We start from the raw sequence: 56,929 nt of genomic DNA on the forward strand, positions 1-56,929 counted from the left end.
GCCGCATGGTCGAGGTGCTCATAGCCGAGCTGCCCTACGTGACGCTGCTGCTGCGCGTGCGGGGCAACACGGAGACCGAGCGCTGGGCGCTGGAGCGGCGGCGCGACTTCGACCACCGGGTCGCCGAGCTGCTGAAGGCGGCGGCGGCCGACGGGGACGTACGCGGCGACGTGGAGGTCCGCCTGGCCACCCGGCTGGTCTTCGGCATGATCAACTCGATCGTGGAGTGGTACCGGCCGGACGCGCGGGGCGCGAGCGACCGGGAGGTGGCCGACGCCGTCGTCCGGCTGGTCTTCGCGGGGCTGCGCGAGGACTGACCTCAGCCGTCCGGCTCCAGGTCCTCCTCCTCGAACACCAGCAGCGTGCGGGTGCTGAGCACCTCGGGGATCGCCTGGAGCCGTGTGAGCACCAGCTCGCGCAGCGCCCTGTTGTCGGGCGTGTGCACCAGCAGCAGTACATCGAAGTCGCCGCCGACCAGGGCGATGTGGGAGGCGCCGGGCAGCTGCCTGAGCTGCTCGCGGACCGTGCGCCAGGTGTTCTGGACGATCTTCAGCGTGATGTAGGCCGACGTGCTGTGGCCCGCCCGCTCGTGGTCCACGCGCGCGCTGAAGCCACGGATCACCCCGTCCTCGACGAGCCGGTTGATGCGCGCGTAGGCGTTGGCCCGCGAGACGTGGACGCGTTCGGCGACGGACCGTATCGAGGCGCGTCCGTCGGCCTGGAGGATTTTGAGGATGTCCTGATCGACCGCGTCCAGCGGGCGCGGCGGCAGTGCGGCGCGTTCCTGTGATCCGTCGGCCATTTGTTCAGGTGCCATGTCCCCCCGCTTCATCGCCGTGGACGTCCTGCGTTCATTGCAGGCTGTGGAGAACCGTTTGTCCACAGCCTGAAGGGGCCTGTAGCCAAAATGTGCCGACGACCGAACAATCGGTAGGTGAGGCGGGTCACAGCCGACACGCCTCCCGTAGCCGCTCCCACGAGGAGGTGCCGTCATGACGGTTCTGGAGCAGCGGGGCGCGTACCGGCCATCGCCGCCGCCCGCCTGGCAGCCCAGGATGGACCCCGCGCCGCTGCTGCCCGACGCCGAGCCGTACCGCGTTCTGGGCACCGAGGCGGCCGGCAAGGCCGACCCGGAGCTGCTGCGCCGGCTCTATGCCCAGCTGGTGCGCGGGCGCCGCTACAACGCGCAGGCCACCGCGCTCACCAAGCAGGGCCGGCTCGCCGTCTACCCGTCCAGCACCGGCCAGGAGGCCTGCGAGGTCGCCGCCGCCCTGGCGCTGGAGGAGCGCGACTGGCTCTTCCCCAGCTACCGCGACACGCTCGCCGTCGTCGCCCGGGGCGTGGACCCCGCCGAGGCGCTGACCCTGCTGCGCGGTGACTGGCACAGCGGCTACGACCCCTACGCCCACCGTGTGGCCCCCCTCAGCACCCCGCTGGCCACCCAGCTGCCGCACGCCGTGGGCCTCGCGCACGCGGCCCGCCTCAAGGGCGACGACGTGGTGGCGCTCGCCATGGTCGGCGACGGCGGCACCAGCGAGGGCGACTTCCACGAGGCGCTGAACTTCGCCGCCGTCTGGCAGGCACCGGTCGTCTTCCTGGTGCAGAACAACGGCTTCGCCATCTCCGTCCCGCTCGCCAAGCAGACCGCCGCGCCCTCCCTGGCCCACAAGGCCGTCGGGTACGGCATGCCGGGCCGGCTGGTCGACGGCAACGACGCGGCGGCCGTGCACGAGGTCCTCGGCGACGCCGTACGGCACGCCCGCGCGGGCGGCGGCCCGACCCTGATCGAGGCGGTGACGTACCGCATCGACGCCCACACCAACGCCGACGACGCCACCCGCTACCGCGGCGACGCCGAGGTCGAGGCGTGGCGCGCCCACGACCCGATCACGCTGCTGGAACGCGAACTCACCACACGCGGACTGCTCGACGAGGCCGGCATCGAAGCCGCCCGGCAGGACGCCGAGACGATGGCCGCCTCCCTGCGGGAACGCATGAACCGGGACCCCGAACTCGACCCCATGGACCTCTTCGACCACGTCTACGCCGAGACCACCGCGCAACTGCGCGAACAGCGCGCCCTGTTGCGGGCCGAGCTGGAGGCCGAGCAGGAGCAGCAGCACGGCGAGCGCGGCGCGCAGGAAGGCGGCGCCCGATGACCACCGTCGCCGTCAAGCCCGCCACCATGGCGCAGGCCCTCACCCGGGCGATGCGGGACGCGATGGCCGCCGACCCGACCGTGCACGTCATGGGCGAGGACGTCGGCACCCTCGGCGGTGTCTTCCGCGTCACCGACGGGCTCGCCAAGGAGTTCGGCGAGGACCGCTGCACCGACACCCCGCTCGCCGAGGCCGGCATCCTCGGCGCCGCCGTCGGCATGGCCATGTACGGTCTGCGGCCGGTCGTGGAGATGCAGTTCGACGCCTTCGCCTATCCGGCGTTCGAGCAGCTGATCAGTCACGTCTCCCGGATGCGCAACCGCACCCGCGGCCGGATGCCCCTGCCGATCACCGTCCGCGTCCCCTACGGCGGCGGCATCGGCGGCGTCGAGCACCACAGCGACTCCTCCGAGGCGTACTACATGGCGACCCCGGGTCTCCACGTCGTCACCCCGGCCACCGTCGCCGACGCCTACGGGCTGCTGCGCCGGTCCATCGCCTCCGACGACCCGGTCGTCTTCCTGGAGCCCAAGCGGCTGTACTGGTCGAAGGACACCTGGAACCCCGAGCAGCCGACGGATGTCGAGCCCATCGGCCGGGCCGTGGTCCGGCGGCCCGGCAGCAGTGCCACGCTCATCACCTACGGCCCCTCGCTGCCGGTCTGCCTGGAGGCGGCCGAGGCCGCCCGGGCCGAGGGCTGGGACCTGGAGGTCGTCGACCTGCGCTCCCTGGTGCCGTTCGACGACGAGACGGTCTGCGCGGCCGTCCGCCGCACCGGCCGCGCGGTCGTCGTCCACGAGTCCACCGGCTTCGGCGGCCCGGGCGGCGAGATCGCCGCCCGCATCACCGAACGCTGCTTCCACCACCTGGAGGCCCCGGTGCTGCGCGTGGCCGGCTTCGACATCCCGTACCCGCCGCCCATGCTGGAGCGGCACCACCTGCCCGGCGTCGACCGCATCCTGGACGCCGTGGCCCGGCTGCAGTGGGAGGCCGAGGGCTGATGGCTCAGGTGCTGGAGTTCAAGCTGCCCGACCTCGGCGAAGGGCTCACCGAGGCGGAGATCGTCCGCTGGCTGGTCCAGGTCGGTGACGTGGTCACCGTCGACCAGCCGGTGGTCGAGGTCGAGACGGCCAAGGCGATGGTCGAGGTGCCCTGCCCCTACGGCGGTGTGGTCACCGCCCGCTTCGGCGACGAGGGCACCGAGCTGCCCGTCGGAGCCCCGCTGCTGACGGTCGCCGTGGGCGAACAGTCCGCGGAGCCGGAGGGCTCCGGCAACGTCCTGGTGGGCTACGGCACCCAGGCCCCGGCGGCCCGGCGACGCCGGGTCCGCTCGGCACCGGCGGGCACGGCGGCCGGCAACGGCAGGGCCGACCGGAGCACGGCCTCCCACAACGGGCAGGCCGTACGGCCCGGGGCGGCCCCGACGGCCTCCCACGCGCGCGTGACGGCACCGGCGCAGGCCCCCGCACGGCCGCAGACGCCCGCGCAGGCGCCCGCCGAGGGCCCGGTTCCCGTGATCTCCCCCCTGGTGCGCAAGCTCGCCCGCGACAACGGTGTGGACCTGCGGCGACTGACAGGTTCAGGACCGGCCGGGCTCATCCTGCGCGCGGACGTCGAGGGCGTGCTGCGGGCCGGGGCCGCGCCGGCCCGCACGGTCGAGGAGCCGGCCGTACGGACCCCGGCGGCGGCCGTCGCCGGGGGCGGGACCCGCATCCCGCTCAAGGGGGTGCGCGGTGCCGTCGCCGACAAGCTCTCCCGCAGCCGCCGGGAGATCCCGGACGCGACCTGCTGGGTCGATGCCGACGCGACCGAACTCATGCGCGCACGGACCGCGATGAACGCGGCCGCAGGCCCGAAGATCTCCCTCCTCGCGCTGCTCGCCCGCATCTGCACGGCCGCCCTCGCCCGGTTCCCCGAGCTGAACTCCTACGTCGACACCGACGCCCGCGAGGTCGTCCGGCTCGACCACGTCCACCTCGGGTTCGCCGCCCAGACAGAGCGCGGTCTGGTCGTGCCGGTCGTACGGGACGCCCACGCCCGCGACGCCGAATCGCTGACCGCCGAGTTCGCCCGGCTCACCGAGTCGGCGCGCGCAGGGACGCTGACGCCCGGCGAACTCACGGGCGGGACCTTCACGCTGAACAACTACGGAGTCTTCGGCGTCGACGGGTCCACCCCGATCATCAACCACCCCGAGGCGGCCATGCTCGGCGTCGGCCGCATCGTTCCCAGGCCCTGGGTGCACGAGGGCGAGCTGGCCGTGCGCCAGGTCGTGCAGCTCTCGCTCACCTTCGACCACCGGGTGTGCGACGGCGGCACGGCGGGCGGGTTCCTGCGGTACGTGGCGGACTGCGTGGAACAGCCGGCGGTGCTGCTGCGCACGATGTGACAGAGGAGCGTGCGCACTCCGTGAGGTACGCCGCGTCCGCAAGGCGGGGCCGACGGGACATACTCGGGGGGTGACCGACACCGCCCCCACCGCACCCCGGGCGCCCGCGCCGTACGACGCCGTCGTGCTGGCCGGCGGTGCCGCGCGGCGGCTCGGCGGCGCCGACAAGCCCGGCGTCCGGATCGGGGGCCGCGCGCTGCTCGACCGGGTGCTGGCTGCCTGCGCCGGCGCCCGGACGACGGTCGTCGTGGCCGCACCCCGGCCCACCGCCCGGCCGGTGCGCTGGGCGCGCGAGGAGCCGCCCGGCGGCGGCCCGGTCGCCGCGCTGGACGCCGGCCTGCGGCTCGCCACCGCCGGGCACACCGTGGTCCTCTCCGCCGACCTGCCCTTCCTCGGACCGGTCACGCTCCAGCGGCTGCTGACCGCCCTTCAGGACCCGGACTGCGACGGTGCGCTGCTCACCGACGGCGACGGCCGCGACCAGCCGCTCGTCGCCGCTTACCGCACCGCCTCGCTGCGCCGCGAGCTGACCGCCCTCGCCGCCGCGCACGACGGCCTCACCGGGCTGCCCCTGCGCCGGCTCACCGGTGCCCTCCGCCTCACCCGTGTCCCGGATCCGCTCGCGTCCTTCGACTGCGACACCTGGGACGACATCGCCGACGCCAGGGCACGCATCAGGGAGCATGGGCACGTGTTGGATGAATGGATCTCCGCAGTCAAGGACGAGCTGGGCATCGACCTGGACGTCGACACCGGCGCCCTGCTCGACCTGGCCCGGGACGCCGCACACGGCGTGGCCCGGCCCGCAGCCCCGCTGACCACCTTCCTGGTCGGTTACGCCGCGGCCCAGGGCAAGGGCGGCCCCGAGGCCGTCGCCGAGGCCACTCGCAGAGCCACCGCGCTGGCCCTGCGGTGGGAAGAGGAGAGCAACGGGGGCAAGGACGACAGCAGCGGGGGCCCGAGCGCCCCGGACGCCGGATGACCGCCCCCGGCGCCCGGGCCCGGGTACCCGCCGAGGACACCGACGACCTCGATGTCGAGGAGGCCCTGGCACTGGTGAGGGACGCGCACAGGGAAACCCGGGACGACGGAGCGGACGACGGCACGGGCCAGGTGCCCGGCCCCGCCGCGCAGGCACCCGGTGAGCGGTCCGCCGAGCGGCACAAGGCCACCCCATGGCCCCAGGCCCGCGAGACCGCCGCCCGCGCCGCGCGCTCCCGTGCCCGCCGCGCCCCCGTCTCGATGCCGCTCGGCGAGGCCCTCGGGCTGGTCCTGGCCACCCCCCTGCACGCGCTCACCGACCTGCCCTCCTTCGACACCTCCGCGATGGACGGCTGGGCCGTCGCCGGTCCCGGCCCCTGGCAGGTCCGGGAGGAGGGGGTGCTCGCCGGGCACGCCCAGCCCGAACCGCTCACCGACGGCGAGGCGGTCCGTATCGCCACCGGCGCCCGCATCCCCGCCGACACCACCGCCGTCCTGCGCACCGAGCATGGCCGTACCGACTCCCAGGGCCGGCTCCACGCCACCCGCGACATGCTCCACGGCCAGGACATCCGCCCCCGCGGCCAGGAGTGCCGCATGGGCGACCAGTTGCTGCCCGTCGGCACCCTGGTCACCCCCGCGGTCCTGGGCCTCGCCGCCGCGGCCGGCTACGACACCGTCACCGCCGTGCCCCGCCCCCGCGTCGAAGTCCTCGTCCTCGGCGACGAATTGCTGACCGAGGGCCTGCCCCACGACGGGCTGATCCGGGACGCGCTGGGCCCCATGCTGCCGCCCTGGCTGCGCGCCCTGGGCGCCGACGTCGTCGCCGTACGCCGGATCGGTGACGATGCCCGGGCGCTCCACAAGGCGGTCACCGGCTCTTCCGCCGACCTGATCGTCACCACGGGCGGCACCGCGGCCGGACCCGTCGACCACGTCCACCCGACCCTGGCACGCATCGGCGCCGAACTCCTCGTCGACGGCGTCAAGGTACGCCCCGGCCATCCCATGCTGCTGGCCCGCACCAAGGACGACCAGCACCTCGTCGGGCTGCCCGGCAACCCCCTCGCCGCCGTCTCCGGCCTGCTCACCCTCGCCGAGCCGCTGCTGCGGACCCTCGCAGCCCACCCCGCCCCCGAGCCGTACACCCTGCCGCTGCAGGACGCGGTGCAGGGGCATCCGTACGACACCCGGCTCATCCCGGTGGTGCTGCGCGGCGACCGTGCCGTACCGCTGCACTACAACGGCCCGGCCATGCTGCGCGGCATCGCCGCCGCCGACGCGCTGGCCGTCGTACCGCCAGGCGGGGCCCGGCAGGGCGAGGAGACGGAACTGCTGGACCTGCCTTGGGCGACCGCCGGAATCGGGGTGTGTTTCACGTGAAACTTCCGGGCCATGACGCCATCGCCCGCCGGGCGGGCGAGCATCTGGTGACCCATCAGGTGAAGCTCCCGAGGAAAGTGGTGGAGCGCCCGGTCCGCCAGGTCGTCAAACGGCTGGTCATGGCCCTGGTGGTGCTGGTCGCCACCGCACTGGTCGTCTACGCCGACCGCGACGGCTACCACGACAACGCCCCCGACGGCTCCGTCGACCTGCTGGACGCGTTCTACTACGCGACCGTCACCCTCTCCACCACCGGATACGGCGACATCACCCCGGTCAGCGCCGCCGCCCGGCTCACCAACATCTTCGTGATCACACCCCTGCGCGTGCTGTTCCTGATCATCCTGGTCGGTACCACGCTGGAGATCCTCACCGAACGCACCCGTGAGGAATGGCGCCTGAACCGCTGGAGGTCCACGTTGCGCGACCACACCGTCGTCATCGGCTTCGGCACGAAGGGGCGGTCGGCCATCCAGACCGTCTGCGTGACCGGGCTGAAGAAGGAGCAGGTGGTCGTGGTCGACCCCAGCTCGAAGGTGATCGACGCGGCGAACGCCGAGGGCTACGCCGGGGTCATAGGCGACGCCACCCGCAGCGACGTGCTCAAACGGGCCGAGGTGCACAAGGCCCGGCAGATCATCGTCGCCCCCCAGCGCGACGACACCGCCGTCCTGGTCACGCTGACCGCCCGCCAGCTCAACCGCAGCGCCAAGATCGTGGCGGCGGTGCGCGAGGAGGAGAACGCCCCGCTGCTCAAGCAGTCCGGCGCCGACGCGGTGATCACCAGTTCCGCCGCGGCCGGCCGGCTGCTCGGGCTCTCCGTGCTCAGCCCCGCCGCCGGCATGGTCATGGAGGACCTGATCCAGCAGGGCAGCGGGCTGGACCTCGTCGAGCGGCCGGTGGTGCGCGCCGAGGTGGGCAAGAAGCCGCGCGAGACGGACGACCTGGTGGTGAGCGTCGTCCGCGGGCACCGGGTGCTCGGATACGACGATCCGTCCGTCGGCACCCTCCAGCTGACGGACCGGCTCATCACCATCGTCCGCGCCACCCCTGGTGCCCAGGTCACCCCGGACATCCGCCCCATGTCGCGCGAGTGACCGGCCGCCCGGGGAGTAGCGTCACCGGCATGCATGCGATCACGATTCCCGAACCTGGTGGTCCCGAGGCGCTGGTGTGGGACGAGGTCCCCGATCCGGTGCCCGGCGAGGGCGAAGTGCTGGTCGAAGTGGTGGCCAGCGCCGTCAACCGTGCCGACGTCCTGCAGCGGCAGGGCTTCTACAACCCGCCGCCCGGTGCCTCCCCGTATCCCGGCCTGGAATGCTCCGGCAGGATCGTCGCGCTCGGCTCCGGGGTGTCCGGCTGGGCCGTCGGCGACGAGGTGTGCGCGCTGCTCGCGGGCGGCGGCTATGCCGAGAAGGTCGCCGTACCGGCCGGACAGCTGCTGCCCGTGCCCGAGGGCGTCGGTCTGGAGCAGGCGGCGGCACTGCCCGAGGTGGTCTGCACGGTCTGGTCCAACGTGTTCATGGTTGCCCATCTGCGCCCCGGCGAGACCCTGCTGGTGCACGGCGGCTCCAGCGGCATCGGCACCATGGCGATCCAGCTCGCCAAGGCCGTCGGCGTCAAGGTGGCGGTGACCGCCGGCACGAAGGAGAAGCTGGAGCGCTGCGCCGAACTCGGCGCGGACGTGCTCATCAACTACCGCGAGCAGGACTTCGTCGCCGAGATCAAGCAGGCCACCGACGGAGCGGGGGCCGACGTCATCCTCGACAACATGGGCGCCAAGTACCTGGACCGCAACGTGCAGGCCCTGGCCGTCAACGGGCGTCTCGCGATCATCGGTATGCAAGGTGGCGTCAAGGGCGAGCTGAACATCGGAATGCTGCTGAGCAAGCGGGCCGCCATCAGCGCGACCTCGCTGCGTGCCCGCCCCCTGGAGGAGAAGGCGGCCATCGTCGCCGCCGTACGCGAGCACGTGTGGCCGCTGTTCGCCGGGGGCCATGTCCGCCCGGTGGTGGACCGCGCTCTGCCGATGCCGCAGGCGGCCGAGGGGCACCGCCTGGTGGAGGAGAGCGGCCACATCGGCAAGGTGCTGCTGGTGGCGCCGTAGCGCGGGGCGCGCCGGACCCTGAGGGGAGAGGCTCGCCGCACCGGTGCGCATGGCCGGCCTCGGCTTGAGCCGGTCGGTTCTGCTGTCGTTTCGCGGTCGTTTCCGCGGTCATTTCTGCGGTCGTTTCCGCGGTCAGGTCTTGCGGAGTCTCAGACCGAGGAGGGCCAGGCCGAGGCCCAAACCTATGAGGACCAGGCCGCTGCCCAGCGGGAGGATGCGCAGGACGGGTTCCGTGGCGGTCTCGTTCTGCTGGGCCGCCTGCCGGCCCGCGGGTTGTGCCGGGGGCTTCGCGGGGTCGAGGCCGGCCTCCTCGGGTGGCTGGGAAGCCGCCGGCGTCTCCGCGGTCTCCGGCTCCTCCGGCTGTACGGCGGCGGTGGCGGGAACGGGGTCGTCGTCGCCCTCGACCTCGGCTGCGGGCCCGTCCGGCCGTCCCGGCCGCATCCGTCCCTCACCGGCCCTGCTGCCCGCCCGGGAGGGCTCGGCGGCGGCGACGGAGGCGTAGGGGCGGACCGACGCCGAGGCGGAGTCGGACGGCATGGGAACCGCGGCGGGCGAGTCCTGCTGCGCGCGGTCGGCGAAGGCCGAGGGCCCCTGGCCCGGGCGGCCGCGGCCGGGGTGTCCCTGTTCCGGCTGTCCGCGCTGCGGGGCGGCGTCGTCCCGCGCGGTGGGTCCCTGCTGGTCCCGGTGCCCCGTGGCGGACTCCCGGACGGGGTCCGCCTCGGTGGCGTGCGCGGGTGTGGTGCCGTACGCGACGGTGGTGCCGTACGCGGGCGGGGCTGCCGCCGCGAGGACGAGCAGCAGTCCGATGCAGCGCGGTGTGAGTCGTAGGCATGGAGCCACGTCGGCGACCTCCCGGAGCCAGGTGCCATGACGGATGGAAAACCGACGGAAATAAGCCTCACATTCGTCAATCAATCAGGCATTCCGGATTGGGCCGTCGGGTCTAAACGGTGGATCAGCCCCACGAGGGGGCACCACGGTGATGAGGTGGTGGCGTGCGAGAGAATGGCGGCATGGAGATGCCGAGGAACGAACGGTCGCCGGAGAATCCCCAGATCCTCGTCGTGGGTCAGGACGGGATGGCGCTCGGCGGCGGCGGGGACGAGGACTCCCGCGAGACCCCGGTGACGGAGCAGGTGGAGCAGCCGGCCAAGGTCATGCGCATCGGCAGCATGATCAAACAGCTTCTGGAGGAGGTGCGCGCAGCTCCCCTGGACGAGGCCAGCCGGGTGCGGTTGAAGGAGATCCACGCCAGCTCGGTGAAGGAGCTGGAGGACGGGCTCGCCCCGGAGCTGGTCGAGGAACTGGAACGGCTCTCCCTGCCCTTCACCGATGACGTGACCCCGAGCGACGCGGAACTGCGGATCGCCCAGGCACAGTTGGTGGGCTGGCTGGAAGGCCTCTTCCACGGGATCCAGACGACGCTGTTCGCCCAGCAGATGGCCGCGCGCGCCCAGCTGGAGCAGATGCGCCGCGCGCTCCCGCCGGGCGTCTCCGGTCTGGAGGGCGCGGACGATCACCACGCGGGCGGTCGCTCGGGCGGCCCGTACCTCTAAGCCGCCTCCCCGACCCGTCGGAAGGCGACGAGGTCAGAAGCCAACAGGCCATGACAAACGAAGGGCCCGGCGGTCACCCGCCGGGCCCTCACTGCGTCTGCCGCCGCTTCACCGGGTCGGCCACCGCATCACTGCGTCTGCCGCCGCTTCACCGGATCGGCCACCGCATCACTGGTCGGCCACCCCATCACTGCGTCTGCCGCCGCATCACGGCGTCCGCCACCGCATCACTGCGGCGGATTGCCCGTCGACACGCTCAGCTCGATGCTGCCCACGTCATCCGGGTCGACATCGGTGCCCGGCTGGGGGAACTGCTTCAGCACGGCCCCGTCGGGCCACGTGTTGTCGTCCTCGTCGTCGATGTTCCACTTCCAGCCCGCCGCCTGCATGCACTCCTTCACCGAAGTGATGTCCTTGTACCGGAAGTCGGGCATCTCGACCTTGTCCGGGTCGGTGTACGACTCCCGCGGCTCGCTGCACTCGTCCTTGTCGATCTTCCGGCTGTGGTCCGGCTCGCGGTAGCCCGCCCGGTGGGACGAGGACGCCGAGGCGCTCGAGCCACCGCTGCCCTTGGTGTCCTCCCCGGCGTTCTTCAGCGTCAGCGCGACGATCACGCCGACGATGACGACGGCCGCCACCGCGACCGAACCGACGACCACCGGCCTGCTCTTCGAGCCCCCGCCGGCGGGCCGGCCGGGCTGCTGCGGCGAGATGGTGTACGGCGGTGGGGTCGGGGCGGTGCCCTGCGGGCCGTAGCCCACCGGAGGCGGCGTCTGGTAGCCACCCTGCTGCGGGTAGCCGTAGGCCGGGGCGGGCGTGTGGGGCACGGGCGTCTGATGCTGGGGCGTCTGGTGCCCGTACGGGTTGGGGGCCGGAGCCGGCTGGTACGGCGTCTGCACCGGTCCGGGCGGCGCCGGGGTCGTCCGGTCGACCGGCGGGAACACCGCGGAGCCGACGCCCGAGCCGCTCTGCACCGGCCCGGCGCCCGGCACGATGCTCGGCGGGGCCGCCTGGACGGAGGCCGCGACGCGCAGGCACTCGTCGCGCATGGCCTCGGCGGTCGGGAAACGCTCGTTCGGGTTCTTCTTCAGCGCGCGGGCGACCAGCGCGTCCACCGCGGGCGGCAGCGAGCGGTTGACCGAGGAGGGCGCCACCGGCTCCTCCTGCACATGCGCGTACGCGATCGCGAGCGGCGAGTCCGCGTCGAACGGCAGCCTTCCGGTGACCAGCTGGAACAGCATGATGCCGACCGAGTACAGATCGGAGCGCGCGTCCACGCCCCGGCCCAGGGCCTGCTCGGGCGAGAGGTACTGCGGGGTGCCGACGACCATGCCGGTCTGGGTCATCGAGGTGACGCCGGACTGCATGGCGCGGGCGATGCCGAAGTCCATGACCTTGACCACGCCCCGCTTGGTCACCATCACGTTGCCCGGCTTGATGTCCCGGTGGACCAGCCCCATCTCGTGGCTGATCTCCAGGGCCGCGAGCACATCGGCGGTGACCTTCAGCGCCTTGTCGGCGGGCATCGCGCCGTACTGGCGGATGTCCTCCTCCAGAACCGAGCCCAGCGGCCGGCCCTCGACGAACTCCATGACGATGTACGGCGTCGCCAGGCCGCCCAGATCGTCCTCGCCCGTGTCGAAGACGGAGACGATGTTGGTGTGCGTGAGCTTGGCCACGGCCTGTGCCTCGCGGCGGAAGCGCTCGCGGAAGGCCTGTTCCCGGCCGAGTTCGGTGTGCAGGGTCTTGATCGCGACCTGGCGGTCCAGCACCGCGTCGTACGCCAGGTGCACCGAGGCCATGCCGCCCTCGCCCAGCAAGTCGCGCAGCTGGTAGCGTCCACCGGCCAGCGCCTGCCCCGCGTACCGGCCGTGTGCGCCGTCCTGGCTCATCTCTCCGCGTCCCCCACTGGCCGTACGGCGCCGTCAGCCGGCGGACAGGCCTTGATCGCATTGTGTGATTCCCGGCCAAGTCTGCCCCAGGGCACCGACACGTCAAGCTCGGTGCCCGTTCCGTGACCGTACGCGAAAGAAGCGTCGCGCAAGCGTTACAGGGGCCGTACGACCGGCACACAGAATTTGCACGACAGCGCGTGCTAGGGGTTTCATGACCGGTCCGTCTCGGGTCGGTCCCGGATCCGGTTCCGGACCGGTGGCGCCCGCGGAGGCTGTAGCGTGGCCGACGGAGACCGTGACAACACCGCGCGCACCGCGGGCAGAAACGACGGCGAGGACTGATGGCACAGCAGCAGCGCTCTCAGGGCCCGTCCGACCCCGAGGCGACTGGCGGCGGAATGTCGGATGTGCCGGAGATGTGGGGCAACGGCGGGCTCGTCGGTGACGGCCGGTACCGGCTCACCCACCGGCTCGGCCGGGGCGGCATGGCCGAGGTGTTCGCGGCGGAGGACGTCCGCCTGGGCCGCACGGTCGCGGTCAAGCTGCTCCGCGCGGACCTGGCCGAGGACCCCGTCTCCAAGGCCCGTTTCACGCGTGAGGCACAGTCGGTCGCCGGTCTCAACCACCATGCGATCGTCGCCGTGTACGACTCCGGCGAGGATGTGGTGGGCGGCCAGTCCGTGCCGTACATCGTGATGGAGCTGGTCGAGGGCCGTACCATCCGCGACCTGCTGATGAACGCCGAGGCGCCGGGCCCCGAGCAGGCCCTGATCATCGTCTCCGGCGTCCTGGAGGCGCTCGCCTACTCGCACCAGCACGGCATCGTGCACCGTGACATCAAGCCGGCCAACGTCATCATCACCCACGGCGGTGCCGTCAAGGTGATGGACTTCGGCATCGCCCGCGCCCTGCACGGCGCGTCCACGACGATGACGCAGACCGGCATGGTCATGGGAACCCCGCAGTACCTCTCCCCGGAGCAGGCGCTCGGCAAGGCCGTCGACCACCGTTCCGACCTGTACGCGACCGGCTGCCTGCTGTACGAACTTCTCGCCCTGCGGCCGCCGTTCACCGGTGAGACCCCGCTGTCGGTGGTCTACCAGCACGTCCAGGACATCCCGACCCCGCCCTCCGGGCACTCCGACGGCTGCCCGCCGGAGCTGGACGGCCTGGTCATGCGCTCGCTCGCCAAGGAACCCGACGACCGGTTCCAGACGGCCGAGGAGATGCGCGGCATGGTCCAGTACGGCCTGCAGATGCTGTACGACCAGGGCGGTCACACCGGCACCTGGAACACCGGCCCGGTGGAGGCGCACGACGGCCGGCACACCCCGGCGGGCGGCTTCGCCGGCACGACCGTCATGCCGCACCCCACGGACGCCTCGGGCACCACGCAGATCCCGCAGCCGATCCTGCCGACGGGCTACGGCAACGGTGACGACGGCGGCTTCGAGGGCCACGGCAACAAGGGCAGCGGGCGCGGCAAGCTGTGGATCCTCGCCGTTCTCGCGGTCATCGCGATCACGGCGGGCGTGGCGCTGGCGCTCAAGAACGCGGGCGGCAACGGCGGCAACGGCACCGACACCAAGCCGACGACCACGCACTCCAAGAACACCAAGGAGAAGTCGCCCTCCGCGAGCAAGCCGTCCGACAAGGACACCGGCGCGCCCTCGGACCCCGCCCCGGGCACCGGCGGCTCGGACACGGGTACCGGATCCAACTGGCCCCCGGCGACCACCCCGTCGTACAGCCAGTCGCAGTCGGCCCCCTCGACCCCGAGCGGCGATGCCTCGCCCCCCGAGACCTCGCCGTCGCCGCCCACGGACCCGACGGACGGCGGCACCGACGCCGGCACCGACGACGGTGGCACGGACGCGGGTACCGCCGACGGTGGCACGGACGCGGGTACCGGCGACGCCGGCACCACCGAGGGGACCACGATCGAGGGCGCCACGGGCGACACCGCCGGTTGAAGGACACCTACGGTGACCGGACCGGCGTCACCCTGAAGTGACGCCGGCCGCTCACTGCACGAACGCGTCGCACACCGCGTCGTACTCGCGGCTCCACCAGACCGCGAGCGCCGACGCGGCCGGGAACTGGCAGTCCGCGCGCGTGTCACCGCGCTCGTAGTGCCAGCGCAGCATCCAGAAGTCGTTCAGCCGTTCCCACCACACCCGGTGCACGGCCGCCGCCAGCTCCGAGGGCGTGGCGCCGGCCGCGCGCCGGTACGCGCGGGCGTAGGCGCGCACTTTCGGCAGGTCCAGGGTCCCGCCGGGCTGTACGAAGAAGATCACGGCGGCGCGTACGGCCTCCTCCGCGCGCGGCTGCACGCCGAGCCGGTCCCAGTCCACGATCGCGGCCGGGGCATCGTCCTTGTAGAGCAGGTTGAACGGGTGGAAGTCGCCGTGCACCCAGCCCACCGAGCCGCCGCGCGGCGGGCGCCGGCCGGCGTGCTGCTCCAGCAGCGCGCGGCGCTCCAGCAGCCGGTGCCGGGCCAGCTCGTCGAAGGCATCGGCCGGGCGGTGCCGGCGCACATGGCCGAGCAGGTCCTCGATGAGGGCGAAGGTGTCGGCCGGGTCGGCGCTCTCCACGGGATGCGGGCCGGCCGCCGGGCGGGTGCGCCCCTTGGGTGGCATCACGCGCTCCAGGCAGGCGTGTACGGCCCCCAGAAGCGCCCCGAGGCGTGCGCTCTCACCGCGGGTGAGCTGGCCGCCGTGACGGTGTCTGCCGTCGATCCAGGGGTGCAGCGCGTACGCGTGGCCGCCGACGACGGCGACCGTACGGCCCTCGCGGTGCGCGAGCGGCGGGGCGACCGGGACGCCGAGGTCGGCGAGACGCTGGGTGGCCCGGTGCCGGCGTTCGATGGCGGCCGGGTCGGCGGTGTCCGGGTCGAAGTGGTGCTTGAGGAAATAACGGCCACGCGTGGTGGACACCCGGTAGCCGCGGTTGAGCAGCCCCTGGTCGACCGGCTCACAGGTGAGGGCGGTACCCGCGGCGTACAGGGGCAGCAGGGTGCCCAGAGGGGGCGCGTGGGGTACGAGGGGTGGTACACAAGAGCGCGGCACGCCGCAGATGCTAGGGCACGCGCAGCCCCTGTGAGCTGGGCGTTGTCACACGCAGTCGCCGATGGTCGCTTTCGGTCACACAGTGGGCTTTTCCGCCTGCATGCGGGTGACAAAGGCCCCGCACGGGAAGCCGTGCGTGCCGGATTTCGTAGGCCGGCCGGAGGGGTAATTCTTGATCGTCTTTCCGGTGGGATGCAGCTGTTCGCCGATCTGCCGATTGATCAGTCCTTCGCCGATCAGTTCGAGAATTGTGCGTTCCCGGCCGGTGGGCCGGGCCTTTCCGCCGTCGGTGTGCGGCCGCCGCCGTACCGGCCTCGACGACCACCTCGATGACCGGCTCGGCGGAGAGCGTCACGTGGACGCCACGCCGGACGACTTCGTGGTCATCGAGCAGAAATAGCCTGATTTTTGCCCCTACGTATACGAGGTACGTCTCACATGCAACTCTTCCCGTGACCTGGGTGGGCGGGATAACGTGCGTTTGCTCCGGGCGGCCGCAAGGCTGTGACCAGCGCGCTTCCCCGTCCACCGCATTTACTTGGAAATCCAAGCAAAATCGCAGGTCAAACGGGGTTTCACAGAAATGTGGAGCACTGGGTAACGTAATGGTTGCAGGGCGCTCGCCGGGGCACCTGTCACGCCTGTTCCCGGCCGAGTGGCACCCACCCCGTGCCCGGTGGTCGAAACAGGTGAGCCGCACTGGCCTACCGGCAACCCCGGGGGCCGGAACGACGGAGGAGCACACGTGACCGTGGAGAGCAGTGCCGCGCGCAAGCCGCGACGCACCGCCGCAGGCAAGGCCGGCACCACCGGTGAGACGACCGGAGCCACCGGCACCAAGCGCACCACCCGCAGCACCGCCAGGAAGAGCACCGAGCCCGAACTCGTGCAGCTCCTCACGCCGGAGGGCAAGCGGGTCAAGAACGCCGAGTACGACGCCTACGTTGCCGGCATCACCCCCGATGAGCTCCGCGGCCTCTACCGCGACATGGTGCTCACCCGGCGCTTCGACGCCGAGGCCACCGCCCTGCAGCGCCAGGGCGAGCTGGGCCTGTGGGCCTCCCTGCTGGGCCAGGAAGCCGCCCAGATCGGCTCGGGCCGGGCCCTGCGCCACGACGACTACGTCTTCCCGACCTACCGCGAGCACGGCGTCGCCTGGTGCCGCGACGTCGACCCGACCAACCTGCTCGGCATGTTCCGCGGCGTGAACAACGGCGGCTGGGACCCGAACAGCAACAACTTCCACCTGTACACGATCGTCATCGGCTCGCAGGCCCTGCACGCCACCGGCTACGCGATGGGCGTGGCCAAGGACGGCGCGGACTCGGCGGTCATCGCCTACTTCGGCGACGGCGCCTCGAGCCAGGGCGACGTCGCCGAATCGTTCACCTTCTCCGCGGTCTACAACGCCCCGGTGGTGTTCTTCTGCCAGAACAACCAGTGGGCGATCTCCGAGCCCACCGAGAAGCAGACCCGGGTGCCGCTGTACCAGCGCGCCCAGGGCTACGGCTTCCCCGGCGTCCGCGTCGACGGCAACGACGTGCTGGCCTGCCTCGCGGTCACCAAGTGGGCCCTGGAGCGCGCCCGCAGCGGCGAGGGCCCCACCCTCGTGGAGGCGTTCACGTACCGCATGGGCGCCCACACCACCTCCGACGACCCCACCCGCTACCGGGGCGACGAGGAGCGGCTGGCCTGGGAGGCGAAGGACCCGATCCTGCGCCTGCGCCGGTACCTGGAGGCGTCGAACCACGCGGACGAGGGGTTCTTCGCGGAACTCGAGACCGAGTCCGAGACGTTGGGCAGGCGAGTGCGCGAAGCGGTCCGCGCCATGCCCGACCCGGACCACTTCGCCATCTTCGAGAACGTGTACGCGGACGGGCACGCGCTCGTCGACGAGGAGCGAGCCCAGTTCGCCGCCTACCAGGCGTCGTTCGCGGACGCAGAAGGGGGTCACTGAGATGGCCGAGAAGATGGCGATGGCCAAGGCCATCAACGAGTCGCTGCGCCGCGCCCTGGACACCGACCCCAAGGTCCTGGTCATGGGCGAGGACGTCGGCAAGCTCGGCGGCGTCTTCCGCGTCACGGACGGCCTGCAGAAGGACTTCGGCGAGAGCCGGGTCATCGACACCCCGCTCGCCGAGTCCGGCATCGTCGGCACCGCGATCGGCCTGGCCCTGCGCGGCTACCGCCCGGTGGTGGAGATCCAGTTCGACGGCTTCGTCTTCCCGGCCTACGACCAGATCGTCACCCAGCTCGCCAAGATGCACGCCCGCTCGCTGGGCAAGGTCAAGCTGCCGGTCGTCATCCGCATCCCCTACGGCGGCGGCATCGGCGCGGTCGAGCACCACTCCGAGTCCCCCGAGGCGCTGTTCGCGCACGTGGCCGGCCTGAAGATCGTCAGCCCGTCCGACGCCTCCGACGCGTACTGGATGATGCAGCAGGCCATCCAGAGCGACGACCCGGTGATCTACTTCGAGCCCAAGCGGCGCTACTGGGACAAGGCCGAGGTCGACCCCGAGGCGATCCCCGCCCCGCTGCACAAGGCGCGCGTGGTCCGCGAGGGCACCGACCTCACCCTGGCGGCCTACGGCCCGATGGTGAAGCTGTGCCAGGAGGTCGCGGCAGCGGCGGCCGAGGAGGGCAAGTCCCTGGAGGTCCTGGACCTGCGCTCGGTCAGCCCCCTCGACTTCGACGCCGTCCAGGCCTCGGTGGAGAAGACCCGCCGCCTGGTCGTGGTCCACGAGGCACCGGTGTTCTTCGGCTCCGGCGCGGAGATCGCCGCGAGGATCACCGAGCGCTGCTTCTACCACCTGGAGGCACCGGTCCTGCGGGTCGGCGGCTACCACGCCCCGTACCCGCCGGCCCGCCTGGAGGAGGAGTACCTGCCGGACCTGGACCGCGTGCTCGACGCCGTCGACCGCTCGCTGGCGTACTGAGGAGAGGGTCGTGACGACGATGACGGAAGCGTCCGTACGCGAGTTCAAGATGCCCGACGTGGGCGAGGGACTCACCGAGGCCGAGATCCTCAAGTGGTACGTCCAGCCGGGTGACACGGTCACCGACGGCCAGGTGGTCTGCGAGGTGGAGACCGCCAAGGCGGCGGTGGAACTCCCCATCCCCTACGACGGCGTGGTCCGTGCGCTGCACTTCCCCGAGGGCACCACGGTGGACGTGGGCACGGCCATCATCGCCGTGGCCGTGGCCGGCGGTGCCGCGCCGGAGGCTCCCGCGGAGCAGCCGAAGCCGGTGGCCGAGGAGCCCGAGGCCAAGCCGGAGGGCCGCCAGCCGGTCCTGGTGGGCTACGGCGTGGCGACCTCGTCCACCAAGCGCCGCCCGCGCAAGGGCCCCGAGGTGTCCGTCCCGGTGCCCGCCCAGGCGATCCAGACCGAGCTGAACGGCCACGGCGGCCCGGTCGCCGGGAAGGCGCGCCCGCTGGCCAAGCCGCCGGTGCGCAAGCTGGCCAAGGATCTCGGCGTCGACCTGACCGCGATCACGCCGTCCGGCCCGGACGGCGTCATCACGCGCGACGACGTCCACGCGGCGGCCCGCCCCACGGCGGCCGAGCCGGCGGCCCCGGCCGCGGCGGCCCCCGTGGCCGTGGCACCGGTGGCGTCGTACGACACCGAGCGCGAGACCCGCATCCCGGTCAAGGGCGTCCGCAAGGCGACCGCGCAGGCGATGGTCGGGTCGGCGTTCACGGCGCCGCACGTCACCGAGTTCGTGACGGTGGACGTGACCCGCACGATGAAGCTGGTCGAGGAACTCAAGCAGGACAAGGAGTTCCAGGGGCTGCGGGTCAACCCGCTGCTGCTGATCTCCAAGGCCCTGCTGGTCGCCATCAAGCGCAACCCGGACGTCAACGCGTCCTGGGACGAGGCCAGCCAGGAGATCGTCCTCAAGCGCTACGTCAACCTGGGCATCGCGGCGGCCACCCCCCGTGGGCTGATCGTCCCGAACATCAAGGACGCGCACGCCAAGACGCTTCCGCAGCTCGCCGAGTCGCTGGGCGAACTGGTGACGACGGCCCGGGATGGCAAGACCTCCCCGGCGGCGATGCAGGGCGGCACGGTGACCATCACCAACGTCGGCGTCTTCGGCGTCGACACCGGCACACCGATCCTCAACCCCGGCGAGTCCGCGATCCTCGCGGTCGGCGCGATCAAGCTCCAGCCGTGGGTCCACAAGGGCAAGGTGAAGCCGCGTCAGGTGATGACGCTCGCCCTCTCCTTCGACCACCGCCTGGTGGACGGGGAGCTGGGCTCCAAGGTGCTGGCCGACGTGGCGGCGGTCCTGGAGCAGCCGAAGCGGCTGATCACCTGGGCGTGAGGGCACTCGCCGGGTAGTCTCGGTGCAGGAGGGGACGGCCGCAATTTTGGCTTGCGACCGCCCCCTCCCTCTCTTTCACCCCTGACTGAGCACGTACACCGGCGCCCCGTCCTCCGTACCGCCCCGCGAGCGGATGCAGGCGTGCTTGCGCAGCAGGCGGAGGCATTCGTTGACGCGGTGCACCGAGAGTCCCGTGCGGGCCGCAACGGCCTCCAGCGGTTCGCGCAACTCGCCCTTGTCGACGAGGATCGGGACGATCACCACGGCCACCGTCCACACGTCCTGCGTCACGGACAGTCGCTGCCGCCAGTCGGCCAGAACGGACTCCGTGGTGGTCGACGGCATGAGAGGGACGCTGGGCGCCCGGCGTTCCAGGACGAGGGCATCGAGCCGGTCCGCGATGTGTTCCAGGGCCCGGACCATGGCCTGATGCACGGCGAGCGTGGCCTTCTGCGTCGCCAGGGTTTCCCGCTGCACGGCCAGCGTCTCCCGCTGGACGGCCAGCATGTCCTGCTGCAGTCCGATGGATTCGCGCTGCCCGTTCGCCAGTTCCTCGTCCAGTTGGAGGTTGTGCGCCTCGAGCCGGACGATGGCCTCGGCGACCTGCTCCGGCATGGCGTATGCGATCGGCGCGCCCGGTTCGGTCGGCTGCACCTCAGCCTCTTCGAGAGTGTAAGAACCCTCCCGCTGGACGGTTTCGATGACTTCGGCGGCCCATTGTCTGAAGGGGGCGCAGGAGGCTTTGGTGCAGGCTTGGACGAGGAGGATGAGACCCTGCAGAGAGATGACATTCAGGTCTCGGCGCCACTCCCTACCTGCGGGAATGCTGAGACCGTAACCTCCAGTTAGGGTCTCGAGAGACTCTCGATGGTCTGTCGGCACATGGTCGGAGAGTGCCTTCTGCGGGTTGGTGTGCCCGAGTTCCTTGCAGACATCCACAGCCGGAAACCAATGGCTCCCGTCCGGCATCGTCAGCCGACGGACACGCGCTCCGGTCGCCGCATACACGAAATCGCTGACGTCGATCGCGTTGTGCCGGCCGACGGCATCGGGCTGCTTCTTGGGTTCGTTCATGTGAACCACCTCCGCAGCGGAACGTAGAGCGGAGGAAATCGAATATGCCAACTGCAAGGGGGATATTCACGATTGCGGGGGAACCTCGCCAATTCCCCTGCCGATGAGGCCGGGTGTGTGGATAGGGCGCGCGACCGTCGCCGCAGCTGTCGGCAGGCACCAGCTCCCTTGACGCGGGCGCGGTCCCCGGGCCGGGCAAGGCGAAGGGCCCGTCGCCGGGTGCGACAGGCCCTTTCGGCCCGGGAGAGCGTGGCGTCAGCCGAGCTTGGTGAAGCCGTAGCCGAGGAGCTTCTTCGCGTCCGCCTCGCGCTGGGCGATGGAGCTGGAGGCGAGGACGGTGCCGATGACCGTCTTGCCGTTCCGGGTCGCGGCGAAGACCAGGCAGTACTTGGCCTCCGGGCCGGAGCCGGTCTTCACGCCGATGGTGCCGCTGTAGCTGCTGAGAAGACCGTTGGTGTTCTTCCACGCGGCCATGGTGCGGGTGCCGCCCGACTTGGTCTCCGTCTTCGCGGTGTACGACTTCGTCTTGACGATCGTGCGGAACGTGGAGCTCTTCATCGCGCTGCTGGCGATCTTCGTGAGGTCGCGCGGCGTCGAGTAGTTGGAGCCGTTGCCGATGCCGTCGAAGGAGTCGAAGTGGGTGTTCTTCAGGTTCAGGCTCTTGGCGGCGCTGTTCATCTTGCCGATGAAGGACTTCACGCGTGCGTCGACGGTGGAGCCGGAGCCGAACTTGTCGGCGAGCGCGTAGGCGGCGTCACAGCCGGACGGCAGCATCAGACCGTACAGGAGCTGGCGTACGGTGACCTTGTCGCCGACGATCAGGTGCGCCTGGGAGGCGTTGTTCCTGACGACGTAGTCGCTGTAGATCTTCTTGATCGTGACTGTGCTGTCGAGGTTGAGGTTCGACTGCGCGAGTACGACCTTGGCCGTCATGATCTTGGTGGTGGAGCCCGTGGACCGCTTGGTGTCGGCCGCCTTGGTGTACAGCGTCGAGCCGTTCGCGTTGTTCATCGCGTAGCCGCCCTTGGCCACGATCGAGGGCGTGGTGACGGCCTGCGCGGGCGCCGTGGTGAGGGCACCGGTGGCGAGCAGCGCGCCGGAGGTGACGGCGACCGCGGCGGCTCTGCGGAGGCGGGTGCCCTTAATGCCGGTAATCAAAGTGATATACCCCGAATGTCTTGAATGCCCCTTGAGCGCGGCCCAGTTGAGGTGGCATGGGGGAGGGGGCCGCGCATGTGTGACACGTAAGTAGCACAGAAGGTTGTGCAGGCGCTGGGAGGGTCCTCGTCGCGTCCGGATGATGGACGGAACTGTCACTTGCGTACGTGTTGTATCTATCCTGTCGGCATGAAGATGGCCGTCGAGCAGCCCACCCCGCAGTCCCTCAAGCCGCCGCCCGCTGCCGACCGCGTGTACGCCCACGTCAAGCAGGGCGTGCTCGACCGTCGTTATGAGGGCGGCACCCTGCTCACCGAGGGCGAGCTGGCCGAGGCCGTCGGGGTGTCGCGCACGCCCGTCCGGGAGGCGCTGCTGCGGCTGGAGGCCGAGGGTCTGATCCGGCTCTACCCGAAGAAGGGCGCCCTGGTCCTGCCCGTCTCCGCGCAGGAGATCGCCGACGTGGTGGAGACCCGGCTGCTGGTCGAGGAGCACGCGGCCCGCAAGGCCGTACCCGCCCCGCCGGGCCTGCTGGAGCGGCTGACCGAGCTGCTGGAACAGCAGAAGGCGCAGGCCGCCGCCGGTGACCTGGCCGCCGCCGCGGTCACCGACCGCTGTTTCCACGCCGAGATCGTGCGCAGCGGGGGCAACGAGATCCTCTCCCGGCTCTACGACCAGCTGCGCGACCGCCAGCTGCGGATGGGCGTCGCCGTGATGCACTCGCACCCCGACCGGATCGCCAAGACGCTCGCCGAGCACGAGGAGATCCTGGAGGCGCTGCGTGCCGGGGACGCGGAGGCGGCCGTCGGCGTGGTGCACCGGCATGTGAGCTGGTTCTCCCACCTCGCCCGGGGTGAGGTCCGATGAGCGCTCCGGTGCGCAACGCCACCCTTCCGGGTGATCCGCCGGGCGGACGCCGGGCCGTGGGCGTGTGGTCCGTGGGCGTCGCGGTCTACTTCGTCGCCGTCATCTTCCGTACGTCGCTGGGAGTGGCCGGGCTCGACGCAGCCGGCCGTTTCCATGTGAACGCCTCCGCCCTGTCGACGTTCTCCATCCTGCAGCTGCTGGTCTACGCGGGCATGCAGATACCCGTCGGCCTGCTGGTCGACCGGCTCGGCACCAAGAAGGTGCTGACCATCGGGGCGGTGCTGTTCACCGCCGGGCAGCTGGGCTTCGCCTTCTCCCCGTCGTACGGCACCGCGCTCGCCTCCCGGGCCCTGCTGGGCTGCGGCGACGCGATGACCTTCATCAGTGTGCTGCGGCTCGGCACCCGCTGGTTCCCGGCCCGGCGCGGGCCGCTGGTCGCGCAGCTCGCGGGGCTGGTCGGCATGGCGGGCAACCTGGTCTCCACCCTGGTCCTGGCCCGGCTGCTGCACGGCATCGGCTGGACGCCGGCGTTCGCGGGAAGCGCGCTGGCGGGCGCGGTCGTCCTCGTCATGACCCTGTTGTTCCTGAAGGACCACCCCGAGGGGTACGAGCCGGAGCCCTCCCCGCACCAGGGCGCGGCCTATGTGCGCCGGCAGATCGCGGCGGCCTGGCGGGAGCCCGGCACTCGGCTGGGGATGTGGGTGCACTTCACCACCCAGTTCCCGGCGATGGTGTTTCTGCTGCTGTGGGGTCTGCCGTTCCTGGTGCAGGCACAGGGGCTCGGCCGGGCCACCGCCGGTGACCTGCTCACCCTCGTCGTCCTGTCCAACATGGTGATCGGGCTCGTCTACGGCCAGATCGTCGCCCGGCACCATGCGGCCCGGCTGCCGCTGGCGCTCGGCACGGTGGGGGCGAGCGGGCTGCTGTGGGCGGTGACGCTGGCGTGGCCGGGGGAGCATGCGCCGATGTGGCTGCTGGTGGTGCTGTGCGCGGTGCTCGGGGCGTGCGGGCCGGCGTCCATGATCGGCTTCGACTTCGCGCGGCCGGCCAACCCGCCCGAGCGACAGGGAACGGCGTCCGGCATCACCAACATGGGCGGGTTCATCGCCTCCATGACGACGCTGTTCGCCGTCGGTGTGCTGCTGGACGCCACCGGGGACGACTACACCGTGGCCTTCTCGGTGGTGTTCGTGCTGCAGGTGCTCGGTGTGAGCCAGATACTGCGGTTGCGGGGGCGGGCGGCTCGGCGGGAGCGGGAGCGGTTGGTGGCGAGCCGGGTGGAGACGGTGCACGTGCCGGTGGTCTGAGCCGGGTTTTCCTGCCCGCGCACCGCCCGTTTCCTGTTGGCCGGGAGGCTGGACGACCCGCGGGGGTGCTCGCCGTCGGCGGCTCGCCCCCCCGTGAACCGGCGGACGCGCTTCTCGTCCGTCTCGTCGTGTGGTCGGATCCGGGGTGGTCTGCGGGCCTGTCGCTACGGCGTCACCGCGAAATTGCGCAGGATGGCTGCCGCAAGGTCCTGGTCGCCCTCTGTCTTCACCCGGTCCGTCACCGACTCGGGGGTCACCCGGCCGCAGGCCAGGCGGACGTAGGTCTCCCAGTCGAGGGTGAGGGCGGCGGCGGGGCCGAGGGCGGGGGCCGTCTCCAGGGTGCCGCGGCCCTGGATGTCGACGCGGACCGTGCGCAGGAACTCGACCGGGCCGTGCACGTCGAACACGACCGCCGAGCTGCGCGGGGCCCCCGCGTCCTTCGCGACGACCTTGGGCAGCGCCTCCAGCAGGAAGTCCCGGGTGATGTGCGCCCCGGGCGAGTCCAGGTTGCCGGGGCGGCCGAGGGCCGTGCGCAGGTCCTGCTCGTGCACCCATACGTCGAACGCCCGCATGCGGTAGGACCGTTCCAGGGTGACCTCGCTGCCCAGCACGCCGCGGACCATGGTGCCAGGCTCACGGGACTCGTTGCGCAGCTGGCGGTTGCGGCGGATGACCGTGTACTCCAGCTCGGCCGTCATCTCCGGCGCCGTGTGGTGGCGGCGGACGTCGACCTGCATCTCCATGTAGCGCTGGTGCTCGGTGGCGACGTGGAACAGGTCGCGCGGCAGGGCGTGGATGGGGCGCGGATCGCCGAGCATCTCGCAGTCCAGGCCGATGACATGGGACACGATGTCCCGCACCGACCAGCCGGGACAGGGCGTCCGCCGGTTCCACTCGCCCTCGACGAGCGACTGCACCATCTCGGATATCGCTTCGATGGAGTGCGTCCAGGCGTCGGCGTAGGGCTGGAGGGTGGGATGCAGACTCACGAACGGGACCCCTCGGCGGTCGGTACACGGGCAGGTGGTGGCGGCGTTGCCAGCGGGCGGCGGCTACACGGCGGCGGGTGTCTTGAAACGCTAAGTTACGCTGCTTGGAGGCACCCCGGCAGTGCTTTCGTGTGACGATCGTAGGCCTGTGTGGACGACTCGAATGCCAGGACGGTGGTAGTGTGCGCGCCTCGCTGATCCAGATCGCCGTGGACGAGGGCGAATCCGTTGACTCACGGCGGCAGCGGGCCGCCGCGCTCGTGCGGGAACAGGCCGGGGCGGACCTGGTCGTACTGCCCGAGCTCTGGACCACCGGTGCCTTCGCCTACGAGGAGTTCGGCCGCGAGGCCGAGCCGCTCGAAGGGCCGACGTACGAGACGATGGCCAAGGCGGCGAGCGACGCGGGCGTGTGGCTGCACGCCGGCTCCATCCCCGAGCGCGCGGCATCCGGCAGCGGCTCCGCCACGGGGGACGGCTCTCTCTACAACACGACGCTCGTCTTCTCCCCGTCCGGTGAACTGGCCGCGTTCTACCGCAAGATCCACCGCTTCGGTTTCGACAAGGGCGAGGCCGTGCTGATGGACGCGGGCCGCGATCTGGTGACGGTCCGGCTGCCCGGCACCACGCTGGGCGTGGCCACCTGCTACGACCTCCGTTTCCCCGAACTCTTCCGTGGACTGGTCGACGCCGGTGCCGAGACGCTGGTGATCTCGGCGGGCTGGCCCGAGCGGCGACGCGCGCACTGGACGCTGCTGGCTCAGGCGCGGGCGGTGGAGAACCAGGCGTTCGTGCTCGCCTGTGGAACGGCCGGGACCCACGCCGGAGTTCCGCAGGCTGGTCACTCGATCGTGGTGGACCCGTGGGGCGAGGTGCTCGCCGAGGCCGGCGCCGGCGAGGAGGTCCTCACGGTCGACCTCGACCCGGCGAAGGTGGCCGCGACCCGTGAGCAGTTCCCGGCACTGAAGGACCGCGTCCTCGGCCTGGAGCCGCCCCAGCACCGCCGGCGCTAGCCGTCCCGCGCCCTCGCCCGGGCGGTCGGTCCTCCTCTCCGTCGGCCGTGCGCCGGCGCGGTCGGCACTCGCCCCTCGGCCGTACGCCCGGCGGTCAGTCCTCCTCCCCCTCCTTCTCGGCGAGGTGGATCACGCAGACCGCGACCGCGATCAGCAGTGCCGGGTCGGCGTCCTCCCGTACGACGTCCACGCCGTACGTGTCGCGGACGCTCAGCCACCGGCGGGAGATCACCGCGAGGAGTTCGCCGTCGTACTCGACGGCGAACTCCCGGTCCATGATCTTGCCGCTGACGTCCAGTTCGGTGCCGTCCACCAGGGACACCCGGTAGTGGTTGCGCAGCAGGGACAGCCGCTTGCGCTTGATCCGGGCCAGGGCCTCGCCGTCCCGTTCGATCACCATCGTGTCGCGCAGGGCGAACATCTTCTGGTGGATGTCGATCAGGACGTGCCCGTGGGCGTCCTTCAGCTCGAAGGTGTCGCGCAGCCGCATCGCCTTGCCGTCGACGAGGTACACCTTCCGGCCGTGTTCGTCCTCGATCCACCAGTCGTCACCGATGCCGAGGATGCGGTCGCGTACGAGGAATCTCATACCGGTCATGCTTCCCCGGCACCGGTTGATCGTCACGGAACCATCACATTCAGCGCGGAGAAACGTTACTTCAAGTGGGATGTGCCGGTTCGTCAGATCAACGACACCCCGCGCTGCGGTGACACTCCTCCCCTGGCTACAAGGGCGGAGCGGGCTACGAGGCGCACTGGTCGGGCGAGGGCAGCAAGTTCGGCGTGTGTACGACGGGCTTCGCCTGGACGTACAACGGCAGCCCGTACATCGTCAGCGCCGGGCACTGCACCCACAGCGACGGCTACATGGACAGCTGGGACAAGAGCTACCCCGACAACTCCGTCACCGTAGGGTTCGTCGAGGTCGACAACTGGGCGAACGGAAGGGATCGGTCAAGCTCCACGGCCAGAGCTACTACTCGGGTGACCTGACGCTGATCGGGGTCCTCAAGAACAGGGGCTACTCGGTGTCCGCGCGCATATTCAAGAAGGGCAGCACCCTGATGGCGACCGTATCTCCGGTCCCGTCCACGCCGTCCTGACCGGCCGTTTCGCCGATCCGGGCACCTTGAGCCCGGCTCCGTCGACACCTGCGCGGCGTTCGTGGCGCTCGTCATGACGGAGCCGGGCTCTCCGGTTCCCTGACGACGGCCGCTTGCACGGGCACCGCCCCGAACCGCCTGCGGTAGGCCGACGGGCTCAGCCCCGTCTCCCGCCGCAGCCGGGCCCGCAGGTTGGCCGCCGTACCCAGGCCGCTGCGCGCCGCGACGACGTCCAGCCGCTCCTCACCCCGCTCGATCAGCCGGCACGCCAGTGCCACGCGCTCCCCGGTGAGCCAGGCCAGCGGGGTCGTACCCAACTGGGAGCGGAAACGGCGGTGGAGCGTGGCGGGACTGACCGCCGCGCGGGCCGCCAGGCCGGCCACCGTCAGCGGCTCGCCCAGCCGTTCCTGCGCCCAGGCCAGCAGCGGCCCGAGCGACTCGTCCGGCACCGCGGGCACGGGCCGCTCCACGAACTGCCGTTGGCCGCCGTCGCGGTGCGCGGCGAAGACCAGCCGCCGGGAGACGTGGTTGGCGATCTCCACGCCGTGGTCCCGGCGCACCAGGTGCAGGCCGAGGTCGAGCGCGGAGGCGCTGCCCGAGGCGGTGAGGATGTCGCCGTCGTCCACGAAGAGCACGTCCGGCTCCAGGCGCACCTGCGGGAACCGGGCCCGGAAAGCATCCGCCCACATCCAGTGACAGGCCGCCCGGCGCCCGTCCAGCAGTCCGGCCTCCGCGAGCGTGAACGCGCCCGAGCAGAAGCCGACGAGCCGGGCGCCCCGCGCGTGTGCCCGGCGTACCACCTCCAGGACGCGCTCCGAGCGGGGCACCTCGGTGTCCGGCCGGTTCGGCACGATCAGCGTGTCGGCGGACTCGGCGGCCTCCAGCCCGGCGACCCCGGTGAGCGTGAAGAAGCCGTCCCGCATCCGGATCTCCGGGTCGGCCGCGCACAGCCGGAAGTCGTACAGCTCCCGCCCCAGCTCCGGCCGCGCAAGACCGAAGATCTCGATGGCGCAGCTCATCTCGAAGGGGTTGGAGTTGTCGTCGACCACCAGCACGACACGGTGAGAGGATCGTTGCGGCATATGCGATTTCTAGCACTCGTACGACGGCCCGGCCACCCGCACGATGAGCACATGGAACCGATCTCCCTGAGCGACGCCCTCGCCTCCTTCACCGAGCGGTGGAGCCCCCGCATCGTCACCGCCGTCAACGACTACGACGTGCGCGTGGCGAAGGTCGAGGGCGAGCACGTCTGGCACGTCCACGAACGCACCGACGAGTTCTTCCTCGTCCTCGCCGGTGAACTGCACATCGGCCTGCGCGAACCGGCCGGCGAGCGCACGGTGGTCCTGCCGAAGGGCTCGGTGTTCACCGTCCCGCGCGGCACCGAGCACAAGCCGTACGCGCCCTTGCCCTCCGAGATCCTGGTCTTCGAGCCCACCGGAACCCTGAGCGTCGGCGACCGGCACGACGAGGTCCCGGGCCACGTGGATGCGACGACCGGCCACGCGCTCACCTGACCGGACACCGGAATCCACCGGGGCACCGGGTGCACACGAGGTTCTGCCGCGTCGACTGCCTGCACGTCCTGGACGAACTGCGTGAGCTGGAGGAACACTCCTCGACCCCGCCCGAGCTGCTGCTCAAGGGCGCGGGCGCGGACACGGATCCGTCCCGCGAGGTGGAACTGGACCCAGCCGTCAGTGAGGGCGTGCTGCGCGTCTTTGCGATGGCAGCCGGCTGCGACGACGATCCGGCTGGGGGCACCTCCTGGCCGGAGACCGGAGCAGCGCACCCGGCCTGCCATGTCCACCAGCAGGACTGGGGTGTCCCGGTCAGGCTCACCGAGGGCGGGGCGGGCCGCCTGCCGCTCGTCCTGGCGGGCATGGACGAGCAGGAGGCGGCGCCTCAGACGCCGTAGCCGTCGCTGTAGCCGTCGACGCGGTGGGTGTGGTGGTGGTGAGGCTCCTCCTCCACCACCGGTGTCGTCGGCGGGACCACGACCCGCCGGCGCCGTGCGATGCCGCTGAAGGTGGCCACTCCGATCAGACCCACGGCCATCAGGATCAGGCCGACGACCGTGAGGTTGACGCCCTGCATGTCCCAGTCGGTCGCGAACGTCAGAATGGCCCCCACGGCGATGAGGATGATGCATCCGCCGAGACCCATGAGGCTTCGCCTCCCCTTCCGGTTCCGGAATCTCCGGTGCCGTTCGGGTACCCGGCGAACTGCCGACTAGCCCTCCAGGAACGCCGTCAGTGCGTTCGCCAGCAGGAACGGGTCCTCGGCGCCGCACAGTTCGCGGACGCTGTGCATGGAGAGGATCGCGACGCCGATGTCGACGGTGCGGATGCCGTGCCGGGCCGCGGTGATCGGGCCGATGGTGGTGCCGCACGGCATGGAGTTGTTCGACACGAAGGTCTGGAAGGGCACGTTCGCCTTCTCGCAGGCGGCGGCGAACACCGCGCGGCCCGAACCGTCCGTGGCGTAGCGGTTGTTGACGTTGACCTTGAGGAGGGGGCCGCCGTTGACCCGCGGGTGGTGTGTCGGGTCGTGCCGCTCGGCGTAGTTGGGGTGGACGGCGTGGCCCGTGTCGGAGGACAGGCAGACCGTGCCGGCGAAGGCCCGGGCCCGGTCCTCGAACGAGCCGCCGCGGGCGAACACCGAGCGCTCCAGGACGGATCCGAGCAGCGGGCCGTCCGCGCCGGTGTCCGACTGGGAGCCGTTCTCCTCGTGATCGAAGGCGGCGAGCACGGGGATGCGGGTGAGCGAGGCACCGGAGCCGGCGACGGCGGCGAGCGCGGCGGCGCCGGCGTGCACGGAGAGCAGGTTGTCCATGCGCGGGCCCGCGACCAGCTCCCGGTCCCGGCCGAGGTAGGCCGGCGCCTCCACGGGGTGCGTCATCAGGTCCCAGCCGGCGACCGAGCCGTCCGCGAGCCCGGCCTCCTGCTCCAGGAAGGCGATCAGGTCACCGTCCAGGACATCGCCGCCGAGCCCCCACACCGGCTGCAGATGGCGCTGCTTGTCGAGCTTGAGGCCGTCGGCGGAGACCGAGCGGTCCAGGTGGATGGCGAGCTGGGGCACCCGCAGCAGCGGCCGGTCCACGTTCACCAGGACCGAGGAGCCGTCGCGCAGGGTCAGCCGGCCGGCCAGGCCCAGGTCCCGGTCCAGCCACGAGTTCAGCAGCGGGCCGCCGTAGATCTCCACGGCGACCTGGCGCCAGCCGTGTGCGCCGGTGTCGGGGCGGGGCTTGACCCGCAGGTTCGGGGAGTCGGTGTGTGCGCCGATGATGTGGAACGGGGTGTGCGGCTCGGCGCCCTCGGGGACGTACCAGGCCACGATCGCGCCGCCGCGCAGCACGTACTTGCCGCCGCTCGTGCCGTCCCAGGCGTCCGTCTCGGCGACCTGCCGGAAGCCTGCCTTCTCCAGCCGCTCGGCGGTGTTCGCCACGGCGTGGTACGGCGACGGGCTCGCCGCCAGGAAGGACATCAGGTCGTCGGTGTGGCCGCGGTCGAAGCGGGCGGGTGCGCTCATGGGATTCACCTTAACGACGTGCACGGGCCCGCTCCCGGAAAGAGAGCGGGCCCGTGCGAGGAATCGACGGGGACGTCCGGAACGTCCAGGACGGGGGCGACTAGAAGGCGGCCTCGTCCAGCTCCATGAGGTCCAGCTCGACGGTTCCGGCGACCTTGCGGGCGAGGGTGACGCCCGGCAGGACGTTCGCCGCGAAGAACTTCGCCGCGGCGATCTTGCCGGTGTAGAAGGCCTTGTCCTTGGCGGAGGCCGTGGCGAGCTTCTCGGCGGCGACCGCGGCACCCTTGAGCAGCAGGTAGCCGACGACGACGTCACCGGAGGCCATGAGCAGGCGGGTGGTGTTCAGGCCCACCTTGTAGATGTTCTTGGTGTCCTGCTCGGTGGCGGCGAGGTCGGTCAGCATCAGGCCGACGATCGCCTCCAGCTCCACGGCCGCCTTGGCCAGGTGCTCGCGGGCGCCGGCCAGCTCCTCGCCGCCGGTGCCGAGCGCGAGGAACTTCTTGATGTCCTCGGCGAGGGAGTTCAGCGCGGCGCCCTGGTTGCGGACGATCTTCCGGAAGAAGAAGTCCTGGCCCTGGATGGCCGTGGTGCCCTCGTAGAGGGTGTCGATCTTGGAGTCCCGGATGTACTGCTCGATCGGGTACTCCTGCAGGAAGCCGGAGCCGCCGAAGGTCTGCAGCGACTGGGCGAGCTGCTCGTAGCCCTTCTCGGAGCCGTAGCCCTTGACGATCGGCAGGAGCAGGTCGTTCAGCGCCTCCTCGGCCGAGGCGTCCTCGCCGTTCGCCTCCTTGATCTGGATGGCGTCCTGGATGGAGGCGGTGTGCAGCACGAGGGCGCGCATGCCCTCCGCGTACGCCTTCTGCGTCATGAGCGAGCGGCGCACGTCGGGGTGGTGGGTGATGGTGACCTTGGGCGCGGTCTTGTCCATGAAGTTGGCCAGGTCCGGGCCCTGGACGCGCTCCTTGGCGTACTCCAGCGCGTTGAGGTAGCCGGTGGAGAGCGTGGAGATCGCCTTCGTGCCGACCATCATGCGGGCGAACTCGATGATGCGGAACATCTGGCGGATGCCGTCGTGCTTGTCGCCGATCAGCCAGCCCTTGGCGGGGTGCTGGTCGCCGAAGGTCATCTCGCACGTGTTGGAGGCCTTCAGGCCCATCTTGTGCTCGACGTTGGTGGCGTAGACGCCGTTGCGCTCGCCCAGCTCGCCGGTCTCGAAGTCGAAGAGGTACTTCGGGACGAGGAAGAGGGACAGCCCCTTGGTGCCGGCGCCGGCGCCCTCGGGACGGGCGAGCACGTAGTGGAGGATGTTCTCCGACATGTCGTGCTCACCGGAGGTGATGAAGCGCTTCACGCCCTCGATGTGCCAGGAGCCGTCCTCCTGCTGGACCGCCTTCGTGCGGCCGGCGCCCACGTCCGAGCCGGCGTCCGGCTCGGTGAGGACCATGGTGGAGCCCCACTGCTTCTCGGTGGCGACCTGGGCGATGTGCTTCTGGACCTCGTTGCCCTCCTCGAAGAGGATGCCGGCGAACGCGGGGCCCGAGGAGTACATCCACACGGCCGGGTTGGCGCCCAGGATCAGCTCGGCGTAGGCCCAGATGAGAGAACGGGGCGAGGTGGTGCCGCCGATCTCCTCGGGCAGACCGAGACGCCAGTACTCGGAGTCCATGAAGGCCTGGTAGCTCTTCTTGAAGGACGCCGGGACGGGCGCGGTGTTGGTCTCCGGGTCGAAGACCGGCGGGTTGCGGTCGGCGTCGGCGAAGGACTCGGCCAGCTCGTTCTCGGAGAGGCGGGTCAGCTCCTCCAGGACGCTCTTGGCGGTCTCGACGTCCATCTCCTCGAACGGGCCGGTGCCGTACACCTTGTCGCGCCCCAGTACTTCGAAGAGGTTGAACTCGATGTCGCGGAGATTCGACTTGTAGTGCCCCATGGCGATGGCTCCGTAGAGAGATCGGCGAGGCACTGGCTCCTCGCACCTAGTTCACGTACCAACAAGTAGCTCCGATGATGCTACCCGTCGGTAATAAGAAGCAACCCCTGTCGGCGCAAGTGTGAGATGGGTCTATCCGCGCACGACCGTGAGCAGGGTGGCCCCGGTCCGGCGGCTCGGTGAAAGGCGGGTGACCGCCCGGTATCTCCGCTGCCGGGGAGCGGCGCCCTTGCCGTGCCCCGGTCTCGGTACGCTTGCGCCATGTACGGATACGGCCAGCCGATGGACGGGGGCGCTGCCCAGCAGCAGTACGCCTCGTCGCAGCAGCAGATGCCGGGCGGTGTCGGCGGGTACGGCCAGCAGCCGCCGCTCTACCCGGAGCCGTCCCCTCCCTCGCTCGCGGACGCGGTGCGCGCCTTCACCACCGGGCAGATGGCCGCCGAGGACTTCCAGCAGATCTTCGCCACCTCGAAGGTGTACTGCCCGCGCGGCGACACCCCCGGCTTCCTGGCCCTGCACAACACCCAGCAGCCCGTGATCCCGATGTTCACCTCGCTCAAGGAGCTGCGCCGGTACGCGGGCAAGGAGTCGAAGTACTTCGTCATCACCGGCGCCGAGGTGATCGACCTGCTGCCGACCGGCTACGGCTTCGTCCTGGACATGGAGGGCGAACACCGGATGGTCTTCGACGCGAAGGCGGTCGAGCAGATGGTCGACTTCGCCATGCGCCGCATGTACGGCGGCTGAGGCACCCCAGGCCGAGATCCTGTCGGCGAACCACGGGCCCGGAGGGAATTCCCTCCGGGCCTCTCGTGTTGGGGCTGGCAAGAAGTTCAACGCTCAACTAAAGTGGGCGTACCAAGGAGGTACCCACCATGCCTGCAGTGACCGTCGAGAACCCGCTGACCCTGCCCCGCGTGACCGCTCCCGCCGACGTGGTGGCCCGCCCCGTGCTCGCCGTCACGACGGCCCCGAGCGGGTTCGAGGGCGAGGGCTTCCCGGTGCGCCGGGCGTTCGCCGGGATCAACTACCGCCATCTCGACCCGTTCATCATGATGGATCAGATGGGTGAGGTGGAGTACCAGCCCGGGGAGCCGAAGGGGACCCCGTGGCATCCGCACAGGGGCTTCGAGACCGTCACCTACATCATCGACGGGATCTTCGATCACCAGGACTCCCAGGGCGGTGGCGGCACCATCACCAACGGCGACACCCAGTGGATGACAGCCGGCTCGGGCCTGCTGCACATCGAGGCGCCGCCGGAGCACCTCGTCATGTCCGGCGGCCTCTTCCACGGCCTGCAGCTGTGGGTGAACCTCCCGGCGAAGGACAAGATGATGGCCCCGCGCTACCAGGACATCCGCGGCGGCAACGTCCAGCTGCTCACCTCCCCCGACGGCGGCGCGCTGCTGCGTGTCATCGCCGGTGAGCTGGACGGGCACGCCGGTCCCGGCATCACGCACACCCCGATCACCATGATCCACGCGACTCTCGCCCCCGGCGCGGAGATCACCCTGCCGTGGCGGGAGGACTTCAACGGTCTGGCGTACGTGCTCGCGGGCCGCGGCACCGTGGGTGCCGAGCGGCGTCCGATCCGTCTCGGACAGACCGCGGTCTTCGGCAACGGCGGGGCACTGACCGTCCGCGCGGACGAGAAGCAGGACTCCCACACCCCCGACCTGGAGGTCGTCCTCCTCGGCGGGCAGCCGATCCGTGAACCGATGGCGCACTACGGCCCGTTCGTCATGAACACCAAGGACGAGCTGATGCAGGCCTTCGAGGACTTCCAGAAGGGCCGGCTCGGCACGATTCCCGCGGTGCACGGCATGACCGAGGGCGGAATCTGACCCGTCGGCGCCCGGTCGGCCGGTGCTCCGGCCGGGCCGTGCAGCGGGTCTGCCGGTCACGGTCGCTTCGCCACTGACGCCGGGCGGACTCACCCGCCCGGCCCCGTGCCGCAGGACAGCCGGCGGGGTTCATGATCGGGTGGACGCGTGTCGCTCCTGCCCGCTCCCGTTCGCCGGTTCGCCGCCTGGTGTGCCGTACTGCTGCTCGCCGCCGGGTTGGGCTGGGTCGGTGTGCGGCTGTGCGGGGAGCTGCGTACGGCCGTCATCCCGGTGCTGCTCGCGCTGCTCGGGACCGCGCTGCTCGGACCGCTGTACCGGAGTCTGGTGCGGGCCGGGGTGCAGCGGTCGCTGGCGGCCGGGCTCACCTGTATCGCCGTGGTGGCCGTCGTCGGTGGTGCCGTCTACATCGTCGTGGCCGCCCTCATCGACAACGGCGGGCAGATCGTCTCCTCGCTCCGGGAGGCCGCCAAGGCCGTCTCACGGCACTTCGGTGCCGCAGGGACCGGACTCGACGACCTTGCCGCCAACTCGGGCGAGCTGCTGCGCAGGTTCGGCGGGACGGCCGCCTCCAACGTCATCAGCGGGGTCAGCGTCGTCGCCGAGAGCATCGCCATGGCCGTGCTCGCGCTGCTGCTCGTCTTCTTCTTCCTGCGCGACTCCCACCGGATCGTCGGCGCCGTGCGCTCCCTCGCGCCCGGCGGCACCGCCGACACCGTGGAGGCCGTCGGCCGGCGCGCCTTCGCGGCGGTGGAGGGGTTCATGCGCGGTACGACCTTCATCGCCCTCATCGACGCCCTGTGCATCACCGTCGGCCTGCTGATCCTGCGGGTGCCCGGCGCGGTCGGGCTCGGCGCGCTGGTCTTCGTCGCCGCCTACATCCCCTATCTCGGCGCCTTCCTCTCCGGCGCGGTGGCCGTGCTGGTCGCCCTCGCCGACCGGGGCTTCGTCATCGCGCTGTGGGCGCTCGGGGTGGTGCTCGCCGTGCAGGTGCTGGAGGGGCATGTGCTGCAGCCGGTGATCCAGAGCCGGACCGTGCAGATGCATCCGGCCGTGGTGATGGTGACGATCACGGGGGGCGCCTCCGTCGCCGGCATCCTCGGCATGCTCCTCGCGGTCCCGCTGACGGCGGCGGCCTTCGGGGTCGGGGCGGAACTGAGGGACCGTTACGCCACGTCCTCCGGCACATCGTCCTCCGGCACATCGTCCTCCGGTACATCGTCCTCCGGCACACCGTCTTCCGACGCCCCGGACTCCGATACGCCGGACTCCGACTTCCCGGACTCGTAGAGCTCGAACCAGATGCTCTTGCCCTCGCCCCGCGGGTCGACCCCCCACGCGTCCGCAAGGATTTCGATCAGCATCAGGCCACGGCCGGAGGAGGCAAGTTCGCCGGGGCGGCGCCGGTGCGGCAGGTCGTCGCCGGTGTCGAAGACCTCCACCCGCAGCCGCCGTCCGCCGCCCTCACCCGTGACCTCGGCGAGCAGCAGCGCGTCGGCGTCGGTGTGCACCAGCACGTTGGTGACCATCTCCGAGACCAGCAGCACCGCCGAGTCCAGCTGGTCGGCCGACGCCCAGTCGTGCAGCAGCTCCCGCAGGTGCTGGCGGGCCTCGGCGATCCGGTCCGGCTCGTCCTGCGCCACCGACAGCAGGGTGCGCCGCACCGTCGGCCGCACGCCGACGGTGGCGCCGCAGCCGCAGCCCTCTCCCGGCCGGCACAGCAGCAGCAGCGCGATGTCGTCCTCGCGCCGGTCGGCCAGCGGGCCGGGAGTGTGGTGCGACGACGGGCCGTGCACGCCCTGGACCAGGTCGTCGGCCAGTGACTCCAGGTCGTCCCGGTGGTCCTCCAAAATCGCGCGCAGCCGCCGCCAGCCGCTCTCCATGTCATGGCCGCCGGTCTCGATCAGGCCGTCGGTGCACAGCATCAGCGTCTCGCCGGGTTCGAGGGAGAACCGGGTCGTCGGGTAGTCGGCGTCCGGGTCGAGGCCCAGTGGCAGCCCGCCCGCGGTCGGCCGCATCATCACCGTGCCGTCGGCCATCCGGATCACCGGGTGCGGGTGCCCGGCGCGGGCGATCTCCAGCGCCCCCGACGCCGGGTCGGTCTCCGCGTACAGGCAGGTCGCGAAGCGCAGGTCGGCCATGTGCTCGTCGTGCGTGATGCCGTGCAGGAAGCGGGAGGCGCGGGAGAGGACGGCGTCCGGGCGGTGGCCCTCCGAGGCGTAGGCGCGCAGCGCGATCCGCAGCTGGCCCATGAGACCGGCCGCGCGCACGTCATGGCCCTGGACGTCCCCGATGACCAGCGCGAACCGGCCGGAGGGCAGCGGGATCATGTCGTACCAGTCGCCGCCGACCTGGAGTCCGCCGCCGGTCGGGATGTACCGGGCGGCGACCTTCATGCCCGGGATCTCCGGGCCCAGCGACGGCAGCATGGAGCGCTGCAGGCCGTCCGTCAGCTCCCGCTCGGACTCGGCGGCACCGGCCCGGGACAGCGCCTGGGCGAGCATCCGGGCGACCGTGGTCAGCACGGCCCGCTCGTCGGGCGTGAACGCGACCGGATAGGTGAAGGCCGCCATCCAGGCGCCCATCGTGCGCCCGGCCACGGTCAGCGGCAGGAACGCCCAGGAGCGGCGCCCGAAGACCCGGGCGAGCGGCCAGGTGACCGGGTAGCGCTGCTTGTACTCCTCGGGCGAGGAGAGATAGACGGCCCGGCCGGTGCGGACGACCTCGGCGGCCGGGTAGTCGGTGTGCAGCGGCATGTGCGAGAAGGGGTTCATGGTGCCGGGCTGGTGCCCGTGCTGGCCGGTGATCGTCAGCCGGTCGCCCTCCACCCCGAACACCACGAGCCCGTCCGGCGAGAACCCCGGCATGGACAGGGCGCCGGCGACCCGCAGCACCTCCGCCGTGGACCGCGCCTCCGCCAGCGCCCGGCCCGCGTCCAGCAGGAAGGCCTCCCGTGAGCGCCGCCAGTCCCCGGTGACCGCGCTGCGGCCCGCCGCCGTGCCCGGGGTCGGCTCGGTCACCTCCTGGAGGGTGCCGATCAGCTCGTAGGCCTGGTGATCGGGGTCGTAGGAGGGCTTGGAGCGGCTGCGGACGACACGCAGGATCTGCCCGTCACCGTCCATGATCCGGATGCGCACCTCGGCGAGGGTGCCCTCGGCGACCGCGAGGCGGACCACGCCGGTGATCTCGTTCCAGTCGACCGGGTGCAGCCGGGCCCGGGCCTGGGCCTCCGTGAGGGCGGCCGGCTCCGGGGGAAGTCCGAGCAGCCGCGCCGCCTCCGCGTCCACGGTGACCAACCCGGCGGCGGTGTCCCAGTGCCACAGCCCGGTTGCGAGGGCGCCGAGGACGTCCTCGACGGACGGCAGCGGCTCGCCTGTGCGCATTGCCCTACTTTATGAAGATCAGATCGATAAGTGCCACTGTAAGAAGATCTGAGGGGGAAGAGCTGCTGTTGTAGGTGCGGCCGAACACGGGGAGCAGGTGCGGCCGAACACGGGGGGCAGCCGCCGCCGGACGCGGGGGGCCGGTGCCGGGCGTGCCGGGGAAATGGTGGGGAGGCGATCTTGGCGTGCCCGGTACCCTTGATGGGTCCGGGCCCCGTGCCCGTTCCCGCCGGTCCGCAGAGCCGGCAGGAGAAACCCCACCACGAAGGACGATGAACGACGATGCATCGGTACAGGTCCCACACCTGCGGCCAGCTCCGCGCCTCTGACGTCGGCACCGACGTCCGGCTGAGTGGCTGGCTGCACAATCGGCGCGACCTGGGCGGCATCCTCTTCATCGATCTGCGCGACCACTACGGCATCACGCAGCTGGTCGCCCGCCCCGGCACGCCCGCGTACGAGGCGCTGGACAAGATCTCCAAGGAGTCCACGGTCCGCATCGACGGCCGCGTCGTTTCACGTGGAACCGAGAACGTGAACCCCGACCTGCCCACGGGTGAGATCGAGGTCGAGGTCGCCGACGTCGAGCTGCTCGGTTCGGCCCAGCCGCTGCCCTTCACCATCAACGCCGAGGACGGGGTCAACGAGGAGCGGCGCCTGGAGTACCGCTTCCTGGACCTGCGCCGCGAGCGCATGCACCGCAACATCATGCTGCGTACGGCGGTCATCTCGGCGATCCGTCACAAGATGACGGCGCTGGGCTTCAACGAGATGGCGACGCCGATCCTGTCCGCCACCTCCCCCGAGGGCGCCCGTGACTTCGTGGTGCCGTCCCGCCTGAACCCCGGCAAGTTCTACGCGCTGCCGCAGGCCCCGCAGCAGTTCAAGCAGCTGCTGATGATCTCCGGCTTCGACCGCTACTTCCAGATCGCGCCCTGCTTCCGCGACGAGGACGCCCGCGCCGACCGCTCGCCGGGCGAGTTCTACCAGCTCGACGTCGAGATGAGCTTCGTCGAGCAGGAGGACGTCTTCCAGCCGATCGAGCAGCTGATGACCGAGCTGTTCGAGGAGTTCGGCAACGGCCGTCATGTGACGTCCCCCTTCCCGCGGATCCCGTTCCGCGAGGCGATGCTCAAGTACGGCTCGGACAAGCCGGACCTGCGCGCCAAGCTGGAGCTGGTGGACATCACCGACGTCTTCGAGGGCTCGGAGTTCAAGGCGTTCGCCGGCAAGCACGTGCGTGCCCTGCCGGTCCCGGCCGTCCAGGACCAGCCGCGCAAGTTCTTCGACCAGCTCGGCGAGTTCGCGATCTCGCTGGGCGCGAAGGGCCTGGCCTGGGTCCGCGTCGGCGAGGACGGCGCGCTGTCCGGCCCGATCGCGAAGTTCCTCACCGAGGAGAACGTCGCCGAGCTGACCAAGCGGCTCTCGCTGGCCCCCGGTCACGCCGTGTTCTTCGGCGCGGGCGAGTTCGACGAGGTCTCCAAGGTCATGGGCGCGGTCCGTGTCGAGGCGGCCAAGCGGGCCGGCCAGTTCGAGGAGAACGTCTTCCGCTTCTGCTGGATCGTCGACTTCCCGATGTACGAGAAGGACGAGGACACCGGCGCGATCGACTTCTCGCACAACCCCTTCTCCATGCCGCAGGGCGGCCTGGAGGCCCTGCAGACCCAGGACCCGCTGGACATCCTGGGCTGGCAGTACGACATCGTCTGCAACGGCGTCGAGCTGTCCTCCGGCGCGATCCGGAACCACGAGCCGGAGATCATGCTCAAGGCCTTCGAGATCGCGGGCTACGACCGTGAGACCGTCGAGGAGAAGTTCGCCGGCATGCTCCGCGCGTTCCGCTTCGGCGCCCCGCCGCACGGCGGCATCGCCCCGGGCGTGGACCGCATCGTCATGCTCCTCGCGGACGAGCCCAACATCCGCGAGACGATCGCCTTCCCGCTCAACGGCAACGCCCAGGACCTGATGATGGGCGCCCCGACCGAGCTGGACGAGTCCCGCCTGCGCGAGCTGCACCTGAACATCAGGAAGCCGCAGCCGAAGTAGCAAGCCCCGCTGTGCGCGCCTGTCTGTCCTGACTCGCTCTCGACGGCCGGCGCGCACAGCCGTCCCCGGGCCCGGTGACAGCTTGTGCCCCCTACGGCCCCGGAGCATGACCGAAACCTCCGGGACGGGGCAGCTGACGGCCGTCGTCGGCCGCCGTCGTCAGCCGTCCTGCTCGTCGGTCTCGGTGTCCGGGGACGCACCGTCCTCCAGCAGCCGCTCGGCGATGTCGTCGGACCAGCGCTGGGCCCAGGCGCGCAGGGCGGCCACCCCGTCTTCGTCCAGGCCGTACCGGAGGAAGTCACGGTCGGAGTAGAACTCCGTGCCCGTCAGCCGGGACTGGAGGGTGGACAGGTCGAAGGGGTCGTGGGCGTGCCGGCGGCCGAGTTCCTCCAGGGCGGGCAGGGAGAACCGGGCCGCGCAGGCCTGGGCGTCGATGAGGTCGACGGCGGCGCCCCGGTCGTACAGCGCGCGGATCTTCGTGCCGACCGCGTCCTCCAGGGAGAGCGCCGGGCCGTACTCGGTGAGGTCCGGCGGCTGCCAGAACGCCTCCTTGTGCAGCCCGAGCGCGCAGCTGTCGCCGGTCGGCGGGTCCGTGACCGTCAGCTGCGCCGTCCGCGCGGTGACGGCACCCGTCCGCACCTGCCGCCCCCGGGCCTCCAGGGCCGCGCCGACGGCCGCGGCGATGTCCGCCATCGCCGCGGGACTCTCGGTGGCGAGGTCGAGGTCCGCGTGCGGGCGCCGCAACAGTCCGTGGGCCTGCAGGGCGTAGCCACCGGCCAGGACCAGACCGTGCGGGCCGCCCGCCGGGACGACGTCCGCCAGTAGCCGGTGATGGGGTTCGGGGATGTCCACGGGATGATTTTTCCGGCTTCCTGCCACACATGCGCGACGACGGGGTTCACGGAGGTGCCCGAAGGCCTCGCCGGCGTGCCGAAGCAGGCGGGGACCGTACGCGCGAGGGCGCCGAGCCCGTCGGCTCGGCGCCGTCTCACGTGGACGGGTCCTCGGTCAGCCTTCCTCGCCGCCGAAACGCTCCTTGTACGTGGCCAGGTCCTCGTCCGTCAGCTTGGCGAACAGGACCGGCGGGACCGTGAACGGGGTGCCGGACGGGACGGCGGCCAGGGCCTTCGCCTCCTCGGCGGTGACCCAGACGGCGGTGTCCTGCGCCAGGGAGAACACCTCCCGCATGACCTTGGCCGTCGCCGGGATGAACGGCTCGGAGACCACCGCGTACAGGTGGATCAGGTTCATGGCCGTACGCAGCGTGAGGGCCGCGCCGTCCTTGTTCGTCTTGATCTCCAGCCAGGGGGCCTTCTCCTCCAGGTAGGAGTTGCCGGCCGACCACAGGGCACGAAGGGCCGCCGCCGCCTTGCGGAACTGGAGGGCCTCCATGTGCTCCTCGTACTCCGCGAGCAGGCGGGCGATCTCCTCGCCCAGCTTCGCCTCCGCCTCGCCGGGCTCACCGCCGGCCGGGACCTCCTCGCCGAAACGCTTCCTGGAGAAGGACAGGACGCGGTTGACGAAGTTGCCGAGGGTGTCGGCGAGGTCCTTGTTGACCGTGGCCGTGAAGTGCTCCCAGGTGAAGGACGAGTCGTCCGACTCCGGGGCGTTGGCGATCAGGAAATAGCGCCAGTAGTCCGCCGGGAGGATCTCCAGGGCCTGGTCGGTGAAGACGCCCCGCTTCTGCGAGGTGGAGAACTTGCCGCCGTAGTACGTCAGCCAGTTGAAGGCCTTGACGTAGTCGACCTTCTTCCACGGCTCGCGCACGCCCAGCTCGGTGGCCGGGAACATCACCGTGTGGAACGGGACGTTGTCCTTGGCCATGAACTCGGTGTAGCGCACGGTCTCGTCGGCGTCGTACCACCACGCCTTCCAGTCCCGGTTCTCCGGGTCCTGGTCGGCCCACTCCTTCGTCGCGCCGATGTACTCGATCGGGGCGTCGAACCAGACGTAGAAGACCTTGCCCTCGGCGGCCAGCTCCGGCCAGGTGTCCGCCGGGACCGGGACGCCCCAGTCCAGGTCACGCGTGATCGCGCGGTCGTGCAGGCCCTCGTTCAGCCACTTGCGGGCGATGGAGGAGGCCAGCTGCGGCCAGTCGTCCTCGTGCCGGGCGACCCAGGCCTCGACCTCGTGCTGCAGCTTGGACTGGAGCAGGAAGAGGTGCTTGGTCTCGCGGACCTCCAGGTCCGTGGAGCCGGAGATCGCCGAGCGCGGGTTGATCAGGTCGGTCGGGTCCAGCACACGGGTGCAGTTCTCGCACTGGTCGCCGCGGGCCTTGTCGTAACCGCAGTGCGGGCAGGTGCCCTCGACATAGCGGTCCGGCAGGAAGCGTCCGTCGGCCGGGCTGTAGACCTGGCGGATCGCCCGCTCCTCGATGAACCCGTTCTCGTTCAGCTTGCGGGCGAAGTGCTGGGTGATGTCGCGGTTCTCCGGGCTGGAGCTGCGGCCGAAGTAGTCGAAGGCCAGCGCGAAGCCGTCGTAGATGGCCTTCTGGGCGTCGTGCGCCTGCGCGCAGAACTCGGCGACCGGCAGACCCTGCTCCTTGGCGGCCAGCTCGGCGGGGGTGCCGTGCTCGTCCGTCGCGCAGATGTAGAGGACGTCGTGGCCACGCTGGCGGAGGTACCGGGAGTACACGTCCGCCGGGAGCATGGACCCCACCATGTTGCCCAGGTGCTTGATCCCGTTGATGTACGGAAGGGCGCTGGTGATGAGGTGTCGAGCCATCGCGGGCTGCTCCCAGGTCGCTATGTGTACGAACCTTGAAATCGTAGCCGACGTGTGTATGCCGCCCGCCTCCCGTTTTACGGGCTGAGAAGCGGGCGGCACCGGGTGCGCAGAGTCACGAGTCGCGCAGAGTCACGAGGGGTACGGGGCGGGGCCCCCGGAGGGGCCCCCGGGTGGTGCGGCTACGGGCGCCAGTTCGCCAGTACGCCCGCGTACAGCTCGGTGTCCGTCAGCTCGCGGGGGGTGGGGCCCGCGTGGAAGAAGGACGTGTTGTCGGTCTTCAGTTTGCGGAGGTAGTCGAAGGCCTTGTTGTCGTGCTCACCGAACGCGACGAACGAGAAGAACACGGAAGGGTGGTTCTTCGCGGCCTCGGTGAGGGACTGGGTGGCGGGGGTCTTGGCGTCGGGGGCGCCGTCGGTCTGGAAGATCACCAGTGCCGGGGTGCCGGGAGCGGCGTTCTTCTCGTGGTGGGCGAGGACGGCCTCGACGGCGGCGTGGTAGCTGGTACGGCCCATGCGGCCGAGCGAGGCGTGGACGTCGTCGATCTTCGTCTCGTGCTCGGGGGTGAGGGTGAGGTCGGTGGTGCCGTCGACCTCCGTCGAGAAGAAGACGACGTGGACCGTGGCCTCGGGGTCCAGGTGGGCGGCGAGGGCGAGGGTCTGGTCGGCGAGGGCCTGGGCGGAGCCGTCCTTGTAGTACGGGCGCATGCTCGCGGAGCGGTCCAGCACGAGGTAGAGCTTCGCTCGGGTGCCGGTGAGGTCGGTCTTCTTGAGGGTGGCTGTGGCGGCCTTGTAGGCGGTGGTGAGGGAGGGGGTGCGGGACTTGAGGGCGGCGAGGGGGGTGGCGGGCTGCGGCTTGCCGTCCGCGGCCTCGGCTTCGCCTTCGGGGTGCGTGGTTCCACCCGTGCGGGTCGTCTGAGCCGCCGCCTCGGCTTCGCCTTCGGCGTGCGTGGTCCCACCCGTGAGGGTCGCCTGCGCCGCCGCCTCGGCTTCGCCTTCGGCGTCCGTGTTCCCACCCGCACCACCCGTGCGGGTCTCGTTGTCGGGTGCGGGTGCCTCCTGTGGGGCGTCCTCGCCGTCGGCGGCCTGCGGGCCGGTGGGCGCGGTGGTGGACGCGGTGGTGGGTGCTGCGGCGGACGCGGTGGTGGGCGTGCCGGATTCCTCCGCAGCAACCGTCACGTCCTCGGCTGCGGTCTCCGGCTCGTCCTCGGCCGCTGCTGCCGTCTCCGGCTCGGAGTGGGCTGCTGCCTTCGGCTCGAGTTCGGTGGCTGCTTCCGTCTCCGGCTCGGCCGCTGCTGCCGCCTCCGGCTCGGGCTCGGCCGCTGCCTTCGGCTCGGGCTCGTCCTCGGCTGCGGTCTGCGGCTCGGGCTCGGTGGCTGCTTCCGTCTCCGGCTCGGGCTCGGCCGCTGCCTTCGGCTCGGGCTCGGTGGTTGCTTCCGTCTGCGGCTCGGGCTCGGCCGCTGCTGCCGCCTGCGGCTCGGGCTCCGGTGTCGCTTCTGTCTTCGGCTGCTCGTCCGTCGCGTCCGCTTCGGCCTGCGGCTCGGATTCGGCCGCCGCCTTCGCTTCCGGCTGGGTCGCTGCCTCTGCTTCCGGGGTGGGCGTCGCTTCCGCCGGCGGCTGAGGCTCAGCCGGCACGTCTGCTTCCGCGCGCGGCTCGGACTCGGCCGCCGGCTGCTCGGTCTCTTCCTGCCCGGTGCTCTTCTCGGAGCTGTCCTCGGGGTTCAGCTGTTCGGTGCTGGTCCGGGCCGTTTCCGCTGAGTCGGTTGCGGGCGTGGGGTGGGGGACCGTCACCTTGTCGAAGGCCGCTGAGACCAGTTCGTGTTCATCGGAGTCCGACTGGCGGGGCTCCGGGAGCGTCGTCGTCGGTTCGGGGGACGCGGACTGCGCCGGGAGGCGTTCCGCACCCTCCGCTTCGGTGGCTCGTGCCTTGCGTGAGCGGCCGAATGCGTTCCGCAGGAGAGTGAGAATGCCCATGTGCGCAACCCTTCGCGTGAGGTTGTAACCCGTCAATCGCTGGCCAGGACGGACACGTAAGGTTAGCGGCCCCGTATGGCGAGACCGCGTCAGTGTGGGGAGGCGATTGCGCGGGCCGCGGCGACCTCCTGGCGGAGGGGTTCGAGGACGCTGCTCGAGGGGCCGGTGAGGTCGGTGCGGACGGCGATCAGGGTCTCCGCGCTCCGGACGCCCTCGGACAGCTCTCGAAGCTGCAGCGCCACCTGCGCGATCTCGGCGGTGGACGGGTGCGGGGCCCCGTGGCGGACACGCACGCGCGCCGCCGTCGTGGCGTCCACGATGCGTTCCACGGCCACGACCAGCGGCCACCACGCCGCGGCGCGCCGGCCGGTCGGCGGTGGCTCGGTCAGCGCCCGCTGGAACTCGGTGCGGATGACGGAGAGGTCACGGTAGAGGCGTCGGCGCATACGGGCGTGGGCGGAGGGGTCGGGGGTGGGGCCGAAAGCCGTCTCGACGTACGTCGCCGTGTCCGCCACCGCGTCGGCCAGGCGGTCGCCCACGCGGGTGTGCCAGCTCTCCGGCCAGAAGAGGTAGCCCGCGGTCAGGGCGATCGCGCAGCCGAGCAGGGAGTCGTTCAGCCGGGGCAGCAGCAGTGCCGTGCCCTGGTGGTTGAGGATGTCCGAGAGGAGCAGGATCACCGGGGTGATGGCCGCCGTCTGGTAGCCGTAGCCCCGCGGGGTGAGGGCCGGGATGAGGGGGGCCAGGAGGAAGAGGGCCGGCACGTCCCACCAGCCGAGCGGGACCTCGGCCAGGACCACGGCCGCGAGCACCAGGCCGGCCACCGTGCCCAGGGCGCGCAGCAGGGCGCGGGAGAAGACCGAGCCGAAGTCGGGCTTGAGGACGAAGGTGATGGTCAGGGCGACCCAGTAGGAGCGGGGGACGAGGACCAGGGAGACCAGGGCCTGGGCGATTCCGATGCAGACCGCCAGCCGTATGCCGTAGCGCCAGGAGCCGGCGGACAGGACGACGGTGCGTGCCGCGCGTGCCGTGCGGATGCCGAGGGCTGCCGGCCGGCCCAGGCGGTCGTCGATGCCCCGGGGGTCCGCGTCGGGCGCGGTGACGACCTCGGCCGCGTGCCGCAGGGCGTGGTCCACCGCCCGGCCCGTCTCCGTGGTGGGGAGGGGCAGGTGCGGGGGAGTCGGGGGCGTGCCGTCCGACTCCACGGCGTCGGCCAGGCGGTGGACTGCCTCGGGGATCTGCGGGGGGAGCGGGCGGGCTGCCAGGTGGGCCGCGGGGGCCGCCTCGATGACCGGGGTGATCGCGTTCAACCGGGCGAGCATGCGGGTGAGTTCGGGGCTGCGCCCGTGCTGGCGGGCGCGCCGGGCCAGGATCAGGTCGTACGACTGGTTCAGGGACTGGGTGACGGTGCGGCGGGCCTCCTCGTACTCCTCGGTGCGGTCGGTGCCGGCGGTGGCGAGGAGGGCGGCGACCGTTCGGTAGGTTGCCGCGACCGCGGCTCGTTCGGGTATGCCGGCGCGCAGCGGCCAGGCCAGCAGCGCGAGGAGGAGGACCAGCAGGCCGCCGCCGGTCATCAGGGCGGGGGCGAGCCACCAGGGGGAGGGCAGCGGCAGGCCGGCGCCGACCACGCAGTTCAGCAGGAGCAGCAGGCCGGAGACCGAGGCCACCGCGCCGATCGTGGAGATCATGCCGGAGACCAGGGCGACCCCGGTGACGGCGGCCACCGCGTACCAGCCGTGGCCGTAGGCCAGGGTGCCCAGGGTCACGCCGACCGCGCCGAAGAGCTGCGGGACGGCGATGTTGAGGATGCGCATGCGGTAGGCGTCGGCGGTGTCGCCGATGACGCCGGACAGGGCGCCCATGGAGGCCAGGGCGCCGTAGGTGGGGCGGCCGGCGGCGAGACCGAGCGCGAGGGGGAGGGCCATGGCGACGGCGGCGCGTGCCATGGCGGACCGGTTGAGCGGTGCCCGCTCGGGTCTGAGGTTCCGGACCAGCCAGTCGGGAGGGGTGAGGCCGATCGGGAACTCGCGGGACATGCGCCCATTATGGCCGGATTGCGGCGCACGGCCCCGGGCGGGGAGAGACCCTTCACCGCGGGCGGTCCGGGGAGATGAGGGGCGGCTCACAGCCGGCGGTCCGGGGAGATGGGAGACCGTTCACCGCCGGCGGTCCGCAGAGGTGAGAGACCGTTCACCGCACCGTGTGCGGTGTTTCTTCCCTGGCGCCGTTCTCAGCTGCGCTGGTGCAGCGTGACGTCGACCAGCAGGGCGCGGTGGTCGCTGCCGGTCACGCGCAGGAAGTGGGCGTCGGTCGCGGTGAAGTCCGGGGAGAGCAGGACGTGGTCGATCTGGGCGCCGATGACGGAGGCGGTGCGGGCGGGCCAGCTGGGGGCGCGGTCGTGGCCGGCGAGGCGGGCCGCGTCGGTCAGGCCGGTGTCGAGGATGCGACGGAAGGCGGCGTGGTCCTGGGAGGCGTTGAAGTCGCCGGCGAGGATGGTGGGAGTGCGGGTGTCGGCGGCGGCGAACGTGCGGAGCCGGCCGAGTTCGCGGCGCCACAGGCCGAGCTGCTCCGGCAGCGGCGGCATGGGGTGGGCGAGCTGGAGGCGTACGCGGTGGCCGCGGACGTCGGCGACGGCGCCGGGCATGCCCATCGTGCCGTGGACGCCCGCGGCCGGTGTGAGCGGGAAGCGGCTGAGGATGAGGGAGCCATGGGAGCCGTCCGCCTCTACGGCCCGGCGGTGCGGGTAGACGGTGGCGAAGTCGTGGTCGAGGGCCGCCCGGCAGGTGGTTTCACACTCCTGCACGAAGACCACGTCCGGCCGCCGGTCGCGCAGGACCGGCACCAGGGCGGGGGTGCCGCGGCCGAACTCGACGTTCGCGGTCAGTATGCGGAGCGTGGCGAGGGGCGGTCCGCCGGGTTCGCCGGTCTTGCCGTACGGCTCCACGTACCAGGCGAGCAGGCCGAGGACGGCCACGCCCCACACCAGGCCCGGCCACCAGCGGGCGAGCAGCGCGCACAGCAGGGCGAAGCCGGCCGGTGCGAGCAGCCAGGGCAGGAAGGCGAGCAGCTGGGGCACGGGGGTGATGCCGTCGGTGTCGGCGACCCGGCAGCCGACGACCACGCTCACCCCGGCGAGCAGCAGGCCGGCACACCAGGCGCCGAGCCTGCGTCCGGGGCGCTGGGTCACACGGGCGAGCCTACGGTCCGCCCGTCCAGCCGCGCCAGGAAATCACCGAGTGCCCGGTTGAACTCCTCGGGTCGCTCCAGATTGGGCAGATGGGCGGCGCCCTCGATGACGTGCAGGGTGGAGTCGGGGAGGGCGGCGTGCATGGCCTCGGCGTCGGAGACGGGGGTGTAGGTGTCGTCGGCGCCGACGAGGACCAGGGCCGGCACGGTCAGGCCGGTCAACAGGTCCCGGTAGTCGGGGCGTTCGGCCCGGCCGCGCAGGGCCGCCGCGGCGCCCTGCGGCGAGGTGGCCGTCATCATGCGGTGCACATGGGCCTTGACCTCGGGGCGGGCGTACGGGGCGACCATCTTCTCCAGCACCTCGTCGGCGTAGCCCCGCATGCCCTCGGCGAGCAGCCGGCCGGCCATGGCGTTGCGGTTCCGCCGGCCCTCGGGGCTCTCGGCGGCGGGGAAGGTGTCGGCGAGGACGAGGCCCCGGATCCGGCCGCCGAAACGGGCCGCGCACTCCATGGCGATCTGGCCGCCCATGGAGAGACCGGCGAGGACGAAGGCGTCCACGCCCAGGTGGTCGAGGAGGGCGGCGATGTCCTGGGCGTGGCGGGAGAGCGGGACCGTGCCCGGGGTCACGGGGGAGGCGCCGTATCCGCGCAGGTCGGGTGCGATCACCCGGCGGGTGGCGGCGAACTCGGTCAGCTGGGGGTGCCACATCGTGCGGTCGAAGGGGTGGCCGTGGACGAGGACGAGGGGAACCCGGGAGGCGATTCCAGGGTCTTTGTCCTCGAATGCGAGGAAGGGGGGCATGGCAACGACCCTAGGGCGCCCCATCGCTCGGTGCAATAAAATCTTTGCCCTCGGTGCAATCCAACGAGTGGGAAAACAGGGGGACTTGTGGACGACTACCGGCGCATCGCCGACCGCATCGCGGCCGACATCACGGGCGGACGGCTCTGCCCCGGCCAACGACTGCCTCCGCAGCGGGCGTTCGCCCGCCGGCACGGGATCGCCCCGTCCACCGCGGGCCGCGTGTACGCCGAACTCGTCCGCCGGGGAATGGTGGTGGGCGAGGTCGGGCGCGGCACGTTCGTGCGGGCCGGGGAGCCGGACGGGCAGCCGGGGCACGCCCTGACCGAGGCGACCGGGACCGCGGTCGTGAACCTGGAACTCAACTACCCGTCCGTGCCAGGTCAGTCGGAGCTGCTCGCCCCGGCCCTCGCGCCCCTGCTCCGGCCGGACGCGCTCGGTCACGCGCTGCGGCCGGCCGCCGCCGCGGGCACCCCGGCGGCCCGGCAGGCGGTTGCCGCCCTGCTGGCGCAGGGCGGGCTGCGGCCGGAACCGGAACGCATCCTGTTCACCGGCAACGCCCGCCAGGCCATTGCCGCCACCCTCGCCTCCCTGGTCCGGCCAGGCGGCCGGGTGGGCGTGGAGCCGCTGACGTATCCGCTGGTGAAGGAGATCGCGGCCCGCCTCGGCCTGATCCTCGTACCGCTCGCCACGGACCAGGAAGGGCCCGTGCCAGTTTCCGTCGAAGCCGCCCACCGCAGCGCACCCCTGTCCGCGCTCTACCTCCAGCCGACCCTGCACAACCCGACCTCGCGCACGACCAGCGCCGGGCGGCTGCGGGAACTGGCCGACACCGTCCACAGGCTGGGGACACCGGTGGTCGAGGACCGGATCTGGTCCTTCCTGCACCCGGGCGGCACTCCCCCGCTCGCCGCGCTCGCACCGGGGCTGGTCCACCTGGTCGACGGGCTGTCCAAGCGGGTGGCTCCCGGGCTCACCGTCGGCTTCGCCGTCGTACCGGCAGGCCGTGCCGAGGCGGTGGCGCGGGCCATCCGGTCCGGCGGGTGGAGCGCGGGCTCCTTCGCGCTGGAGGCGGCCGTGCGGTGGCTCGGTGACGGGACCGTGGACCGGCTGGTTGCCGCCAAGCGGCAGGACGCGCGGCGACGGCAGCGGCTCGTCGCCGAGACTCTCGCCGGGTTCGCCGTACGGTCCGACCCGTCCGCCCTGTTCGCCTGGTGGGAGCTGCCCGCCCCGTGGCGCGCGGACACCTTCACGGCCGCCGCGCGGGAGCACGGCATCGCGGTCACCCCCGGCACGGCCTTCTCCGTCGGCCCCGGCCGGACGCCGGACGCGGTCAGACTCGGGCTCGCGTCGGCGCCGGAGCCGGAGCTGGCGCGGGCGCTGGCGACCCTCGCCGGCGTCGCGCGGGACGGGGCAGCCGCAGGTACCGGGTGATCCAGGCGACCAGGGCCACCGTGAGGCCGAGCCCGAGCAGCAGCCAGGCGACCGTGCGCAGGGTGCCGGTGAGGGCGTCGTAGACGGCGCCCACGGCCGCGTGGGACACACCGCCGGGCAGGTCGGCCAGGGTCATGCTGCGGCCGACGGTCAGGGCGAGGGTGAGCAGCGCGCCGCCGAGGGCCGTGCCCAGCGCGGTCGCGGCGACGGCCCGGCGGCGGTGGACGGCGAGGGCGATGCCGGTGACGGCGAACGCGACGGCCGTCACCGGAAGCCAGAAACCGGCGACTTCGAGCACGTGGAACCCCTTCCGGAGCGCGGACAGTTCGCCCGCGGGCAGCACGGCGACCGCGGTGTGCTCCACCGGGATGCGTGCGGCGAGCGGCACATGGTCGTGCGTGAGCTGGCGTTTGACCTGCGCGGTGACGGGCGCCAGGTCGACGGTGACGGCGCGCTCGTCCTCCGCGCGCAGGGCCCGCAGCACCGCGTCGTGGGTGACCCGGTTGCCGGTGTCCCAGGCCAGCCGGAAGGCCCGGGTCTGGGTGAACGAGCGCACCGCGTCGTGCACGAACGGGCGGACCGAGCCGCGTACCGGACGGATGTCCAGGTGCTGGTCCACCTCCCGCCAGATGCCGTCACCGACCGTGTCCACGACGGCTTCCCGCACGTCCGGATCGGCGGCGAGCGGGGCCATCGTGGTGACGTAGCGGCCCGTGTCGGCGAGCCCGTACGCCGTCCAGGCCGCCAGCGCGCCGAACGGCACGAGCAGGCAGGACAGGGCGATCAGTACGGCCGACAGGGCACTCCTGAGGCGTGAGGGCACGCTTCCAGGCAAGGGCCCCGGGGCCCGGGGCGCGAGCGGGAGGACTGCATTCGGGCGGTAGGACGACCCCCTTGGCACAACCGGGGTTTGCGCCCTCGGGTGGAGGGTTCACCCGAACGGGTGTTTCCTGGTGCTGGGGAGAAGGTGGCGATTCCTGCGCACCGCCGTCAACGGCACGCGGGCCACCAGCGGTTCCGGCGCGTCCGGCTTCTCTGGGTCGTGGAGCTGGGCGGGTACCGGGACTTCGCGCTGGTGAGGAGGGGGAACAGGGGAGTGCGTCGGCCCCGGCCGCCCGGCCGGGGCCGACGCACACACCGCCGCCACCGCCGCCGTGTCCACTCGGCGGACGTGCCACCCGGTGGATGTCCACCCGGCGGCTGTGCCCGCTCAGCGGATCCGGCGTCCGAACGCGTCCTCCCGCGTGTAGTAGCGGTAGAAGAACACCGCGAAGGTGACCGCCGCCACCGCCAGGGACATCAGTACCGACCTGAGGATCGTCGCGCCGGTCTGGCTGTAGACGAAACCGAACGCACAGCCGGCGAACGCCGTCCACGCCAGCGCGTGCACTTCCCGCGGCATCCGCGGGGCCAGCGTCAGCAGGGCCATGAACACCACCGCGAACACCAGCGCGCTGACGAAGCCGAGCAGCAGGTTCCAGCCGGTGATCGCACCGCCGGAGCGGTTGTTGGCCGCCACCCAGTAGCCGTAGACCAGACCCAGGACGACCGGGACGGCCAGCCGGGCCATGGCGTGGGTGCGCGCGTCGAAGACATCGGGCGGCCGGCCGCCCGCGGGCCGGCCCTCCACCTCGGGCGTGCGGCCGGGCCGGGACATTCCGCCGGGCGCGGGTGCCGCTTGAGCCATGAGAGCACTCCTCTCTCTCGCCCCCGCTCTGCCCCCGCCTTCCAGGGCACACCGGGGCGCACGGCCCGGCAACTCGGCCAGGCGGGTGACGAGTGCCCGGATGCGTGCGGTTCTCTCCCGTGCTTCGCTGTGGGGCATGGAGCGCTGCCCGCCGTGACGGAGATCGAGTACGGCCGGCGGAGCCCGCTGCTGCGGGTCCACGGGCGGAGCATCGCGTGGCTGCCGCCGTTGCTGCTGCTCACCGGCGTCATCCTGCTGGACCTCACCACCGGCGAGGACTTCCGGATCATCTCCTGGATCGTCCTGGTCCCCGGCATCGCCGCCGCGATCTGCGGGGTGTGGACCACGGCCGGCTACAGCGTGCTGGCCCTGGTGACGTACGTGGCCGTGGACAGCGTCTGGTCCGACCAGTACAAGGCCGGGTTCGGTGACTTCCTCCTGGTCGCCCTCGGCGGCACCCTGGCCACCCTGGCAGCCGCCGCACGCGTGAGCCACGAACGGCAGATCCTGCACATCCGGGACATCGCCGAGACCACCCGGCGCACCGTGCTGCGCCCGCTGCCGCCGCGCTGGGCGGGTCTGGAGCACGCGGGCGTGTATCTGGCCGCCGACGTCGACGCCCGGGTCGGCGGCGACTTCTACGACATCCAGCCCGGCCCGCACGGCACCCGGCTCCTCGTCGGTGACGTGCAGGGCAAGGGCCTCGGCGCGGTGGAGGCCGCCGCAGCCCTGCTCGGCACCTTTCGCGAGGCCGGCTACCACGAGCAGGCGCTCACGACCGTCGCCGAACGCCTGGAGACCCGGATGCTGCGGCACCGCCGGCACACCACCGCGCTCGGCCGGGACGACGGCGACCGGTTCGCCACCGCGGTGCTCATCGCCTTCCCCGAGGACGCCCCGGACATGATGGACCTCGTCAACTTCGGCCACGAGCTCCCGCTCGTCGTCGGCCCGCGCGGAGTGCGCGAACTGCCCGGCGGCGACGGGCTGCCGCTCGGCCTCGCCGACCTCGCGGACGGTCTGCCGCCCGTGCACCGGGTGCCACTGGCAGCGGACGAGACGCTGCTGCTGGTCACCGACGGGGTGACCGAGGCCCGCGACGGGGCCGGCGACTTCTACCAGCTGGCCCGCGAGGTCGCCCGCGCGGTCGAGGCCGACCCGGGGCGCGCCGAGCCCCGGCGCCTGGTCCGCCGGATCCGCGACGGCGTCCTGCGGTACAGCGGGGGGCGGCTGGAGGACGACACCACGATCTTCGCGGTGCGGCGGGTGGGGGCCGGGGCGGGCGAAGACCCCGAAGAGGGACGTTTGCGCTCCTGAAGCGCCGGTACGCGGCGCCAGAGGTTACGGTGCTGACTGGGAAGCGGGATCCACAGGGTGACAGGGGGAGGCACGATGCCCGGAACCGTGCTGCTGCTCGCGGCCTCGCCGCTGGGCCGGGGACGCCTGGTGGACGCGGCCGGTGTCCTGCCGGTGCTGGCCGCCGTCGCCCCGGCCGTGCTGTCCGGCACCGACACCGCGAACGTGGTCGAGCTCGCCGACCCGCTGGAGCCGCAGGCCGTCCTCACCCGGCTGCGCGCCGCCGCGGCCGCGCCCGGGCCGCTCACCGTGTACGTCACCGGCCAGCTGAACCTGGACCGCCGCCGGCACCAGCCGCATCTGGCCCTGGCCCGCACCACCCCGGCCACGGTCCGGTACACCGCGCTGCCCTGGCACTGGATCCGCGAGGAACTGCGGCTGCGCTCCGCCACGGACACCGCGCTCGTCGTCGACCTGCACGCCGACGCGGAGGCCTGGCGCCACGTCACCGAGCACGGCCTCGACTGCGGCCGTAACACCACCGTCCACGGCCGCATCGCCCCGGCCGCCGGGCGGCGGGGCCAGGCCGAGCCCGCGTACATGAAGACGGTGGCCACCCTGCTGAGAAGCGGCCACCGCCCCCCGCTGGAGGTCCTGCACCAGCAGGCACTGGCCCGGATCCCGCAGGAGACGACGGGCAACCTGGTGCTGGCGAGCGCGCCCGGTGCGCCGACGGCTTTCCCGCCCGCCGGCTCCGCCCCCGTACCCCGCCCGGCAGCCCCTGTCTGCGCACCCCTCCCGGTACACCCCGCCCCCGCCCTGCGTCCCGAGGACCCGCACGCCGCCATCAGTGACGCCGTGCGGGGTGGACGGCACGGGGAGGCCGACACGCTGGCCGCCCGGTACGAGGAGGCTGCCGTGCGGACGCACGGGCCCGGCTCGCAGGAGGCGCTGCACTGGAGTGAGGTGCGGGCCGACCTTGCGATGTTCGCGGGGGACCCGGTGCGCAGCTGCCGGGCCTGGCTGGGGGTCGCCGGGGCGCGGCTGGCCGCGGGGCAGCCGGTGGACGCGCCCGCCGTGGAGGCGGCCGTGGACCGCGCCCACCACCAGTGGGGCCGTATCAAGGACGCGGCGCGGGCCCGGGAACTCGGGCCCGCGCTCGCGGAGTTGCGGCTCAGGGTGCCGGGGCGCCGGCGCGGCGCGCTGGAGAACGTCCAGCGACAGCTCGGCCGGCTCCAGGCCACCCCCTAGGCCCTACCTGGTGAAGGTGAAGTACTTCCAGGCGCCGTGCGTCGTGGAGTTCACCGTGTCACCGGAGGAGCTGTTGATGTACGACGAGCGGACCCGGAAACGCCAGCCGACGTCCTCGCCGTGGTCGCCGGTGATGCGGACCCTGGAGACGCCGTCGGAGCCCAGCTTGAAGTACGCGGGGTCACCCGGGTACCAGCGGCCCTGGTAGTACACCTCGAACTCGAACTTCTGCGACCGGCCCGGGAAGTACGACATCTTCGTCGTGATCATCGGGTCCTTGGTCTTGTGGAAGAAGTAGTACGTGTGGCCCCACGCCGACTTCGACGTGTAGTGGTTGGAGACCGAGGTGGAGACGCTGACCCTGGCACCGACCGTGCTGGAGGCGGACGCCGACGTGTAGCGGGAGTCGCCCTTGAACTTCGCGGTGACCTTGGCGTCCCGCTTGAGGTCCAGGGTGACCGACAGATAGCCGTCGGAGTTGACCTTCCCGGACTTCACCAGCTTGTTCGGCTTGTCGGAGCCGAACGGGTCGGCCCAGATCTCCACCGTGCGGTTCGAGTAGGTCTTGCCGAGGCGGGCCGTGAACTTCACGTCCTTGCCGTACGAGTAGACCTTGCCGTTGTTGTTGAGGCTGAGCGTCGGCTTGGCCCGGGAGACGTCGACGGAGTCGGCGCCCGTGTCCGCGGTGTGCGTGTCGTCGCCCTCGAACGTCACCGTGTACGTGACCCGGCCGCCGGACGCGGGCTTGTCCGTGAAGCTGAACTTGCCGCCGGTGCCGAGGGGCTTGGTGCCGAGGAGCTTGCCGTTGGGCGACTCCATGTCGGTGCGGGTCACCTTCAGCGGGGTGCCCGCGGGCAGGGCCAGCCCCGAGGTGAGCTTGCCGGTGACCGTGAGGGTCTTGTCGCGGGGCGCCGTCGCCGGGGCGTCGACCGTCAGGGTGGTCTCGTACTTGCGGGGCTGGTCGATCCGGTGCAGCTTGGCGGTGGAGCCCGGGTCGGTCTGCACGAAGAGCTTCGCGCCGTCCGCCGACCAGCTGATGGCGTGCGCGCCCCACGGCATCCAGTTGTGGGAGACGTTGCGGACGCTCGGCTTGTCGGGGCCGCCCGTGAAGACGTAGGTGTCACCGATGTCGTCGGTGTCCAGGACGGTGGCCGCGACGGTGCCGTCAGGGGCGACGGCGACCGTCTCCGGCTGGTCCTTGACCGGGTACGTGCGCACCTGGGCCAGGTCCGAGAGCCGGTACTCGGTGAGGGCGCGGGTGCCGGGGCCGGCGACCACAACGTTCTGGCCGTCCGGGGTGAGGGCCGCGTCCTTGTAGAAGCCGCCCTTGTCCTCGGTGACCCGGATGACCGGTGTGCCGGAGGAGATGTCGTACACGATGATCGGGCCGGAGCTGATGCCCGCGTCGAGCGCGAGCAGCGTGCCCGGGTTGTCCGGGTCGGCGTACAGCTTGGGCGGGCTGGCGAAGTCGTGGCCGGCGGCCAGGTCGAGGGTGACCTTCGGGGTCTCGGCGGTCAGGTCGACCACACCGAGACCGGACTCCCACTGGTCGCCGTACCCGAACCAGAGCCTGCCGTCGGCGTACGAGACGCTGGACGGCATCGTGCCCGGGCCGGTCGGGTACTCGGCGGTCTGCTGGAGCGTCGCGGTGTCGATGGCGACGATCTTGTCGGCACCGTAGAGGGCCGCGTACAGCGTGTTGCCGTCCGGGCTCAGTTCGAGGTCCCGGACCTGCGGCAGGCCGGTGATGGTGGTGCCGGTGTACTTGCCGGTGGCGTCGGTGACGACGATCCGGTTGCTGTACCGGTCGGCGAGGAAGATGTGCTGGTGGACACCGTCCACCACGGTGTCGCCGGCGTCCGCGAGCGGAACGGGCCGGTCGGCGTCGGCGTACGACGGCACGGACAGCGCCGTCGAGCCGAAGAGGGCTGCCAGGGCGGTGGCAGCAAGGAGAGAGCGCTTGCGCACGCTGATTCGAACCCCCCGGAACGAATGAAAGGCATGGGTGCCACCGGGCACGGCGAGGATGCACCTCGTGCATGAGCCGTGTGGGCCTCGTGTGGCGAGTGTGCGCAAAGACTAGGTCATGCCACTGACAAAAGCGCCAGGGCCCCGGAGGCGAGAGTGCGGACACCCGGGGCGACTGTGGACAGGTCGGGCGCGAAGTGGGGGCTGTGGTTGCTCGGGACGGCCGAGAATTTTTCCGGAAGGGTGTCGCCGGGCGCCTGCTCCCACACCTCGGCGGGGGTCGTGGTGACGAACCAGTACGCGTACGGGATCGCGCCGAGCGCCAGCTCGGGGAAGTCCTCGCTGCCCATCGCCGGACCCGGGTCGAACACCGCGCCCGCGCCGAACACCTCTGCGTGCACGGCGGCCACGGCGGCGTCGGTGCCGGCGTCGTTCACGGTCATCGGGAAGCTGTTCCCGGCCAGCACGTCCGGCTCCCGCGGGCAGCCGGCGGCCAGGCACTCGCCCTG

At 71.7% G+C, this 56,929-nt stretch carries 47 protein-coding genes and 3 pseudogenes (2 of these 50 cut by a window edge); 26 read left to right on the forward strand and 24 right to left on the reverse strand.

Annotation, left to right across the window (positions count from 1 at the left end):
- A protein-coding gene (locus ACZ4SF_RS22525; protein WP_468387209.1) for a TetR/AcrR family transcriptional regulator crosses the window boundary here: on the forward strand, nt 1–317 show its 3' portion. The gene continues 271 nt to the left of window position 1, outside the view; only the last 317 of its 588 coding nucleotides appear in the window; its start codon lies beyond the left edge, outside the window; the stop codon is at nt 315–317.
- 2 nt (nt 318–319) lie between these two features.
- Here the strand turns inward: ACZ4SF_RS22525 and ACZ4SF_RS22530 are convergent, their stop codons facing one another.
- Nucleotides 320–817 (reverse strand): Lrp/AsnC family transcriptional regulator, encoded by a 498-nt coding sequence (locus ACZ4SF_RS22530; protein WP_468387212.1) that lies wholly within the window; start codon nt 815–817, stop codon nt 320–322.
- Between the two features lie 175 nt (nt 818–992).
- On the opposite strand from ACZ4SF_RS22530, the gene pdhA (ACZ4SF_RS22535) reads away from it, so the two are divergent.
- The 7 genes from pdhA (ACZ4SF_RS22535) to ACZ4SF_RS22565 all read left to right on the forward strand — a co-directional run bounded on the left by pdhA (ACZ4SF_RS22535) (nt 993) and on the right by ACZ4SF_RS22565 (nt 9,019).
- Nucleotides 993–2,159: a pyruvate dehydrogenase (acetyl-transferring) E1 component subunit alpha gene (gene pdhA, locus ACZ4SF_RS22535; RefSeq protein ID WP_468387215.1), complete on the forward strand. Its 1,167-nt coding sequence runs from the start codon at nt 993–995 to the stop codon at nt 2,157–2,159.
- The gene (locus ACZ4SF_RS22540) at nt 2,156–3,160 is read left to right on the forward strand and encodes an alpha-ketoacid dehydrogenase subunit beta (RefSeq protein WP_468387218.1); all 1,005 of its coding nucleotides are present in this window, start codon (nt 2,156–2,158) and stop codon (nt 3,158–3,160) included. The genes pdhA (ACZ4SF_RS22535) and ACZ4SF_RS22540 overlap by 4 nt, the downstream gene beginning before the upstream one ends.
- Nucleotides 3,160–4,548, forward strand: coding sequence for a dihydrolipoamide acetyltransferase family protein (locus tag ACZ4SF_RS22545; RefSeq protein ID WP_468387221.1), 1,389 nt, complete (start codon nt 3,160–3,162; stop codon nt 4,546–4,548). Before ACZ4SF_RS22540 ends, ACZ4SF_RS22545 begins: the two co-directional genes overlap by 1 nt.
- Nucleotides 4,549–4,618: 70 nt before the next feature.
- Nucleotides 4,619–5,530: an NTP transferase domain-containing protein gene (locus ACZ4SF_RS22550; protein ID WP_468387224.1), complete on the forward strand. Its 912-nt coding sequence runs from the start codon at nt 4,619–4,621 to the stop codon at nt 5,528–5,530.
- Nucleotides 5,527–6,912 (forward strand): molybdopterin molybdotransferase MoeA, encoded by a 1,386-nt coding sequence (locus tag ACZ4SF_RS22555; RefSeq protein ID WP_468387227.1) that lies wholly within the window; start codon nt 5,527–5,529, stop codon nt 6,910–6,912. The genes ACZ4SF_RS22550 and ACZ4SF_RS22555 overlap by 4 nt, the downstream gene beginning before the upstream one ends.
- A complete protein-coding gene (locus ACZ4SF_RS22560; RefSeq protein WP_468387230.1) occupies nt 6,909–8,009 on the forward strand; it encodes a potassium channel family protein in 1,101 nt (366 codons plus the stop codon). The genes ACZ4SF_RS22555 and ACZ4SF_RS22560 overlap by 4 nt, the downstream gene beginning before the upstream one ends.
- 29 nt (nt 8,010–8,038) lie before the next feature.
- Complete coding sequence (locus ACZ4SF_RS22565) at nt 8,039–9,019, forward strand: NAD(P)H-quinone oxidoreductase (protein WP_468387233.1); 981 nt, start codon at nt 8,039–8,041, stop codon at nt 9,017–9,019.
- 132 nt (nt 9,020–9,151) lie between these two features.
- On the opposite strand, the gene ACZ4SF_RS22570 is transcribed toward ACZ4SF_RS22565, so the two are convergent.
- Nucleotides 9,152–9,859: a hypothetical protein gene (locus ACZ4SF_RS22570; RefSeq protein ID WP_468387236.1), complete on the reverse strand. Its 708-nt coding sequence runs from the start codon at nt 9,857–9,859 to the stop codon at nt 9,152–9,154.
- A gap of 173 nt (nt 9,860–10,032) precedes the next feature.
- Between ACZ4SF_RS22570 and ACZ4SF_RS22575 the strand changes: the two genes are divergently transcribed.
- Entirely contained in the window at nt 10,033–10,575 is a 543-nt protein-coding gene (locus tag ACZ4SF_RS22575) for a bacterial proteasome activator family protein (protein ID WP_468387239.1), read from the forward strand.
- Between the two features lie 227 nt (nt 10,576–10,802).
- On the opposite strand, the gene ACZ4SF_RS22580 is transcribed toward ACZ4SF_RS22575, so the two are convergent.
- Nucleotides 10,803–12,467: a protein kinase domain-containing protein gene (locus ACZ4SF_RS22580; RefSeq protein WP_468387242.1), complete on the reverse strand. Its 1,665-nt coding sequence runs from the start codon at nt 12,465–12,467 to the stop codon at nt 10,803–10,805.
- A 344-nt stretch (nt 12,468–12,811) separates the two neighbouring features.
- Between ACZ4SF_RS22580 and ACZ4SF_RS22585 the strand changes: the two genes are divergently transcribed.
- Entirely contained in the window at nt 12,812–14,443 is a 1,632-nt protein-coding gene (locus ACZ4SF_RS22585) for a protein kinase domain-containing protein (protein WP_468387245.1), read from the forward strand.
- 51 nt (nt 14,444–14,494) lie between these two features.
- On the opposite strand, the gene ACZ4SF_RS22590 is transcribed toward ACZ4SF_RS22585, so the two are convergent.
- Together ACZ4SF_RS22590 and ACZ4SF_RS22595 are read right to left on the reverse strand one after the other, a co-directional pair.
- The gene (locus tag ACZ4SF_RS22590) at nt 14,495–15,538 is read right to left on the reverse strand and encodes a phosphotransferase (RefSeq protein WP_468387247.1); all 1,044 of its coding nucleotides are present in this window, start codon (nt 15,536–15,538) and stop codon (nt 14,495–14,497) included.
- A 75-nt stretch (nt 15,539–15,613) separates the two neighbouring features.
- Nucleotides 15,614–15,944: pseudogene (locus ACZ4SF_RS22595) on the reverse strand (response regulator transcription factor).
- A 339-nt stretch (nt 15,945–16,283) separates the two neighbouring features.
- Between ACZ4SF_RS22595 and pdhA (ACZ4SF_RS22600) the strand changes: the two are divergent.
- The 3 genes from pdhA (ACZ4SF_RS22600) to ACZ4SF_RS22610 are packed head-to-tail and all read left to right on the forward strand — an operon-like array spanning nt 16,284 to nt 19,864.
- Complete coding sequence (pdhA, locus tag ACZ4SF_RS22600) at nt 16,284–17,495, forward strand: pyruvate dehydrogenase (acetyl-transferring) E1 component subunit alpha (RefSeq protein ID WP_468387250.1); 1,212 nt, start codon at nt 16,284–16,286, stop codon at nt 17,493–17,495.
- A gap of 1 nt (nt 17,496) precedes the next feature.
- Complete coding sequence (locus ACZ4SF_RS22605) at nt 17,497–18,474, forward strand: alpha-ketoacid dehydrogenase subunit beta (protein ID WP_468387252.1); 978 nt, start codon at nt 17,497–17,499, stop codon at nt 18,472–18,474.
- Nucleotides 18,475–18,484: 10 nt separating this feature from the next.
- Complete coding sequence (locus ACZ4SF_RS22610) at nt 18,485–19,864, forward strand: dihydrolipoamide acetyltransferase family protein (protein WP_468387255.1); 1,380 nt, start codon at nt 18,485–18,487, stop codon at nt 19,862–19,864.
- A gap of 75 nt (nt 19,865–19,939) precedes the next feature.
- Here the strand turns inward: ACZ4SF_RS22610 and ACZ4SF_RS22615 are convergent, their stop codons facing one another.
- On the reverse strand, nt 19,940–20,938 hold the full coding sequence (locus ACZ4SF_RS22615; protein ID WP_468387258.1) for a BRO-N domain-containing protein: 999 nt from the start codon (nt 20,936–20,938) through the stop codon (nt 19,940–19,942).
- Nucleotides 20,939–21,193: 255 nt separating this feature from the next.
- Nucleotides 21,194–22,096, reverse strand: a complete 903-nt coding sequence (locus ACZ4SF_RS22620) for a D-alanyl-D-alanine carboxypeptidase family protein (protein WP_468387261.1) — start codon at nt 22,094–22,096, stop codon at nt 21,194–21,196.
- A 189-nt stretch (nt 22,097–22,285) separates the two neighbouring features.
- Here ACZ4SF_RS22620 and ACZ4SF_RS22625 point away from each other — a divergent pair, with 189 nt between their 5' ends.
- Together ACZ4SF_RS22625 and ACZ4SF_RS22630 are read left to right on the forward strand one after the other, a co-directional pair.
- Nucleotides 22,286–22,960 (forward strand): GntR family transcriptional regulator, encoded by a 675-nt coding sequence (locus ACZ4SF_RS22625; RefSeq protein ID WP_468387264.1) that lies wholly within the window; start codon nt 22,286–22,288, stop codon nt 22,958–22,960.
- Nucleotides 22,957–24,267 carry an MFS transporter gene (locus ACZ4SF_RS22630; RefSeq protein WP_468387267.1) on the forward strand — a complete coding sequence of 437 codons (1,311 nt, stop codon included), beginning with the start codon at nt 22,957–22,959 and terminating at the stop codon, nt 24,265–24,267. Before ACZ4SF_RS22625 ends, ACZ4SF_RS22630 begins: the two co-directional genes overlap by 4 nt.
- Before the next feature lie 164 nt (nt 24,268–24,431).
- Here ACZ4SF_RS22630 and ACZ4SF_RS22635 read toward each other — a convergent pair whose 3' ends face one another.
- Nucleotides 24,432–25,256, reverse strand: a complete 825-nt coding sequence (locus ACZ4SF_RS22635; protein ID WP_468387270.1) for a maleylpyruvate isomerase family mycothiol-dependent enzyme — start codon at nt 25,254–25,256, stop codon at nt 24,432–24,434.
- A 182-nt stretch (nt 25,257–25,438) separates the two neighbouring features.
- On the opposite strand from ACZ4SF_RS22635, the gene ACZ4SF_RS22640 reads away from it, so the two are divergent.
- On the forward strand, nt 25,439–26,266 hold the full coding sequence (locus ACZ4SF_RS22640) for a carbon-nitrogen family hydrolase (protein ID WP_468387273.1): 828 nt from the start codon (nt 25,439–25,441) through the stop codon (nt 26,264–26,266).
- A 94-nt stretch (nt 26,267–26,360) separates the two neighbouring features.
- Here the strand turns inward: ACZ4SF_RS22640 and ACZ4SF_RS22645 are convergent, their stop codons facing one another.
- Entirely contained in the window at nt 26,361–26,855 is a 495-nt protein-coding gene (locus ACZ4SF_RS22645; RefSeq protein WP_201835622.1) for an LURP-one-related/scramblase family protein, read from the reverse strand.
- Between the two features lie 194 nt (nt 26,856–27,049).
- On the opposite strand from ACZ4SF_RS22645, the gene ACZ4SF_RS22650 reads away from it, so the two are divergent.
- A complete protein-coding gene (locus ACZ4SF_RS22650; protein WP_468387276.1) occupies nt 27,050–27,259 on the forward strand; it encodes a hypothetical protein in 210 nt (69 codons plus the stop codon).
- 181 nt (nt 27,260–27,440) lie between these two features.
- Here the strand turns inward: ACZ4SF_RS22650 and ACZ4SF_RS22655 are convergent, their stop codons facing one another.
- Complete coding sequence (locus ACZ4SF_RS22655) at nt 27,441–28,451, reverse strand: helix-turn-helix domain-containing protein (RefSeq protein ID WP_468387278.1); 1,011 nt, start codon at nt 28,449–28,451, stop codon at nt 27,441–27,443.
- Nucleotides 28,452–28,502: 51 nt separating this feature from the next.
- Between ACZ4SF_RS22655 and ACZ4SF_RS22660 the strand changes: the two genes are divergently transcribed.
- On the forward strand, nt 28,503–28,889 hold the full coding sequence (locus ACZ4SF_RS22660; RefSeq protein WP_468387281.1) for a cupin domain-containing protein: 387 nt from the start codon (nt 28,503–28,505) through the stop codon (nt 28,887–28,889).
- A 98-nt stretch (nt 28,890–28,987) separates the two neighbouring features.
- Nucleotides 28,988–29,290, forward strand: a pseudogene (locus ACZ4SF_RS22665) (alkyl hydroperoxide reductase); the annotation flags it as partial.
- On the opposite strand, the gene ACZ4SF_RS22670 reads toward ACZ4SF_RS22665, so the two are convergent.
- From ACZ4SF_RS22670 to ACZ4SF_RS22680, 3 genes are all read right to left on the reverse strand, one after another.
- The gene (locus ACZ4SF_RS22670; RefSeq protein ID WP_201835614.1) at nt 29,278–29,538 is read right to left on the reverse strand and encodes a DUF6458 family protein; all 261 of its coding nucleotides are present in this window, start codon (nt 29,536–29,538) and stop codon (nt 29,278–29,280) included. The pseudogene ACZ4SF_RS22665 and the gene ACZ4SF_RS22670 overlap by 13 nt on opposite strands.
- Nucleotides 29,539–29,604: 66 nt before the next feature.
- Entirely contained in the window at nt 29,605–30,903 is a 1,299-nt protein-coding gene (locus tag ACZ4SF_RS22675; RefSeq protein WP_468387285.1) for a M18 family aminopeptidase, read from the reverse strand.
- A gap of 100 nt (nt 30,904–31,003) precedes the next feature.
- Complete coding sequence (locus tag ACZ4SF_RS22680) at nt 31,004–32,830, reverse strand: acyl-CoA dehydrogenase (RefSeq protein WP_468387288.1); 1,827 nt, start codon at nt 32,828–32,830, stop codon at nt 31,004–31,006.
- Between the two features lie 261 nt (nt 32,831–33,091).
- On the opposite strand from ACZ4SF_RS22680, the gene ACZ4SF_RS22685 reads away from it, so the two are divergent.
- The 3 genes from ACZ4SF_RS22685 to ACZ4SF_RS22695 all read left to right on the forward strand — a co-directional run bounded on the left by ACZ4SF_RS22685 (nt 33,092) and on the right by ACZ4SF_RS22695 (nt 35,964).
- Nucleotides 33,092–33,577, forward strand: coding sequence for an SseB family protein (locus ACZ4SF_RS22685; protein WP_201835608.1), 486 nt, complete (start codon nt 33,092–33,094; stop codon nt 33,575–33,577).
- Nucleotides 33,578–33,705: 128 nt separating this feature from the next.
- A complete protein-coding gene (locus ACZ4SF_RS22690) occupies nt 33,706–34,677 on the forward strand; it encodes a pirin family protein (protein ID WP_468387291.1) in 972 nt (323 codons plus the stop codon).
- A gap of 147 nt (nt 34,678–34,824) precedes the next feature.
- A complete protein-coding gene (locus tag ACZ4SF_RS22695; protein ID WP_468387293.1) occupies nt 34,825–35,964 on the forward strand; it encodes an AI-2E family transporter in 1,140 nt (379 codons plus the stop codon).
- Here ACZ4SF_RS22695 and ACZ4SF_RS22700 read toward each other — a convergent pair.
- Nucleotides 35,919–38,057 (reverse strand): annotated as a pseudogene (locus ACZ4SF_RS22700) (SpoIIE family protein phosphatase); the annotation flags it as partial. The gene ACZ4SF_RS22695 and the pseudogene ACZ4SF_RS22700 sit on opposite strands and share 46 nt — an antisense overlap.
- 282 nt (nt 38,058–38,339) lie before the next feature.
- On the opposite strand from ACZ4SF_RS22700, the gene aspS reads away from it, so the two are divergent.
- Nucleotides 38,340–40,103, forward strand: a complete 1,764-nt coding sequence (aspS, locus tag ACZ4SF_RS22705; RefSeq protein ID WP_468387296.1) for an aspartate--tRNA ligase — start codon at nt 38,340–38,342, stop codon at nt 40,101–40,103.
- Nucleotides 40,104–40,262: 159 nt separating this feature from the next.
- On the opposite strand, the gene ACZ4SF_RS22710 is transcribed toward aspS, so the two are convergent.
- From ACZ4SF_RS22710 to ACZ4SF_RS22735, 6 genes are all read right to left on the reverse strand, one after another.
- Nucleotides 40,263–40,955 carry a hypothetical protein gene (locus ACZ4SF_RS22710; RefSeq protein ID WP_468387299.1) on the reverse strand — a complete coding sequence of 231 codons (693 nt, stop codon included), beginning with the start codon at nt 40,953–40,955 and terminating at the stop codon, nt 40,263–40,265.
- Between the two features lie 156 nt (nt 40,956–41,111).
- Nucleotides 41,112–42,827: a methionine--tRNA ligase gene (gene metG, locus ACZ4SF_RS22715; RefSeq protein WP_468387302.1), complete on the reverse strand. Its 1,716-nt coding sequence runs from the start codon at nt 42,825–42,827 to the stop codon at nt 41,112–41,114.
- 182 nt (nt 42,828–43,009) lie between these two features.
- Entirely contained in the window at nt 43,010–44,800 is a 1,791-nt protein-coding gene (locus ACZ4SF_RS22720; RefSeq protein WP_468387305.1) for a VWA domain-containing protein, read from the reverse strand.
- 89 nt (nt 44,801–44,889) lie between these two features.
- Nucleotides 44,890–46,833, reverse strand: coding sequence for an FUSC family protein (locus ACZ4SF_RS22725; protein ID WP_468387308.1), 1,944 nt, complete (start codon nt 46,831–46,833; stop codon nt 44,890–44,892).
- 194 nt (nt 46,834–47,027) lie between these two features.
- Nucleotides 47,028–47,984, reverse strand: coding sequence for an endonuclease/exonuclease/phosphatase family protein (locus tag ACZ4SF_RS22730; protein WP_468387310.1), 957 nt, complete (start codon nt 47,982–47,984; stop codon nt 47,028–47,030).
- The gene (locus tag ACZ4SF_RS22735; protein ID WP_468387313.1) at nt 47,981–48,784 is read right to left on the reverse strand and encodes an alpha/beta fold hydrolase; all 804 of its coding nucleotides are present in this window, start codon (nt 48,782–48,784) and stop codon (nt 47,981–47,983) included. The genes ACZ4SF_RS22730 and ACZ4SF_RS22735 overlap by 4 nt, the downstream gene beginning before the upstream one ends.
- An 87-nt stretch (nt 48,785–48,871) precedes the next feature.
- Between ACZ4SF_RS22735 and ACZ4SF_RS22740 the strand changes: the two genes are divergently transcribed.
- Nucleotides 48,872–50,218 carry an aminotransferase-like domain-containing protein gene (locus ACZ4SF_RS22740; RefSeq protein WP_468387315.1) on the forward strand — a complete coding sequence of 449 codons (1,347 nt, stop codon included), beginning with the start codon at nt 48,872–48,874 and terminating at the stop codon, nt 50,216–50,218.
- Here ACZ4SF_RS22740 and ACZ4SF_RS22745 read toward each other — a convergent pair.
- Together ACZ4SF_RS22745 and ACZ4SF_RS22750 are read right to left on the reverse strand one after the other, a co-directional pair.
- Complete coding sequence (locus tag ACZ4SF_RS22745; RefSeq protein ID WP_468387318.1) at nt 50,118–51,041, reverse strand: hypothetical protein; 924 nt, start codon at nt 51,039–51,041, stop codon at nt 50,118–50,120. The two genes, ACZ4SF_RS22740 and ACZ4SF_RS22745, sit on opposite strands and share 101 nt — an antisense overlap.
- A gap of 387 nt (nt 51,042–51,428) precedes the next feature.
- Nucleotides 51,429–51,905, reverse strand: a complete 477-nt coding sequence (locus ACZ4SF_RS22750; protein ID WP_468387320.1) for a hypothetical protein — start codon at nt 51,903–51,905, stop codon at nt 51,429–51,431.
- Nucleotides 51,906–52,058: 153 nt separating this feature from the next.
- Here ACZ4SF_RS22750 and ACZ4SF_RS22755 point away from each other — a divergent pair, with 153 nt between their 5' ends.
- Nucleotides 52,059–53,222: a PP2C family protein-serine/threonine phosphatase gene (locus tag ACZ4SF_RS22755; RefSeq protein ID WP_468387323.1), complete on the forward strand. Its 1,164-nt coding sequence runs from the start codon at nt 52,059–52,061 to the stop codon at nt 53,220–53,222.
- A 75-nt stretch (nt 53,223–53,297) separates the two neighbouring features.
- Nucleotides 53,298–54,452: a hypothetical protein gene (locus ACZ4SF_RS22760; RefSeq protein ID WP_468387326.1), complete on the forward strand. Its 1,155-nt coding sequence runs from the start codon at nt 53,298–53,300 to the stop codon at nt 54,450–54,452.
- 3 nt (nt 54,453–54,455) lie between these two features.
- Here ACZ4SF_RS22760 and ACZ4SF_RS22765 read toward each other — a convergent pair whose 3' ends face one another.
- Nucleotides 54,456–56,420: an Ig-like domain repeat protein gene (locus ACZ4SF_RS22765; protein ID WP_468387329.1), complete on the reverse strand. Its 1,965-nt coding sequence runs from the start codon at nt 56,418–56,420 to the stop codon at nt 54,456–54,458.
- Nucleotides 56,421–56,536: 116 nt separating this feature from the next.
- Nucleotides 56,537–56,929: the 3' end of an amidohydrolase gene (locus tag ACZ4SF_RS22770; protein ID WP_468387332.1), read on the reverse strand. Its footprint extends 849 nt past the window's final position; the window shows 393 of its 1,242 coding nt (coding positions 850–1,242); its start codon lies beyond the right edge, outside the window; the stop codon is at nt 56,537–56,539.

It is taken from the genome of Streptomyces sp. NPDC027663 (genome assembly GCF_055566415.1).

Excerpts from the sequence above, each read along its gene's own strand:
- ACZ4SF_RS22555 (WP_468387227.1), top strand. The coding sequence starts at position 5,527 with ATGACCGCCCCCGGCGCCCGGGCCCGGGTACCCGCCGAGGACACCGAC.
- ACZ4SF_RS22720 (WP_468387305.1), bottom strand. The coding sequence starts at position 44,800 with ATGGGCATTCTCACTCTCCTGCGGAACGCATTCGGCCGCTCACGCAAG.
- ACZ4SF_RS22625 (WP_468387264.1), top strand. The coding sequence starts at position 22,286 with ATGAAGATGGCCGTCGAGCAGCCCACCCCGCAGTCCCTCAAGCCGCCG.
- pdhA (WP_468387215.1), top strand. The coding sequence starts at position 993 with ATGACGGTTCTGGAGCAGCGGGGCGCGTACCGGCCATCGCCGCCGCCC.
- ACZ4SF_RS22540 (WP_468387218.1), top strand. The coding sequence starts at position 2,156 with ATGACCACCGTCGCCGTCAAGCCCGCCACCATGGCGCAGGCCCTCACC.
- aspS (WP_468387296.1), top strand. The coding sequence starts at position 38,340 with ATGCATCGGTACAGGTCCCACACCTGCGGCCAGCTCCGCGCCTCTGAC.
- ACZ4SF_RS22680 (WP_468387288.1), bottom strand. The coding sequence starts at position 32,830 with ATGGGGCACTACAAGTCGAATCTCCGCGACATCGAGTTCAACCTCTTC.
- ACZ4SF_RS22585 (WP_468387245.1), top strand. The coding sequence starts at position 12,812 with ATGGCACAGCAGCAGCGCTCTCAGGGCCCGTCCGACCCCGAGGCGACT.
- ACZ4SF_RS22530 (WP_468387212.1), bottom strand. The coding sequence starts at position 817 with ATGGCACCTGAACAAATGGCCGACGGATCACAGGAACGCGCCGCACTG.
- ACZ4SF_RS22675 (WP_468387285.1), bottom strand. The coding sequence starts at position 30,903 with ATGAGCGCACCCGCCCGCTTCGACCGCGGCCACACCGACGACCTGATG.
- ACZ4SF_RS22605 (WP_468387252.1), top strand. The coding sequence starts at position 17,497 with ATGGCCGAGAAGATGGCGATGGCCAAGGCCATCAACGAGTCGCTGCGC.
- ACZ4SF_RS22630 (WP_468387267.1), top strand. The coding sequence starts at position 22,957 with ATGAGCGCTCCGGTGCGCAACGCCACCCTTCCGGGTGATCCGCCGGGC.
- ACZ4SF_RS22750 (WP_468387320.1), bottom strand. The coding sequence starts at position 51,905 with ATGGCTCAAGCGGCACCCGCGCCCGGCGGAATGTCCCGGCCCGGCCGC.
- ACZ4SF_RS22760 (WP_468387326.1), top strand. The coding sequence starts at position 53,298 with ATGCCCGGAACCGTGCTGCTGCTCGCGGCCTCGCCGCTGGGCCGGGGA.
- ACZ4SF_RS22615 (WP_468387258.1), bottom strand. The coding sequence starts at position 20,938 with ATGAACGAACCCAAGAAGCAGCCCGATGCCGTCGGCCGGCACAACGCG.
- ACZ4SF_RS22735 (WP_468387313.1), bottom strand. The coding sequence starts at position 48,784 with ATGCCCCCCTTCCTCGCATTCGAGGACAAAGACCCTGGAATCGCCTCC.
- ACZ4SF_RS22645 (WP_201835622.1), bottom strand. The coding sequence starts at position 26,855 with ATGAGATTCCTCGTACGCGACCGCATCCTCGGCATCGGTGACGACTGG.
- ACZ4SF_RS22655 (WP_468387278.1), bottom strand. The coding sequence starts at position 28,451 with ATGCCGCAACGATCCTCTCACCGTGTCGTGCTGGTGGTCGACGACAAC.
- ACZ4SF_RS22580 (WP_468387242.1), bottom strand. The coding sequence starts at position 12,467 with ATGAGCCAGGACGGCGCACACGGCCGGTACGCGGGGCAGGCGCTGGCC.
- ACZ4SF_RS22725 (WP_468387308.1), bottom strand. The coding sequence starts at position 46,833 with ATGTCCCGCGAGTTCCCGATCGGCCTCACCCCTCCCGACTGGCTGGTC.
- ACZ4SF_RS22575 (WP_468387239.1), top strand. The coding sequence starts at position 10,033 with ATGGAGATGCCGAGGAACGAACGGTCGCCGGAGAATCCCCAGATCCTC.
- ACZ4SF_RS22670 (WP_201835614.1), bottom strand. The coding sequence starts at position 29,538 with ATGGGTCTCGGCGGATGCATCATCCTCATCGCCGTGGGGGCCATTCTG.
- metG (WP_468387302.1), bottom strand. The coding sequence starts at position 42,827 with ATGGCTCGACACCTCATCACCAGCGCCCTTCCGTACATCAACGGGATC.
- ACZ4SF_RS22565 (WP_468387233.1), top strand. The coding sequence starts at position 8,039 with ATGCATGCGATCACGATTCCCGAACCTGGTGGTCCCGAGGCGCTGGTG.
- ACZ4SF_RS22545 (WP_468387221.1), top strand. The coding sequence starts at position 3,160 with ATGGCTCAGGTGCTGGAGTTCAAGCTGCCCGACCTCGGCGAAGGGCTC.
- ACZ4SF_RS22690 (WP_468387291.1), top strand. The coding sequence starts at position 33,706 with ATGCCTGCAGTGACCGTCGAGAACCCGCTGACCCTGCCCCGCGTGACC.
- ACZ4SF_RS22685 (WP_201835608.1), top strand. The coding sequence starts at position 33,092 with ATGTACGGATACGGCCAGCCGATGGACGGGGGCGCTGCCCAGCAGCAG.
- ACZ4SF_RS22660 (WP_468387281.1), top strand. The coding sequence starts at position 28,503 with ATGGAACCGATCTCCCTGAGCGACGCCCTCGCCTCCTTCACCGAGCGG.